47 protein-coding genes and 1 other annotated feature (2 of these 48 only partly in view) are annotated in these 57,671 nt (G+C 51.2%); of the genes, 30 read left to right on the forward strand and 17 right to left on the reverse strand.

All coding sequences use genetic code 11. The features are described from left to right. The 3 genes from MHH48_RS01255 to MHH48_RS01265 form a co-directional block, all read right to left on the reverse strand. On the reverse strand, positions 1-445 hold the 5' portion of the coding sequence (locus MHH48_RS01255) for a class I SAM-dependent methyltransferase (protein ID WP_076322647.1). The gene continues 176 nt to the left of window position 1, outside the view; the window shows 445 of its 621 coding nt (coding positions 1-445); it begins with the start codon at positions 443-445; its stop codon lies beyond the left edge, outside the window. Positions 446-671: 226 nt separating this feature from the next. Then, on the reverse strand, positions 672-1,835 hold the full coding sequence (locus MHH48_RS01260) for a phosphotransferase (protein WP_076322646.1): 1,164 nt from the start codon (positions 1,833-1,835) through the stop codon (positions 672-674). A 257-nt stretch (positions 1,836-2,092) separates the two neighbouring features. Then, on the reverse strand, positions 2,093-2,755 hold the full coding sequence (locus MHH48_RS01265; RefSeq protein WP_076322645.1) for a M50 family metallopeptidase: 663 nt from the start codon (positions 2,753-2,755) through the stop codon (positions 2,093-2,095). A gap of 138 nt (positions 2,756-2,893) precedes the next feature. Here MHH48_RS01265 and MHH48_RS01270 point away from each other — a divergent pair, with 138 nt between their 5' ends. The 13 genes from MHH48_RS01270 (at position 2,894) to pdxA (ending at position 21,139) form a co-directional block, all read left to right on the forward strand. Continuing rightward, on the forward strand, positions 2,894-4,867 hold the full coding sequence (locus MHH48_RS01270) for a TerB N-terminal domain-containing protein (protein ID WP_076322644.1): 1,974 nt from the start codon (positions 2,894-2,896) through the stop codon (positions 4,865-4,867). Between the two features lie 62 nt (positions 4,868-4,929). Then, the gene (locus tag MHH48_RS01275; protein ID WP_076322643.1) at positions 4,930-6,267 is read left to right on the forward strand and encodes an ATP-binding protein; all 1,338 of its coding nucleotides are present in this window, start codon (positions 4,930-4,932) and stop codon (positions 6,265-6,267) included. Next, positions 6,264-8,483, forward strand: coding sequence for a DEAD/DEAH box helicase (locus tag MHH48_RS01280; protein ID WP_076322642.1), 2,220 nt, complete (start codon positions 6,264-6,266; stop codon positions 8,481-8,483). The genes MHH48_RS01275 and MHH48_RS01280 overlap by 4 nt, the downstream gene beginning before the upstream one ends. Beyond that, positions 8,476-9,288, forward strand: a complete 813-nt coding sequence (locus MHH48_RS01285) for a phosphotransferase (RefSeq protein WP_076322641.1) — start codon at positions 8,476-8,478, stop codon at positions 9,286-9,288. The genes MHH48_RS01280 and MHH48_RS01285 overlap by 8 nt, the downstream gene beginning before the upstream one ends. A gap of 173 nt (positions 9,289-9,461) precedes the next feature. After that, complete coding sequence (locus MHH48_RS01290) at positions 9,462-10,481, forward strand: LacI family DNA-binding transcriptional regulator (protein ID WP_076322640.1); 1,020 nt, start codon at positions 9,462-9,464, stop codon at positions 10,479-10,481. A 117-nt stretch (positions 10,482-10,598) separates the two neighbouring features. Continuing rightward, positions 10,599-11,588, forward strand: coding sequence for an ABC transporter permease subunit (locus MHH48_RS01295; RefSeq protein WP_179090630.1), 990 nt, complete (start codon positions 10,599-10,601; stop codon positions 11,586-11,588). 24 nt (positions 11,589-11,612) lie between these two features. After that, on the forward strand, positions 11,613-12,497 hold the full coding sequence (locus tag MHH48_RS01300; protein ID WP_083659649.1) for a carbohydrate ABC transporter permease: 885 nt from the start codon (positions 11,613-11,615) through the stop codon (positions 12,495-12,497). Positions 12,498-12,592: 95 nt separating this feature from the next. Further along, complete coding sequence (locus MHH48_RS01305) at positions 12,593-14,236, forward strand: sugar ABC transporter substrate-binding protein (RefSeq protein WP_076322638.1); 1,644 nt, start codon at positions 12,593-12,595, stop codon at positions 14,234-14,236. A 122-nt stretch (positions 14,237-14,358) separates the two neighbouring features. Further along, complete coding sequence (locus MHH48_RS01310) at positions 14,359-15,699, forward strand: glycoside hydrolase family 30 beta sandwich domain-containing protein (protein WP_076322637.1); 1,341 nt, start codon at positions 14,359-14,361, stop codon at positions 15,697-15,699. 182 nt (positions 15,700-15,881) lie between these two features. Beyond that, positions 15,882-17,594: a sigma-54-dependent transcriptional regulator gene (locus MHH48_RS01315; RefSeq protein ID WP_076322636.1), complete on the forward strand. Its 1,713-nt coding sequence runs from the start codon at positions 15,882-15,884 to the stop codon at positions 17,592-17,594. Between the two features lie 237 nt (positions 17,595-17,831). After that, positions 17,832-18,821, forward strand: coding sequence for a 2-keto-3-deoxygluconate permease (locus tag MHH48_RS01320; protein ID WP_071219527.1), 990 nt, complete (start codon positions 17,832-17,834; stop codon positions 18,819-18,821). Between the two features lie 15 nt (positions 18,822-18,836). Then, positions 18,837-20,138 (forward strand): four-carbon acid sugar kinase family protein, encoded by a 1,302-nt coding sequence (locus MHH48_RS01325; RefSeq protein WP_076322635.1) that lies wholly within the window; start codon positions 18,837-18,839, stop codon positions 20,136-20,138. Further along, on the forward strand, positions 20,135-21,139 hold the full coding sequence (gene pdxA / locus MHH48_RS01330; protein WP_076322634.1) for a 4-hydroxythreonine-4-phosphate dehydrogenase PdxA: 1,005 nt from the start codon (positions 20,135-20,137) through the stop codon (positions 21,137-21,139). The genes MHH48_RS01325 and pdxA overlap by 4 nt, the downstream gene beginning before the upstream one ends. Before the next feature lie 169 nt (positions 21,140-21,308). Here pdxA and MHH48_RS01335 read toward each other — a convergent pair whose 3' ends face one another. After that, a complete protein-coding gene (locus MHH48_RS01335) occupies positions 21,309-22,226 on the reverse strand; it encodes a helix-turn-helix domain-containing protein (RefSeq protein ID WP_076322633.1) in 918 nt (305 codons plus the stop codon). A 324-nt stretch (positions 22,227-22,550) separates the two neighbouring features. On the opposite strand from MHH48_RS01335, the gene MHH48_RS01340 reads away from it, so the two are divergent. Continuing rightward, positions 22,551-22,931, forward strand: a complete 381-nt coding sequence (locus MHH48_RS01340; RefSeq protein ID WP_256720528.1) for a sigma-70 family RNA polymerase sigma factor — start codon at positions 22,551-22,553, stop codon at positions 22,929-22,931. A 50-nt stretch (positions 22,932-22,981) separates the two neighbouring features. Further along, positions 22,982-23,251: a binding site (T-box leader), on the forward strand. Positions 23,252-23,297: 46 nt separating this feature from the next. Further along, positions 23,298-24,944, forward strand: coding sequence for a methionine--tRNA ligase (gene metG / locus MHH48_RS01345; RefSeq protein ID WP_076322632.1), 1,647 nt, complete (start codon positions 23,298-23,300; stop codon positions 24,942-24,944). A gap of 610 nt (positions 24,945-25,554) precedes the next feature. Here the strand turns inward: metG and MHH48_RS01350 are convergent. Beyond that, on the reverse strand, positions 25,555-26,409 hold the full coding sequence (locus MHH48_RS01350; RefSeq protein ID WP_076322631.1) for an alpha/beta hydrolase: 855 nt from the start codon (positions 26,407-26,409) through the stop codon (positions 25,555-25,557). Between the two features lie 281 nt (positions 26,410-26,690). Next, positions 26,691-27,809, reverse strand: a complete 1,119-nt coding sequence (locus MHH48_RS01355; RefSeq protein WP_076322630.1) for an ATP-binding protein — start codon at positions 27,807-27,809, stop codon at positions 26,691-26,693. Between the two features lie 231 nt (positions 27,810-28,040). Here MHH48_RS01355 and MHH48_RS01360 point away from each other — a divergent pair, with 231 nt between their 5' ends. Continuing rightward, on the forward strand, positions 28,041-28,913 hold the full coding sequence (locus MHH48_RS01360; protein WP_083659657.1) for a GNAT family N-acetyltransferase: 873 nt from the start codon (positions 28,041-28,043) through the stop codon (positions 28,911-28,913). An 89-nt stretch (positions 28,914-29,002) separates the two neighbouring features. On the opposite strand, the gene MHH48_RS01365 is transcribed toward MHH48_RS01360, so the two are convergent. Then, a complete protein-coding gene (locus tag MHH48_RS01365) occupies positions 29,003-30,046 on the reverse strand; it encodes a hypothetical protein (RefSeq protein WP_076322629.1) in 1,044 nt (347 codons plus the stop codon). 309 nt (positions 30,047-30,355) lie between these two features. After that, positions 30,356-31,120 (reverse strand): DeoR/GlpR family DNA-binding transcription regulator, encoded by a 765-nt coding sequence (locus MHH48_RS01370; RefSeq protein ID WP_076322628.1) that lies wholly within the window; start codon positions 31,118-31,120, stop codon positions 30,356-30,358. A 252-nt stretch (positions 31,121-31,372) separates the two neighbouring features. On the opposite strand from MHH48_RS01370, the gene MHH48_RS01375 reads away from it, so the two are divergent. From MHH48_RS01375 to phnX, 5 genes are all read left to right on the forward strand, one after another. Further along, a complete protein-coding gene (locus tag MHH48_RS01375; protein WP_076322627.1) occupies positions 31,373-32,125 on the forward strand; it encodes an ABC transporter ATP-binding protein in 753 nt (250 codons plus the stop codon). Continuing rightward, positions 32,118-33,734: an ABC transporter permease subunit gene (locus tag MHH48_RS01380; protein ID WP_076322626.1), complete on the forward strand. Its 1,617-nt coding sequence runs from the start codon at positions 32,118-32,120 to the stop codon at positions 33,732-33,734. The genes MHH48_RS01375 and MHH48_RS01380 overlap by 8 nt, the downstream gene beginning before the upstream one ends. Positions 33,735-34,017: 283 nt before the next feature. Next, on the forward strand, positions 34,018-35,013 hold the full coding sequence (locus MHH48_RS01385; protein WP_076322625.1) for an extracellular solute-binding protein: 996 nt from the start codon (positions 34,018-34,020) through the stop codon (positions 35,011-35,013). A gap of 22 nt (positions 35,014-35,035) precedes the next feature. Next, on the forward strand, positions 35,036-36,130 hold the full coding sequence (gene phnW, locus MHH48_RS01390) for a 2-aminoethylphosphonate--pyruvate transaminase (RefSeq protein WP_076322624.1): 1,095 nt from the start codon (positions 35,036-35,038) through the stop codon (positions 36,128-36,130). Further along, entirely contained in the window at positions 36,127-36,945 is an 819-nt protein-coding gene (gene phnX, locus MHH48_RS01395) for a phosphonoacetaldehyde hydrolase (protein WP_076322623.1), read from the forward strand. Before phnW ends, phnX begins: the two co-directional genes overlap by 4 nt. A gap of 172 nt (positions 36,946-37,117) precedes the next feature. Here the strand turns inward: phnX and MHH48_RS01400 are convergent, their stop codons facing one another. Next, entirely contained in the window at positions 37,118-38,065 is a 948-nt protein-coding gene (locus MHH48_RS01400; protein WP_076322622.1) for an alpha/beta hydrolase, read from the reverse strand. Between the two features lie 215 nt (positions 38,066-38,280). On the opposite strand from MHH48_RS01400, the gene MHH48_RS01405 reads away from it, so the two are divergent. Next, on the forward strand, positions 38,281-38,724 hold the full coding sequence (locus MHH48_RS01405) for a DUF3888 domain-containing protein (protein ID WP_076322621.1): 444 nt from the start codon (positions 38,281-38,283) through the stop codon (positions 38,722-38,724). 142 nt (positions 38,725-38,866) lie between these two features. Here MHH48_RS01405 and MHH48_RS01410 read toward each other — a convergent pair whose 3' ends face one another. Both MHH48_RS01410 and MHH48_RS01415 read right to left on the reverse strand, forming a co-directional pair. After that, positions 38,867-40,615, reverse strand: coding sequence for a M28 family peptidase (locus tag MHH48_RS01410; protein ID WP_076322620.1), 1,749 nt, complete (start codon positions 40,613-40,615; stop codon positions 38,867-38,869). 167 nt (positions 40,616-40,782) lie between these two features. Then, positions 40,783-41,544 (reverse strand): kanamycin nucleotidyltransferase C-terminal domain-containing protein, encoded by a 762-nt coding sequence (locus MHH48_RS01415; protein ID WP_076322619.1) that lies wholly within the window; start codon positions 41,542-41,544, stop codon positions 40,783-40,785. Positions 41,545-41,741: 197 nt separating this feature from the next. Between MHH48_RS01415 and MHH48_RS01420 the strand changes: the two genes are divergently transcribed. Continuing rightward, positions 41,742-42,455, forward strand: coding sequence for an SAM-dependent methyltransferase (locus MHH48_RS01420; protein ID WP_076322618.1), 714 nt, complete (start codon positions 41,742-41,744; stop codon positions 42,453-42,455). 132 nt (positions 42,456-42,587) lie between these two features. Here the strand turns inward: MHH48_RS01420 and MHH48_RS01425 are convergent, their stop codons facing one another. Together MHH48_RS01425 and MHH48_RS01430 are read right to left on the reverse strand one after the other, a co-directional pair. After that, entirely contained in the window at positions 42,588-43,205 is a 618-nt protein-coding gene (locus MHH48_RS01425) for a GyrI-like domain-containing protein (protein ID WP_076322617.1), read from the reverse strand. A 98-nt stretch (positions 43,206-43,303) separates the two neighbouring features. Then, positions 43,304-44,281, reverse strand: a complete 978-nt coding sequence (locus MHH48_RS01430; protein ID WP_076322616.1) for a YafY family protein — start codon at positions 44,279-44,281, stop codon at positions 43,304-43,306. A 220-nt stretch (positions 44,282-44,501) separates the two neighbouring features. Between MHH48_RS01430 and MHH48_RS01435 the strand changes: the two genes are divergently transcribed. Continuing rightward, positions 44,502-45,107, forward strand: coding sequence for a TetR family transcriptional regulator (locus MHH48_RS01435; RefSeq protein ID WP_256720527.1), 606 nt, complete (start codon positions 44,502-44,504; stop codon positions 45,105-45,107). Between the two features lie 309 nt (positions 45,108-45,416). Next, positions 45,417-46,160 (forward strand): SDR family oxidoreductase, encoded by a 744-nt coding sequence (locus tag MHH48_RS01440; RefSeq protein ID WP_076322615.1) that lies wholly within the window; start codon positions 45,417-45,419, stop codon positions 46,158-46,160. Between the two features lie 165 nt (positions 46,161-46,325). On the opposite strand, the gene MHH48_RS01445 is transcribed toward MHH48_RS01440, so the two are convergent. Next, positions 46,326-46,904 carry a TIGR00730 family Rossman fold protein gene (locus MHH48_RS01445; RefSeq protein ID WP_076322614.1) on the reverse strand — a complete coding sequence of 193 codons (579 nt, stop codon included), beginning with the start codon at positions 46,902-46,904 and terminating at the stop codon, positions 46,326-46,328. 218 nt (positions 46,905-47,122) lie between these two features. Between MHH48_RS01445 and MHH48_RS01450 the strand changes: the two genes are divergently transcribed. Continuing rightward, complete coding sequence (locus MHH48_RS01450; RefSeq protein ID WP_076322613.1) at positions 47,123-47,440, forward strand: MazG-like family protein; 318 nt, start codon at positions 47,123-47,125, stop codon at positions 47,438-47,440. 177 nt (positions 47,441-47,617) lie between these two features. On the opposite strand, the gene MHH48_RS01455 is transcribed toward MHH48_RS01450, so the two are convergent. The 3 genes from MHH48_RS01455 to MHH48_RS01465 all read right to left on the reverse strand — a co-directional run bounded on the left by MHH48_RS01455 (position 47,618) and on the right by MHH48_RS01465 (position 50,251). Next, positions 47,618-48,595: an electron transfer flavoprotein subunit alpha/FixB family protein gene (locus tag MHH48_RS01455; RefSeq protein ID WP_076322612.1), complete on the reverse strand. Its 978-nt coding sequence runs from the start codon at positions 48,593-48,595 to the stop codon at positions 47,618-47,620. Between the two features lie 259 nt (positions 48,596-48,854). Next, positions 48,855-49,622, reverse strand: a complete 768-nt coding sequence (locus MHH48_RS01460; protein ID WP_076322611.1) for an electron transfer flavoprotein subunit beta/FixA family protein — start codon at positions 49,620-49,622, stop codon at positions 48,855-48,857. A 38-nt stretch (positions 49,623-49,660) separates the two neighbouring features. Next, entirely contained in the window at positions 49,661-50,251 is a 591-nt protein-coding gene (locus MHH48_RS01465) for a TetR/AcrR family transcriptional regulator (protein WP_076322610.1), read from the reverse strand. Between the two features lie 467 nt (positions 50,252-50,718). Here MHH48_RS01465 and MHH48_RS01470 point away from each other — a divergent pair, with 467 nt between their 5' ends. The 4 genes from MHH48_RS01470 to MHH48_RS01485 all read left to right on the forward strand — a co-directional run. Further along, a complete protein-coding gene (locus tag MHH48_RS01470; protein WP_076322609.1) occupies positions 50,719-52,899 on the forward strand; it encodes a (Fe-S)-binding protein in 2,181 nt (726 codons plus the stop codon). Beyond that, the gene (locus MHH48_RS01475) at positions 52,896-55,337 is read left to right on the forward strand and encodes a 3-hydroxyacyl-CoA dehydrogenase/enoyl-CoA hydratase family protein (RefSeq protein WP_076322608.1); all 2,442 of its coding nucleotides are present in this window, start codon (positions 52,896-52,898) and stop codon (positions 55,335-55,337) included. Before MHH48_RS01470 ends, MHH48_RS01475 begins: the two co-directional genes overlap by 4 nt. A 235-nt stretch (positions 55,338-55,572) precedes the next feature. Then, a complete protein-coding gene (locus tag MHH48_RS01480; RefSeq protein WP_076322607.1) occupies positions 55,573-56,763 on the forward strand; it encodes an acetyl-CoA C-acyltransferase in 1,191 nt (396 codons plus the stop codon). A 608-nt stretch (positions 56,764-57,371) separates the two neighbouring features. Continuing rightward, on the forward strand, positions 57,372-57,671 hold the 5' portion of the coding sequence (locus tag MHH48_RS01485) for an acyl-CoA dehydrogenase family protein (RefSeq protein ID WP_076322606.1). The gene runs 1,491 nt beyond the window's last position; only the first 300 of its 1,791 coding nucleotides appear in the window; its start codon is at positions 57,372-57,374; its stop codon lies off the right edge, out of view.

Raw genomic sequence — 57,671 nt, forward strand, 5'->3', positions numbered from 1 at the left:
TATTGTTACTAGGGGTAAATTTATCGAAAATAACGATCCTTCCTTCTTGTTTTAAAACTCTACCCATTTCTTGAAAACACTTGTCAGCATCAGGTACTACGGAAAGAATTAGACTTCCAACCACATAGTCAAACGACATATCGTTAAACGCCATATTTTGAGCGTCCATTTCTAAAAACTTAATGCGAGAATTCTTGAATTTCGCTCTTGCTTTTCTCAACATATCTGGTGAGAAATCTATAGCCGTTATATCTAAATCATTATGGTTCAATAACTCTAAATCAGCTCCTGTGCCTACGCCGACAAAAAGTATCTTTTGTGTGTTATTGAAGGGGGCCTCTTGGAATATTTGTTTACGTGCATGGAGAAAAATGTTTGAATTGAAAATTTTATCATAAATGGGTGACCAGATTTTATAAATAATTTTATTCCAATTGTTATTCATTGGTTGGCTCCTGAGTAATTATTAATAGATATCTGTCGCATCTAGAATACTCAACTATCTCTTTGATCCTTCATCACTACATTTATACTAGGTATTTCGATTCGATCTTCCTCTTTTCCAGAACTTCAATAGTCTACTCGCTTCTTCGCCCTATTCTTCCGGGACTGAGGGCTGCTAGAACCGCAGCGTGAATGCGTTGTTATCGGATCTAATTGCCCTTTTTGATTTATATGGATTTTTCCTTTAATGTCAGTTTAATGGAATTAGCCTCCGCGGCCATTTGTTTATGTACTGTAATAATGCAATCAAGGCGGGTGAGTCTTTCTTCGAGTTTTATATTATTAGGCTCGTCTTCTAACTGAGCCATAATGGAAAAGAATTGTGGGACCTCCCACACACTTCTTAGGGCAGTGCTTAAACAGAATCCATATCTCACTAATCCCATGTCACCCTGCCATCCCATATCTCGCAACCCCTCTAGGTATGCATTATATAAAGAGCTTTGAAATCTCATATATTGGTCAGGCGGAATACTACCAAGACTCATATTCACCCCATACAACTTACCCAAGTCTTCGCCAATACCAGATATACTCATGAACTGCCAGTCGATTAGAACGAGTTGACTTTCGCTCGCTTCTTTTTTAACGAGCAACATATTCATCTGGCTCAAATCTTGATGTGCCAGTACACGCGGTAGCTGTTGGAGCGAGTCAATTGAAGAGTCAATGTTTTTGAGCATCTCTTGATACCAAGCCCAAGTACTTTGCACATTGTCTGTAGATATTCGACTTACATACTCCTCCATATTAGGAGCATATATGCGGCTTGCAGTCGACCATGATTTGAGCCAAGCTCTGCATATCCACTCATGTTCAGGCATCATTTTTATTCCTTTAAGATAGGCCCCATTAAAACGGCCTAATTGTCGGGCGATATATGAAAATTGCTCAACTGTTTTTGCGTATTCGCCCTTAATATATTCCATCCAGATCCATATGGTACCATCTTGTTGTTCTTCAACCAAATAGCTCTCTGCACCATAAATAGAATCAGGAAGTTCTCTTAAAACTCCTGACTCAAATACAAGTGCTTCACGTCTCCAGTAGTTGTGATGTTCAAAGTTATCTTTCTCGGGTGTGTCTGGCTTAATGATTTTTAAGATAACGCACCACGGCTTCAATTCGTTATATAGCTTTACCAACCCATGCAAACGAAATATACCAGAGGTTGTGAAGTTTGGAGTCTTATAACCAGTATTATCACAAGTTATTGACACAAGTTCAGCAGCTGAATTTCCATGTATGGATTCAATACAAGCGTTGATCTGGTCAAACTTATCCTCTATAGGTATGTTGGAATTATTCTTCAATATAATTTCTGAGTGCATTTAATCTATCCCTTTATTTAATTTTTACTTGCATTGATTTTAGATAATGTTTTCTCTACGAATTCACCCATTTCCCACATAGAACCCAATGGACGAATTCGTCTAATATACACATACAGTATATTAGACAAAGAGGGGGTCAATCCTGCTCCATCTCCGATAAGGTTGCTTCACATGAAAATCAAGCCTTATAAAAAAGCCAGCGTCATCCCAATGGTTGGATAACGCTGGCTTCTTCTGCCTGCGACGAACCTGTTTCACCGCTTCTTCCAGAACAGCTGCAGCGCCATCTTCGCGCACCATAGGGAGAACAGCAGGAACAGCAGCGCCCAGACGAAGGCCGGGAGCACGGTCATGTTGGCCAGGTTGGAGGCGTCGCCCGCTTGCTTGGGCTGGGCCAGCGCCATGGTTAGGAGAGTTAGCGGACCGACCACGGACTCTTCCAGCACGAGAAAGGCGAGCAGCAGGTAGTAGAAATTACGGACCTTCTCGCCAAGGAAATAGAAGATCAGATTCACGATCATAAAAATAATGAGCCACCATAATCCATAGCCGGCGCGTACGAAGAAAATGATCATGATGAGGGCAAGCACGGTAATGGTGATCAGGCCGGTGTCCTGTTTTTTCTTGGCATAGCCGTAGAACATCAGAATGGCGAATAGGGATGCCGACATATAGCCTGCAAGCGAGACCACAATCGGACTCCAGCCACCGGAAGCCAGCATGGAATAGGTCACGCCGCTGTGATCGGGATTCAGCTCGATGCTGAGCACGCGCCCCGACATGAGAAGGGTCATGACGGCATGCCCCAGCTCATGGATCATCGTATCCAGGATGCGGAACCAGGAAGAGAAGGGGATCAGCCTTGTCAGAATAGCCGCACCCACTAGAAATAACAATGCTTTCAGCCATTTATTCATTCGAAGGTCCTTTCAGCATAAAGTCATTCGCTAGACTATCATTCCGTCCATTATAATACAGATGAGAAACATGTGAAAATCGGTTAGTCCCTATAGGTTAAATGGTATAATTGAAGTTGTGACGGAGGTTCATATTCGATGAAAAACGATAAGCCTAACAACGACAATCACATAGAACATATAAGACATACTACGCTCGTGAATGACCAAGGGATTCGTTTTGCTGAATTTGAGCTGGCAGGCGACGAGCAGGACGTCTCGTTACTGGACAAGCCATCAGATCATCAGGGGCAGGAACCCGTTGATTCTGCTGCCAGAGCGAAGGAATCCCTGATTGTGAAGCCGCAGGAGCCGCTGGATATGAATTGGGGCGAGGACTTCCGCTACGTGACCAAGGAGCAGCAATTCGTGCAAAAGGCAAGGGAGCTCGCATGGCATGTAGAGGGAGAGGCCCCTTTTGTAGCCTTCAAAAGCTATTGGCCGACCTACGACCAGATGGCCAGCGACCAGTTCAAATGGTATTTTTACTGGCGGGAGGAAGTAAGGTCTGGGCGGTACCCGGATACGGACTTATCCTATTTGTTTGTCTATTTTTACGAGCTGATCCATGGCGTGGGCTGGAGCGATCCCCTGCAGGGCTATGCATTGATGGAGCAGGCGTGGATGGCCTACCGGAAGCGTTATGCCAAGCTGGATACGTACCTGCGGGAGTGGCTATATGATTTTATGATCGTGCATGGCCTGGATATGCCGATCCGGGAAACGTATCAGCGCTTTCCGCGCGTCTTGTCCGCTGAGCTGAAGGAGAAGGAATGGAAGCGCCGGTTCTCTCTCCAGCCCGTGGAGCTATCATGGGAGTTGCTGCTGGATTTGCTGGATTATGACGTGGAGAAGAGCCGTTTTTACCAGGAGAATGGCCGCAAGGACCTGGAACAGTACGCCCCGAAGGTGATTGCACTCGTGGACAGTTACTTAGCCAAAATGAAGGGGCAGCGCTTCATCGACCGCTTTCAACCACGGCCCCGGCAGGTGAAACGGCATTTATTCCGCAGCGCGGTGTACGATCATGGGTTATACGGGCGAAACGTCGTGCTGACGGTGGTATCCTTAAGCGAGTACGCTCCTCTGCGCTCCTATATAACGGGGCTGGTTCGCTTGACCGAGAATAAGCTGCGGGAATTGAGAGGCTTTAAGGGACGGCTGCGCGGCCAGGATGCGGTTGAGCCCGAAGTGGAAGAGATCGTCACCCGTTATCTGAAAAAAGAGGTTCAGGAGCAGCTGGAGGCTCAGCGCAAACAGGCGATACCGGAGGTTCAGATCGACACGGGGAAGCTGCACAGATTACAGCGGGAGTCGGACCAGGTCCGCGACATGCTGCTTACGGAGGAAGCCGGGCAGCAGGCTGAGGTGATCAACAGCCAGCCGGCACCGGAGTCTGCTCCGTCAGTTGGAGCCTCTCCAGGCTACTCCGAAGATGTGGGAACAAGCACTAACATGGCTTCGCCTTCCAAAGGCCGTTCCTCCCGAAAATCGGCGGCGAAGAAACCGGACGTGTTCCAAGCTGTGATGGATTTTGATGCGGACCCTTATGAGCCGGGCGCTATAGAGGTGCGTGATCAGCTTGATGAAGCAAATGGCATCGTTCGTTCCGTGAACACGGAAGAATCGGAATCAGAAGCAGCTAACAGAAGGTCTATGGAGTCGTCAGGGAGCACTGATGATCGCTCAATGCAATCCATGGGCCCTCTAGATGAACATTCATCTGAGGCTGGGGGTATCCATGTTATGGATCCGCACGTTGTAGATGAAGAGGCGATTTCAGTGATGCCTACAGTAGGAGAGCGGTCGTGGCAATGGGAGGTAGAGGATGAGGAATGGCAGGAGCTCGCAGAGCGTCTCAATCCCATCCACCTCGAAGTTCTCCACGCCCTCAAGGTAGGATCGAACCGTCTGGGGCTGCAGCAAATTGCGGAGAAGGCCGGTTCTATGCCGGCGTTATTGCTTGATGAGATCAATGAGGCCGCGATGGATACCATCGGTGATCTTCTGATCGATGGAGAGGCCATTGCGGATGATTATATAGATATGCTGGAAACATTAAAGTCCGTGTAACAGGACGGATTGAAATCGTTTGGACTCGTTATGCTTGTAAGATGCTTGAAAGAGGTGGAACTATGACGGAACTAAAAATACCGAAACGGCTCACAACGGCCCTCGTAAACTCTTTAACGGCAGGGGTTGTGCCGCGGGTGGGGCTTGAGTTCATCGCCGTCGGCCGGAAGCCGGAGGTGGAGTCCATCCTGCGCGATATGGATAATATCGCCGAGGGCGGCGCTGCCTTCCGCCTGATTACGGGCCGCTACGGAAGCGGAAAAAGCTTCCTGCTGCAGATCATCCGCAACTACGCGATGGACCGCGATTTCGTGGTGGCGGATGCGGATCTTTCGCCGGAGCGGCGGCTGGTGGGCACGAAAGGGCAAGGGCTTGCCACTTATCGTGAGCTGATGACCCATCTGTCCACGAGGACGCGTCCGGACGGGGGCGCGCTGGAGGCCATTTTGCAGAAATGGATCGCTGCGATCCAGCAGGACATCATGCAGGAGACGGGTATGCGCCCGGATGATTCTGCCCTGAACGATCGGGTGGAGCTGCAGATCTATGCGGTGACAAACGGCATGCAGAATCTGGTGCACGGGTTTGATTTTGCGAAGGTGCTGGCTGCTTACTGGAACGGCTATAAGCTTGGTGACGATGACCGCAAAGGGGCAGCGCTGCGCTGGCTCCGCGGGGAAGTACCGACGAAGACGGAGGCGCGCAAGGACCTTGGCGTTGGGGTCATTATCGATGACGACAACTGGTACGATTATATGAAGCTGTGGTCGGAATTCACGGCTGCCATCGGTTATAAGGGATTGCTATTGTTCATAGACGAAGGGGTTAACCTCTACAAAATCACCAACAGCGTGTCTCGTCAGAGCAACTACGAGAAGCTGCTGACCATGTTCAACGACACGATGCAGGGCAAAGCGGAGCATTTGGGCATTTATATGGGCGGAACGCCGCAGTTTGTCGAGGATGAGCGCCGGGGGCTGTTCAGTTATGACGCGCTGCGCTCCCGCCTGATTGACGGGCGTTACGGCAGTGGTTCGCTGAAAACCTACACCTCGCCCATTTTGAAGCTGGACATGCTGTCGTATGAGGAGATTTTGATCCTCCTGCAAAAGCTGCGGGATATTCACGCTCTGCACTTCAAATATGAAGCGCAGTTAACGGATGATCAGCTCATCGCATTCATGCAGACGGCCGTGAATCGGCTGGGGGCTGAGGAGCTGCTAACCACCCGCGAGGTGGTGCGGGATTTCATGGATCTGCTGCATACGCTGCATCAGCATCCGGAGGCCACGTTTGAGGAGCTGTTAGGCGAGCGTGCCGCAGTGCAGCCGCAAGGCAAAGGGGCCAATGATACCAATTCGGATGATCTGGACGATCTGCTGGCGGAGTTTGAATTATGAGCGCGAACCCTTTTTCCAGACTGGCCCCGTTCATTCAGGAGTTTATCTATAAAAAAAGATGGGACACGCTTCGCGAGGCGCAGGTGGAAGCCTGCCGCGTCCTGTTTGATACGCCGAATCATCTGCTGATTGCTTCGGGCACGGCATCGGGCAAGACCGAAGCCGCGTTCTTCCCGGCGCTGACGGAGCTGTGCAACCTGCCTTCCAGCTCGGTCGGGATTCTGTATATCGGGCCGCTTAAGGCGCTGATTAACGACCAATTTGAACGCATCACCGATCTGTTGAAGGAAGGCCAGGTGCCGGTATGGCATTGGCATGGTGATGTGTCCCAAGCCGAGAAAACCAAGCTGATGCAGAAGCCGTCCGGCGTGCTGCAGATTACGCCGGAATCGCTTGAGGGGCTGCTGATGAACCGGCCGAACGCCATCCCGGCGCTGTTCCAGGACTTGCGGTATGTCATCATTGACGAGGTTCATGCCTTTATGGGGGCTGACCGCGGCATTCAGGTGCTGAGCCAGCTGACCCGGATCGAACGGATGGCTTCCTGCTCGCCTCGCCGTATCGGGTTGTCGGCAACGCTTAGCGACTATGAGACCGCAGCCGGCTGGCTGGGTGCGGGCACGAAGAACGCGGTCGAAGTCATCGCCCCGCAAGGAGGACGGAAGCTGCGGCTGTCGGTCGAGCATTTCTCCTTCCCGGATGCGCGGGATGAGAAGCAGGCGGAGCAGCTGGAGCTTGCGCGCAAAGCCTATTACGACTTCGTATACGACAACACGCATCTGAAAAAAGCGCTGGTCTTCACCAACAGCCGCTCGGATGCCGAGCTGACCACGCTCGAGCTGCGACGGATTGCAGCCAAGCGCGAGCAGCGGGATGTCTTCCATGTGCACCATGGAAGCATCTCCGCGATGCTGCGCGAGGAAGCCGAGGCCGCGCTCCGCGAAGGCCCGGGGCCAGCCGTTGCGGCTGCCACCCTGACGCTGGAGCTCGGCATCGATCTCGGCGAGCTGGAGCGGGTGATCCAGCTTGGCGCGCCGTACAGCTGCTCCAGCTTCGTCCAGCGGCTCGGCCGCTCCGGCCGGCGCGGGGATCAGGCCTCCGAGATGATGTTCCTCTGTCCGGAGGACGAGGACGAGGAAGCCATGCTGCCTGCACGCATGCCATGGATGCTGCTCCGGGCCATTGCCGTCATTGAGCTATATATTCGCGAGAAGTGGGTCGAACCGCTGGCCCTGCGGAAGAAACCGGTGGGCGTGCTTTACCATCAGACGATGAGCACACTCAAGAGCATGGGCGAGGCTGAACCGCCGGATTTGGCGAGAGCGGTGTTGACGCTGCCGGCTTTCCGCGGCATTGAGCCGGAGGAATACAAGGAGTTCTTGCAGTATTTGCTCCAAACCGATCATATCCAGCGGACGGAAGAAGGCAGTCTGATCATCGGCCTTGGCGGGGAGAAGATCGTGAACAACTACCGCTTCTATGCGGTGTTTAAGGACGATGAGGAGCATGTCGTATATAATGGGTCCGAAGAAATCGGATCGATTACGACCGTGCCGCCGCCGGGCTACTGCTTCTCGCTCGCGGGCAAGCTGTGGAAGGTGGAGGAAGTCGATACGAAGCATAAGGCCCTGTATGTGAAGTCGGCCAAAGGGAAGGTCGATACCTTGTGGCTTGGTGCAGGCGGAGATGTGCATACCCGCGTGGTGCAGAAGATGCGTGAGGTGCTGGCCGACAGCGCTATCTATCCGTATCTGGCGCCGGGCGCGGTGAATCGACTGGAACGGGCTCGTCGTCTCGCCCGGGAAAGCGGACTGCTGAAGCAGGTGGTCATACCGGCGGGCGGCGACTCCCTGTTCATCCTGCCTTGGGCGGGCAGCAAACAGTTCCGCACGCTGGAACGATTGCTGAAGCATAATCTGTCCGAGCGGCTGGCGCTGCGCTCCATCGTGCCGATGGAGCCATATTATATGGTTGTCGCGGGTAAGGTCGATAATAAGACGCTGATGGAGGAAATTAAGAAGGAACTGATGGATTGTGAGGACGCCGGCGCGCTCCTCGATCCGGATGAAGCGCCGTATCTCGGCAAATATGACGAGTTCGTTCCGCCGAAACTCGTTCGCACCGCTTTTGCCGCCGACGGATTGGATCTGGAAGGACTGGCTGAGGTGCTGGGAATGGCATATGGAGCAGCAGGAAGGGGAGCTATGGATGTGTGACAAGGAAGAAGTACTTCCTGGTGGCAATGTTAACGAAGTGGTACGTATCGGAAATAACGTTCACCGTACGACTAAATGGAGTTCCTTCGTGCATGACTTGCTCCGACACTTGGAGAAGCAGGGCTTTGAAGGCGCCCCCAAGTTCATAGGTATTGATCATAGCGGTCGCGAGATCTTGTCCTTCATTCCTGGAGAGGTGCCGGGAAACCAATATCCTGATTTTAAACCCTATATATGGTCGGACCAGGCCCTTATCCAGAGTGCAGCGTTGTTACGGCGTTATCATGACGCTGTACAAGGCTTTGCAACAGCTTCAATCCAATCGGAGGCTGCACATCATTCTCGGACTCCGGGGGAATGGGATGATGAAGTGATCTGTCACAATGATGCCGCTTTGTATAATATCGTGTTTAAAGACGAAGTACCGGTTGCGCTGATCGATTTTGATTTGGCTGCGCCAGGTCCACGAATCTGGGACATGGTTTATATGCTGTACACCTCAGTCCCGCTAGCAAGCTTTGCAATAGATTCCACTACAGGGACATCGATACCTTATCGATCGGAATACCATGCAGCGGATCGCACTCACAGAATATCGCTGTTCTTTAAGTCTTATGGTGTAGCACCACCTCCCAACATGAAAGTTTGGACTATAAGACGCATCGAGGCATTATGCGATACACTTACAACCGGTGCGGCACAAGGCAACAAGGCATACCAGAGAATGATCGATGAGGGGCATGTGGCCCATTACGAAAAAGAGATTCAGTTTCTGCAGGCACACTTTGAAGAGTGGTACCGATGAAGGGTACGCTTTGAAGAGTGCCTGCTTTTTCAATATGTCTGACTACCGAGGGGTGGGACTAATCGAAAAAATATTTGAAACCCCTTCCAAAAAAGCATTGTGTTCACCTCACATGTATGGTAACTTATGTACATAAAAACGTTTTTATCGCAAAGGAAGAATGGAATGGTTATATGGGCAAAGTAACAATCAAGGATGTGGCAAGAGAAGCCGGGGTCTCCATTTCTACGGTTTCGAATGCATTAAATGATGTAGATGTATTAAACCCGGAGACCAAATCCCATGTGCTGAAGGTGGCGGAACGGCTTAATTATGTACCTAACCTGAACGGAAAGCTGTTGAAGTCGGGGAAGACCAAGATGCTGGGCTTCTTTACAACAAGCGTGTCAGGGCCTTACTTCTACACATTGGTGGAGTCGATGTCACGGGAATGTGACCGACTGGGTTATGGATTGAACGTGTTTGTGACGAAGGATAAACAGGTGATTATGAGCAATATTATGGGCGGCCGGGTGGATGGCGTCATTATCTTCGAAGAGCTGAAGATCGATGATAGAGACATCGTCGCCATGGAGAAAGACAAGATTAAGGCCGTTTTCCTGGATCGCGAGGTTCAGAACGAGACGATGGGCAGCATCATATTCGACTCTTACGTAGCCGGTTATGAAGCAACCAAGTACCTGATCAGCCTGGGGCATAAGAAGATCGCCTACATTTCCGGCGTGGATACGATGTTTGACAGCGTGCAGCGGAAGGAAGGATATCTGGCTGCGCTTAGGGAGTGCCAGTTCCCGATCGACGGAGACTACATACTGCAAGGCTATTTTGAGGAAGAAGGTTCCTATAACGCCGTCAAATCGTTTCTTCACTTACACCCCGGGAAAGTGCCAGATGCTTTTCTTGCCGGTAATGATGTGAGTGCCATCGGCTGCATTCGGGCTCTGAAGTCCCATGGATACGAGGTTCCGCAGGACGTCAGTGTCGTGGGCTTCGACGATATCGATATCGCGCAGTATTTTACGCCGCCTTTATCGACCGTACGCAATCAGATTGCCAGACAGGGGATTCTGGTCGTGGATCATCTGGTGCGCATGATTCAGAAGAAAGAGAAGGGCAAGATTCAGAAGCTTCCAGGGGAGTTGGTCGTTCGCGGCTCCAGTCATGTGAAGATGAATCGGAATGAATCGGGTTAAGCGAAGAAAAGAAATCACACCAAGGCGGTTTTTTAAAATGATTTTAAAAAATCAGGGGTTTTTTTCGTCCAAAATAAAAACGTTTTTATACGGTTTTTGATCAAAGGAGGCTAAGAGGTGAGCAAAACAGCTGCAGTTCAGTCAACCGGCACAAGCCCGGTTCAACCAAACGGGAAGAAGCCGTTGGGGCAGAGGATCAAGGAATTCTTCATCGATTACAAGCGGCAATGGGAGCTTCAATCGATGATCATTCCCGGCGTTATCTTCATGTTTATCTTCTGCTACATCCCGATTTACGGTTTGACGATTGCGTTTAAGAACTACACCGTTATCGATACGCTGGATTCCGCTCCGTGGGTGGGGCTGGATAATTTCAAAATTATTTTGTCGGACAAGTATTTTTGGGATTCCGTCGTTAACACGCTGGGCATCAGCTTCTTAAAATTGGCGATCGGCTTTGTCATTCCGATCATTCTGGCCATTATGATTTATGAGGTCGGCATGGGGCGCTTCAAAAAATTCGTCCAAACCGTGTCGTATCTGCCTCACTTCTTGTCCTGGATCGTATTGGGCGGCATGCTCATTACCTGGTTCTCGACATCCGGCCTGTTCAACGAAATATTGCTTAGTCTGGGCCTGATCTCGCAGCCGCAAAACATTTTGCTCGACCCGAGCAAATATTGGTGGATCGCGACCTTGTCGGATATATGGAAAGAGGCCGGATGGGGAACGATTCTGTACCTGGCGATCATGGCCAAGATTGATCCGACCTACTATGAGGCCGCAAGAATCGACGGGGCTAGCCGACTAAGACAGATTTGGAACATCACCTTACCGAACATGAAGATGATTATCAGCTTGAACCTGATCCTTACTGTAAGCGGTTTATTGGGATCGAATCTGGATCAAACCCTGGTGCTCATGAATTCGCAGAACCGGGAAAAGGCGGAAGTCATTAACTCGTACGTGTACCGGATGGGTATGACGCAGGGCGATTTCTCTTATGCAACCGCCGTTGGTTTGGGTGTATCCATCATCTCCGTCATTCTGCTTGTTACGGCCAACAAAGTGACCAGTAAATTGAATGATAATCAATCCGTCCTGTAGGTCATGCAAAAGGGAGGCATTACGGTGAATTTGAAAGCAGCAAAAGGGGATCTCGATAGCCGGATCTTTGATACGATCAACATCATTTTACTGGTTACGTTTACCATCATCATTGTCGTTCCGTTATGGAACGTTGTCGTTTCATCCTTTAGCTCGGGCAGGTCTCTTGCCGAGGGCGGGTTCATCTTCTGGCCTACCGAATTCTCGCTTGAGAATTATCAGGCCGTGTTCAGGGATGCAAACATATGGAATGCCTTTTTCATCTCGGTGGCCAAAACCGTGATTGGTGTCATCACGCACGTGTTCTTCTGTGCTATGGTGGGTTACGGCTTGAGTAAAAAATACGTCCGCGGCCGCAAGTTCTATGTCGCAATGGGTGTCGTCACCATGTTTTTCTCGGGCGGCATGATTCCGACGTATTTGTTAATCAAAGACTTGGGGCTGTTAAACAGCTTCTGGGTTTATATTATTCCCGCTCTATTAAGCTTTTACGATGTTATTATTCTGATGAACTTCTTCCGAAACGTACCGGATTCCCTGGAAGAGTCGGCGAAGATCGACGGCGGGGGCGACTGGAGGATTTTCCTGAGCATCTTTATTCCTCTTTCCATGCCGGCCATGGCGACGATTGCCTTGTTTAACGGGGTCGGGCAATGGAATGATTTTATGACCACCAAATTGTATATCACGGACCAAGCACTCTATCCATTACAGATGATGCTGTATGAGATTATTGTGCAGTCCCAGACGCAATCGATGCAAAACATCGGGTCCGTCGCGATCCAGACGACCACCAAAGGGGTCCAACTAGCAACCATTGTCGTGACGACGCTGCCAATTGTTGTGATGTATCCAATATTACAAAGATATTTTATCTCCGGCATGATGCTCGGAGCTGTTAAAGAGTAGAGAAGCTGCTCTTTAAAGGAGTGGAGCAGAAGCAAGCTTGTAAAAGATTGGGGTCTAACAAGTAAGCGCTTTTATTTAAAAGGGAGGGTTACAGGATGTTGATGAACAAAGCTTTTGGCAAGAAAGGACTTACGCTGATTACGGCACTGATGGCAGTTGTGCTGGTTGTGAGCGGCTGCGGCGGATCAGGCGGCAATTCCGGCTCCAAGAAGGAAAATTGGGTTTCGATCGAGGATCGTTATACACCGAATGCCGAGACGCCAGCTTGGCAGTTGGATAAAAAAGAAGAGACAACCGAGCTCACATGGTACGTAAATGCCGATTGGTGGAATACGGATTTCGGCAAGGACGTTGTAACCAAGAAGATTAAGGAAGACTTGAACATCAATATCAAATTCATCACGGGTGACGACACCAAGCTGAATACGTTTTTTGCCGGTGGGGAGATGCCGGATCTGATCACGACGTTTGACTCCAACTCCCCGGTCGTGCAGAAGGCGGCGACATGGGCGCTGCCGCTGAACGATCTTGCCGAGAAATATGATCCATACTTCAATAAGGTAGCGGCGCAGGATACGCTCAACTGGTTCCAACTGAAGGATGGCAAAACCTACGGATATCCGAACTACTCCAATACGCAGGAAGACTATGACAGCGGTAACATTCCGGCCAAAACGGCATTTATTATCCGCAAGGATGTTTACGAAGCGTTAGGTAAGCCTGTTATGGGAACGCCGGAAGAGTTCCAGGCCGTTCTCGCTGATATCAAGAAGCAATTTCCTGCTCTGATTCCACTCGGCTTCAACTCCATTGGTGAAGGAACGGGCTCGCTTGGCGACGTGCTGCAGGATTTCATCGGCGTGCCGTTGGAGGAGAATGGCGGTTTCTATAACCGTAACCTGGATGAAGATTATCTGACTTGGGTGAAAGCGTTCAATACCGTGTACCGGGACGGCGCGATTAGCGATGACAGTTTTGCCGATGACGGAACGGCTTTTGAAGAGAAGGTTAAAGCAGGCAAATACGCAACGATTATGCTAGACGGTACGCCGCAGCAGGGCGGTAACCTGCAAAGCTTCTACAGCAACAATAAAGGGAAAGAGTACATCGCGATTGACGGACCGCAAAGCACGGCAGGACGTCAGCCGACGCTGAATCAATCCGGTATCACCGGCTGGATGATCAGCTTCATTACGAAAAATAATGCAGATCCTGCCAAGTCCATTCAGCTCTTCACGTACCTGTTAAGCGAAGAAGGACAAATGCTGATGAACTATGGCATCGAAGGTGAGACTTACCAAGTGAATGCAGACGGCACGGTGGAGTTCCTCCCTGCCGTGAAGGATCTTCAGATGAACAATCCGGATACGTTCAAGAAGGATTACCGCATGGGCGAATTCATGTTCTTCGGACATGACCGCCACAAGGCGCTGAGCGGGGATGCTTTCCCGGATGCGATCAAGCAAATGCAGGAATGGGGAAAAGGCAAGCTGACGCCGCACTTTATTTTGGAGAATATTAATCCTGACCAAGGAACACCGGAAGCGCGCTCTCTGACGGCCATCAATACAAAATGGAACTCCACGCTTGTCAGCATGATTCGTTCCAAGGATGATGCAGCGTTCGACAACCTTTTGAACGAATACAAAAAGTTCCTGGACGATAACAACTGGGATAAAATCGTCGAAGTCCGCAATGAGAAGATGAAGGCGAACAAAGAGAAGCTGGGGCTGAAATAAGTTAACGTTTATGGATGGGAGAGCCCCTTTCTTGACAGGAAAGGGGCTCTTTCCAAGTTAACTTCCAATATAGGGCGGGATAGGAAAGCCAGAAGACCATAAGAAACCTGGAGGGAAACAGCATGCTGAACATGACCATCTACCAGTCAAACGGGGAAGAGGAATTATTCGTTAGGAAAGACAAGGAGCAGTTAGCTCCCGGAACTTCGGACACGAAGCATACGGTTGTTATCGATGAGGAGCAGACGTTTCAGGAGATGGACGGCTTCGGTGCGTCCTTCACGGACTCCGCTGCTTATCTGATCCATCAAGTGCTGGAGACGAAGCAGCGTTCGGAGCTCATGACACGACTGTTCGATCCGAACGAAGGGATGGGGTTGTCCGTACTCCGCCAACCGATGGGCGCATCCGATTACGCGCGAGACTTCTACAGCTACAATGATATGCCTGAGGGCCAAACGGATGTGGAGCTGGATCAGTTCTCCATTGCGCATGATGAGGAAGATATCATTCCCCTCCTGAAGGAAGCACTCCGATTGAACCCGGATGTCAAGCTGATGGGTTCCCCATGGAGCCCGCCAGGCTGGATGAAAACGAGCGGTTCGATGATCGGCGGAGAGCTGAAACCTGAATACTATTCGGTTTACGCTAATTATTTTGTACGTTACATCCAGGGGTATAAAGCCCATGGGCTGCCGATTTATGCGATTACCCCGCAGAATGAGGCGTTGTATTCGCCAGGACATTACCCCGGCATGATCATGCTGCCCGAGGCGCAAAGCGATTTCATCAAGAATCATCTGAAGCCGCAATTCGTGAAGAACGATATCGATACGAAAATCCTTTGTTATGACCATAACTGGGACAAGCCGGACTACCCGTTGACCGTTTTGGAGCAAGCGGGTGACGCCGTGGATGGCGTCGCTTGGCACTGGTACGGCGGCAAGCCGTCGGCCCAATCGGAAGTGCTCGAGGCATTTCCGGGGAAAGAGGTTCATTTCACGGAAGGATCAGGCGGGGAGTGGATTCCGCCGTTTGAGCAGGCCTTCTCCAATGTGATGCGAACCGGTATCGAGATTCTCCGCAATCACAGCAAGTCTTATGTGCTGTGGAACATGGCGCTGGATGAGAAGAACGGACCTACCGTGCCGGGCTTTGGCAAAAGCACCTGCCGCGGCATTGTGACGGTGAATCAGCAGACGAAGGAGCTTACCTATACGCTGGATTTCTATGCACTGGCGCATTTTAGCAAGGTGATCCGTCCGAAAGCGGTTCGTATTGCTGCTACCAGCGATGAGTCCATCCGTTCGGTAGCATTCAAGAATACGGACGGTTCGATTGCCGTCGTTATGTTTAACGACAGCGAGCAAGAGGAGAATGCTGCACTGCATATGCAGGGAACGGAGCGGCTTAACCTCCGCCTTGCACCGAAAAGTGCCGTGTCCGTTTTAATAGAGGAGTAATTCTGAGGTAACAGTTCATAGATTTAGACAAGATAAGGCACCTTTGTCGGCGCCGTTAGCCCTTTCGGTTGATGGTTGCCTCGGCGTAGGTGTCTTTTCATATATAGAGTTGGTTATTTCATATAGAAACGGTAGAATAATAACAAGAATAAGGTTTACCAAAGAAAATACAGGTGACAATCATGACCATTAAAACGTTATTTATTGCTCCGTATCCCGCTATGAGCCATTTAATAGAAGAATGCCGGAAGGAAGAGCCGGAGCTGGCAGTCCGAGTCGAGGTCGGCAATTTACTAGAAGCGGTTCCTCTGGCAAAAGAAGGCGAACGCCTGGGATATGACGTGATCATTAGCCGGGGCGGTACGGCCAAGCTGATCGAGCCCGAGGTGGGCATTCCCGTTATCGATGTCCATGTTTCAGGCTATGACATGCTGCGCGTGCTCACCTTGGCCAATCATTTTCCAGGCAAAAAAGCCATTGTGGGCTTCTCCAATATTACGCTCGGAGCCAAAGCCATTACCGATGTGCTGGATATCGAGGTGGATGTGTTCACGGTAGAGAAGGCGCAAGAGGTGGACCGGCTGCTGGAGGATCTGAAGGCGAAGGGCTTCGAATTAATCATGGGCGATGTGGTGACGATGGAGGCAGCCGCCAAGCACCACTTGGAAGGGATTCTGATCCAGTCCGGGCGCGAGGCCATCTTCGATGCATTTCAAAAGGCGAAATCCGCGTTTCGGTTACATGAACGGACGCAGTGGGAAATATCCTTTTTGCAAACACTGCTGGAGGAAACGGCCGCGAACCTTGCCGTATTGGATGCTAAGGGGCAGGTTGTATATGAACAGTGGCCGGATTACGGTTCCTGTCCGCTCCCGGCGGAAGTCTTGCAAGCCGATCTTCGGCTAAACCGGGAGGCGGAAGCCTCCATCCTGATACATGAAAACGGAACCCGGAAGCTTAAACAGAAAAGGACGCTGAAAGTGATACAGGGAAAACGGTACTACCTGTACACTTTTTCCGAGGTGAAGCAGAATGGGGAGACCGCAGGCTATCATGTCGAGGCGATCACCCAATTGCCGATGTTGATTTCGCAAAGCGAAGCGATGCACGGTTGCCTGCAGCGGATCGAGGATCTACTGGACAGCCGCATCCTGATTCTCATCGGTGAAGCCGGAACAGGCAAGCAGCTGCTCTCCCGGTATATTCATTACCGCAAGAACGAAGGCCAGGGCTTGTATGTCCGGCTTACCGCAAAGCAGGCCATGGCCTTGTCGGGAAAAGACGAAGAAGAAGCTTGGGACAACGATATCCGCACGCTGTACATCCATGGATTGGAAACGATCGCTCCACAAGAAATGACGAATTTGAACCAGTGGATGAACGAGATGAAAGACCGGGGGTTCACGATCATCCTCTCGCTGGAAAAGGATGATTCGAATTATCATCCACTCCTGCTGGACGAGGAGGCGGCAAGAATCGCCGTGCCGGCTCTGCGTGAGCGCAGGGAGGACATCAAGCCGCTGGTGACTTATTATATTGCGTCCTATCATGGAACGCTAGGGACTTCACCAATCAAGATCAAGGATGAAGCGATTCTCCTGCTGACCCAGTACGATTGGCCGGGCAACGTGTCGGAACTGAAAATCCTGCTCCAGGACGCAGTGACGGAGGAGAAGGGCTACGTGATCGGCAAGCCACTTATTTCCCGGCTTCTAGCCAAGAAGGAAGAACATCCGTCAGCTGCGATGGGCCCTGAATTCCTTCGCGGTACGCTGGATGAGATCGAGAAGAGGATCATCGACGCGATTATGGAGGAAGAACAATTTAATCAGACGAAGGTTGCGGAACGGCTCGGAATCAACCGTTCGACCCTGTGGAGAAAGCTGAAACAATAGTTTCAGCTTTTTTTGTTTTGCGATCAATAGATCCCTCCGTTTCGGCAGATATTAGGGGAGTAGGAATATATTACAATAAGCTAGAGACAGCGCTGTAATCAATTGTTTAAATTTGCAACGATTAATCTTTAATATGTTGCAAATTTAATTGAATGCACTTACAATTATCCCTGCAAGCGATTTCAATATGAAATAACTGTTTAATATTGAAACAATTATTAAAGGGGTGTTACAATAATGAAGATTAAAGCGACGTTGGATCGGATTCCTGGAGGTATGATGGTGGTGCCGTTGCTTATTGCAGCAGTAATCAACACCTTTGCACCGGATCTACTCCGGATCGGGAATTTCACGGAGTCTTTATTTGTAAACGGTTCAAGTACATTGATTGCGCTGTTCCTCCTCTGTACGGGGGCGCAGATTAACGTCAAATCCTTTGGCGTTTCCGTCGGAAAAGGGGCCACGCTGCTTGTCACGAAGTGGGTGGTCGGCGCAGCGTTCGGTCTGATTGCGTACCTGTTTGCCGGAGAGAATGGATTGTGGCTGGGTTTGGCGCCGATTGCCGTCATTGCGGCGATGACCAACAGTAATGGGGGATTGTTCGTAGCCTTGGTAGGCCAATACGGCAGTAAGGAAGACCGTGCCGCCTATTCACTGCTTGCCCTGAATGACGGACCTTTCCTCACCATGGTTGCGTTATCGATCTTCGGCGCCATGGGATTCGTGGACGGCATGTTCTCCTTCGTGTCCTTTATCTCCGTTCTTCTTCCGATTATTGTAGGGATGGTGCTGGGTAATCTGGATGAAGAGATGCGCAAGTTTTTGGACAAAGGCAGCTCCATGCTGATTCCATTCTTTGCATTTGCGCTCGGAATGGGCATTGACTTCGGAGCGATCGTGGATGGCGGCTTGTCGGGTATCATTCTTGGATTACTGACGGTTTTTGTTACAGGTACCGCAGGATACTTTGTGTTTAAAGCATTGAAATGGAATCCGATCGTGGGGGCTGCGGAAGGCTCCACAGCCGGTAATGCCGTGGCTACTCCTGCCGCGATTGGGGCGGCGAATGCATCCTTTGCGGCATTTACCGATATTGCGACGGTGCAGGTTGCAGCGTCCGTGGTAACGACCGCCATCCTGCTTCCTTTATATGTCGGATTTTTAGTGAAGCGTCTAGAGAAGAAAGGGCACTCATTTGATACAAATACAGCAGATGCCGAATCATAGAAGGTGTGATGAAATGTGATAAAACAAATTGGAATCATCGCGGACGATTTGACCGGTGCGAATGACTCTGGCGTACAATTGGCGAAGAAGGGACTGGTTTCCACCGTTGTATTCGATTATCGCCATTACCGTCAGGACACCCGTGCCGAAGTGTTGATCGTCGATACGGATAGCAGGGCGAAACGCAGCGTGGACGCCTATGAAGCGGCGTACGAAGCCGCTCATTTCCTTGAAGAGCAGGGCTGCCGCCACATCTACAAGAAGCTGGACTCCACCTTGCGCGGGAATGTTGCAGAGGAACTGCGGGCGGTGCAGAAGGTATTTCAGCCGGACTTGGTGCTGATCGCCCCGGCTTTTCCCAAAATGAACCGTACGACGGTACAGGGACATCACTATGTTCAAGGTGTACTGATCACCGAGACGGAGTTTGCCAAGGATCCCAAAACGCCCGTCATGGAAAGCTATATCCCGAAGCTGCTGCAGAAGGAAGGAGAGCCTGAGGCGGTGCTGGTTTCATCAAGTCAAGTGCGACAGCCCGCCGTGCAATTTATGCCATGGCTCCAATCCAAGCTAGCGGAAGGTCAAACCTGGTTTGTATGCGATAGTGAGACGGAAGCGGATTTGCAGGCGATATCGGCATTATTTTCACAGCTGGACAAGAAGATTTTATGGGCCGGTTCTGCCGGATTAATCGAATACTTGCCGGAGGCGCTGTCTCTGACTTCCATGGAGAAGGGGAGCCAAGACTGGGCCCAGGCGGATAAAGCGCTGATCGTATCAGGAAGCTTGTCCCAAACGACCCGGCGACAGCTTCGTGCCGTCGAAGATATGCCCGACTCGTTGATGCTGGAGATCGATCCGGCAGGGCTGATTCGTGAAACTTACGATACAGAGGATGTCCTGGAGCAAATCGCACAGGATATGGACAAGCGCTACCTGGTCCTGTACGTGGACGCTTCGGAAGAAAACCGCAGACTTGCAAAAGAAGCAGGGGATGAGCGGGGATTATCTTCAACCGAGGTAAGCGAAGCGATCTCGCTGGGACTCGGAAGAATGACAAAAGCCATTTTACAGGCATACGCTGAGATCCAGGGGTTGGTATTAACCGGCGGTGATACGGCTAAGGCTATCTGTATCGAACTTGGAATGGGAGAAATGCAGCTGTATTCGGAAGTAGAGCCCGGCCTGCCGTTCGGAAGGCTTCAGGGCATGGAGAAAGGTTACTGGACCGTCACCAAAGCCGGGGGGTTCGGAAATGATCAATCCCTGGTAGATTCCTTGCACTATATAACAAATAAGAAAAAGGTGAGAACATGAGCCAGCATAAACCGGTTATCGGGATTACAATGGGAGACGCCGCAGGCGTAGGTCCTGAAATTATACTCAAGAGCCTCATGAATGAGGAGATGTATCATATTAGTCACCCGGTTGTGATCGGGGACGTGAAGATATTGGAGCGGGCAAAGGCCTTTGTGGGCAGTGACTTGGCTATAGAAGCGATTACTGCCGATGAGCTCGAGCAGGTGGACTACCGTTTTGGCACGGTTCATGTGCTTGATCTGGATCTGCTGCCAGCGGACTTGCCGATTGGACAAGTTGCCCCGGAAGCTGGACACGCCGCGTTTAAATTTTTGGAGACGGCCATCGAATTGGCGAAGGATCATAAAATTCAGGCCATATGCACCGCTCCGCTGAATAAGGAAGCCCTGCATAAAGGGGGCCATAAATATCCGGGCCATACGGAGATTCTGGCAGATTTGACCGGAACCACGGACTACTCCATGATGCTGTCTGCACCGAATCTGAAGGTCATTCACGTTACGACGCATGTTGGCATCATCGACGCCGTCCGTTCGATAAACTCGGAGCGCGTATACCATGTCATTAAGCTTGCTCATGAGACACTGCAGAAGTCCGGCATCGCCGCTCCGCGGATTGCCGTTTGCGGAATCAATCCTCACGCGGGCGAGAACGGGTTGTTCGGATATGGCGAAGAGGAAGAGAAAGTCATACCTGGCGTTGAGAAGGCGCAGGCGGAAGGAATCCAGGTCGTAGGCCCGCTGCCGGCCGATACGCTGTTCTTCCGGACGGTTCGCGGTGACTTTGACATCGTAGTGGCTATGTATCACGATCAGGGGCATGGTCCCGTCAAAGTGCTTGGCTTGGATGCAGGCGTCAACATTACCGTTGGCCTTCCGATTATCCGCACCAGCGTCGATCACGGTACGGCGTTCGACATTGCCGGGCAAGGCATCGCCGACGAGAAAAGCTTGATGGAAGCGATCCGTCAGGCAGCGGAACTGGCGCCTAAAGCCTAAAGATGTTATTGCCGGGCGGGACATAGCGGCCGCCATTACCTTTTTATCGAAGTGACAGTACAAGATTCCGCAGGAATATAAGCTGTTCATAACAAAAAGATGACTCCACCTATGGGGTCATCTTTTTTTATTGTTCCTCAGGTTTCTTCGCTGTAACGGGATTCGTTCCTCATGACTGGGATAATCCAAACACGTAAGACTCCAGGAACGCTTGCAGCTGATTGAAGGATTCAGGTCTGGCACTGTATTTATACCGCTCATTCGGCATTTTGAAATGCATGCGCAGGAGACCCGCGGTTTTAAGCAGGGATAGATGGTAGTGAAGGTTGCTCTTTGAAAGGCCGGTCTTCTGCTGCAATTCGGTAAACGTAACGGGGCCTTTAGCCAGGATGTGCAGCAGCACCAGCCGCTTCTCGTCAGCCAACCCCTTGGTCATCCGCAGCAGCTGACTGGTGGGTGTATCCTCGTCCACCTGCTCATCATCTACGGCATAGCTGATAATGAGCTGTTGGTTGCTCACGTAGTCCATCCGGTTTAACGGCTTGATGTGATAGGTAGGGATAAGAAGAATGGCGTTGTATTCATCTTCAGGATCGAGCACAATTCCGCTTGTTGCCTCATCAATCAGATCAATGTAGGGGAGTTCCCGGCTAAGCTGCTCCATGCGGGCAGCGGAACGTCCCAGCAAGTCGTGAATTTCCGGCGTTATTGTATAGGTCCGGTGCCACTCCGTCATGATCTCATGGCTGAGATCCCGGAATGTTTTAAGTCCCATCGGAAACCCGTCTTCAAGATAAGGCGCCAGGATTTCATACAATTGGCCTTCTCCCAAATCGGCAAACCAGGCAAGAAACCTCTCGACGTTGTCTTTTTCCGGGCTGTCTACGATAGCCAGGTGCAGATAAGCAATAAGCTCGAACAGGACCAGCTCTTCGAGCTTATCCGTAAAAGATGCAGACAGTTTCTTCTGAATTTCTTTCCTCCACTTATTTCCTAGATCATGCATTTGGTTTTTATTATCTGTATATGCGAATAAGCTGGTGACCAGCTCGTGAACAGGCGAATAGTCAATTCGGATAACGGTCATGATCAATCTCTCCTTCAAGTACACATCATTCCATTTTTATGATACCACATCCTGGTGAAAATAAATATTGAACTTTTACTATGTTCATATATAATTGAACTTAAATATATAGTTCAAAAAAATATGAACTTATGGGCGGCGAGGGGAGAGACTGGAGATGAACAATTGGTTTGTTGCGGAATATCTCATCAGGCAGCAGCAGATGGAAGTGGATCGAACGGCCAGAGAGTTCTGGAAATCTAGGCATGACCCGGTAAATTTGTGGGCACGCATCTTCTCGAGGAAGAGACGACCAATACAACCGGTCACGAAAAGGGCCCGAAGTTGAAACTAAGGGGAACAAGGAAGAATCGATCAACCTACGAGGAAACGGAGCTGGAACCGATGGACTTTCTTTCGGAGAATCGTTTAAGCGAGTGCGCCATGGAGGCGCCTGAATCGATGATGAATAGCGAGGAGAACCATGACGAACTGTTATCGGCTGTGCTTACTCTGCCTGAAACCCTAAGACAGCCGATGTATTTGTATTATTACGAGGATTTCAACACTTTGGAAATTGCCGAAGTGCTCCAAATTGAGCCTGAAAATGTACGGAACCGCATGAGCAGAGCCCGCAAGAAACTGAAGATGATGCTGGGGAAGAAGCTGGGAGCGATACGGGATGGCCGGGAAAGGGCAAGGAAGGATGCGCATCCGTCCCCTTGACTTCATTCATAAAGTTCGGGTATGATTTCCAGTAACTTGAATAATGTTAAACAAAAGCAATGAAGAGAAAGAGTACCTTGGTAACGTCTTTGAACAGAGAGCCCCGGCTGGTGAAAAGGGGTAAGGAAAGAACCTTGGGAATATGGTCTCTGAGCTGTGCACCGAAACCCTGCAGAGGTTGTAGGCTGTACCGGATCCCGCACCCGTTAACGTGCTAGGGTATACACGCGATATATGGCGTCGTACCTAAAGAGGTGAATGCCGCAAGGCATGAATGAAATTGGGTGGTACCACGTGAGCGGCAAGCTCTCGTCCCTTTTGGGATGAGGGCTTTTTTTGTTGTCCAAAAAAAGGAGGATGATTGATATGACGAACATTTTTATCGGCGGTGCCTGGCCTTATGCCAACGGGTCATTACATTTAGGGAGGCTTGCAAGTTTGCTGCCTGGAGACGTGTTGGCGCGTTATTTCCGCGCGAAAGGCGATCAGGTCCTGTACGTATCCGGCAGTGATTGTCATGGAACGCCCGTGGCGGTTCAAGCCATTCAGGAGGGCGTGGCTCCGGGGAATATTGCGGATCGGTATCATGGGGAGTTTGTGGATTGCTTCGAACGGCTGGGTTTCTCCTACGACTTATACACGCGAACCGACCAGACGTTTCATCACGCCGTGGTGCAGGAACTGTTTTTGAAGCTGCTGGAAAACGGCCATCTGTATCGAAAAACTATACAGCAAACGTATTGCGAAACCGATCAGCGGTTTTTGCCGGACCGCTACGTGGAAGGAGATTGTCCTGTATGCGGCAGCAGGGCCCGTGGGGATCAGTGCGACGCCTGTTCCACCATACTTGACCCGTCCGACCTGACGAACAGGACCTGCAAAATCTGCGGAAACCCTCCGGTGGAGCGGCCCACCGAGCATTTTTACGTAGCGCTGTCACATTTCCAGGCTGAGCTGGCGGATGATTTGAATAACGCCCGAGGCTGGCGGGATAATGCGGTTCAATTGACCCGAAGATACCTGGAGGAAGGGCTCCAGGATCGGGCGGCTACGAGGGATCTGACCTGGGGCGTGGATGTGCCTATTCCGGGATTCGAGAATAAGAAAATCTATGTCTGGATCGAAGCGGTCAGCGGCTATTTATCCGCCAGCAAGCAGTGGGCCGCGGAAACGGGCGGCGATTGGGAATCCTTTTGGCTCAAGGGGAGGGATGAGATTACCGCTTACTATGTTCATGGGAAGGATAATATCCCGTTTCATACGCTGATCTGGCCGGCGCTGCTGAAGGGGGCAGGTGACCTGCATTTGCCGGACCGAATCATATCTTGCGAGTACATGACGCTGGAAGGGAAGAAGTTCTCGACCAGTCGGAATTGGGCCATATGGGTGCCGGATTTGTTAAGCCGTTATCAGCCGGACTCCATTCGTTACTTTCTCATTGCGAACGGCCCCGAGAAGCGGGATACCGATTTCTCCTGGAGGGAGTTCATTCACAGCCACAATGGCGAGCTGCTTGGTGCATTTGGGAATTTCGTCAACCGTACTTTGGTGTTTGTGAACAAATCGTTTGAGGGGAAAGTGCCCGAGGGCTGTATATCTGAAGAGTGGCAGAGCAGGGTTGAGGCATTGTACTGCGAGTCCGGGGCGCTCATTGAGGGTGGGCGACTGAAGGAAGCGTTGGAGTCAATCTTCAGCGTGGTGCGCATGGCGAACAAATATTTTGATGAACAGAAGCCGTGGATTCAGGTCAAGGAGGATCGCGAAGCGTGCGAAACAACGCTGTATACCTGCGTTCAGATTATTGCCAATTTGGCGAACCTGCTGCAGCCGTTTATTCCGTTCTCTTGCGATAGGATACGAGGCTTTCTCTCCCTGGAGAAGCCTGTGTGGGAGTGGTGCCGTGTTCCGGCTGGCAGGCCGATTCATGACGTAGAGCTTTTGTTTGAACGGATCGATACCAGCCGGATTGAGGAGGAGACGCGCAGGCTGGGGGAGTTATCCGAAAGGGAGTAATTGATTTAAGTGGCTAAGATTCAACTGACCCAAGGAGTGAGTAGTAAGTGATCAAGGAATGTAGTAGATCCAGTGCTAGAGCAGCAAGTAATTAGGGGTCTAGAGGTCAAAGAAGCAAGGGGTTTAAGTGGTCCAAGGAACAAAGGGGTTAAGCGATCCAAGGAGCAAGTGATTAAGGGGGCCATTAGCGAGTGTCAAAGAAGAGGAGGCTGACCCGATGGTCCATTGTGACTGAGTACGGACTGCGATTTTGAGGACTGTGGTTCCGCTATTCCGTTGTTTCTTGGCATTTCGTAGGGTCATGCGGACAGGAGATCCGCTATTCTTAAGTTTTTACAAGAATGAGCCGTGATTATGGTGCATTTACGGAACATGTGTCCGCATGGGTTTAAAAAACGATGGAATATCAACAAATAACGGAACCTGTGTCCGCGCGGACTCGAAAAAGGAGCAGTTTTCAGCGAGAAGAGCATCCATCCGGACGATGCCGCTGAAGCCGTATGAAGCGAGAGTTTACCGGTTAAACGCAAGTAGACGTAAAAGGAGCCCCCAGCGGAATGCTGAGGGCTCCTCTTCATTACAGTAACGGCATACGTTGTATCTTCACGGATTAGTTATCCGTTTCATGAATCCAATCCGTTAATATGGCATCAAATAGCTCAGGCTCTTCGAACATCGGATTATGGCCGCTTTTTTCAAAAATGACCTTCTTCACGTGTTCCTGCGAGTCGTCTACAGCATCCCAGAGTGATACGGGACTGACCAAATAGTCGTACCGTCCAAGACCGATGAGGACGGGCTTGGCAACCTCTTTCAACGAGTCGATCAGATTGAGCCGCGCGAAGGCTTCCCCCCATAAATGATCCATGACGGGCATGCTGGTGAAGACCCCTTCCCACATCCAAGCCGCATCATAAGCATAGTCATAGAAGCTGTGCGCTCCCATTCGGATGCACATATGAGCAAAACGACGTTCCGGCTCTCTCTGGATGTCCCCCGCCAGCAGGGCGATATCCGCTTCAAACTGCCGTTTCCGTTCAGGGCTTGCCGTTTCATTGAAAAAAGCGATGCTCTGCTGCTGTCGCTCCGGGCTGTTGGTCGGGGCCGTGTTCAGCAGGACCACCTTCCGGACATGTTCCGGGTATTTTTTGGCATACTCCAGCGCCATGAAGGCATGGCCCGAATGCCCCAATATAATAAAATCCTCCAGTTCCAGCGTTTGCCTTGCCGCTTCGATATCATCCAGAACCTTATCCAGCGCATAGTCTTCCGGCTCCAGTGTCCGAGGGGGCTTCACAAAGCCTCGATGGTCCAGGAAAATCAGTTGAAATGAAGTGTAGAGTTGTTCCGAAAACAAGCGGGGGTAGTAAATACTGCTTCCCACCACCAAAATAGGCCTGCCGTTTCCACGAATGGAAACATTCAATGCAAATCCTTCGCTTATTACCGTACTCTGTATGCTCATGTGTATCGTCCTCGTTTCGTTTTTTATTTAATCGCACCATCCCCTTTCCTGTTCTGATTCCATTACATTCTCCATAGAACGTTCCAGCATTCTATATCACCTCGATTAGCGTTCGTTCAAGCTCAGTATAGCACCAGACATGTGTTCGGTCGACAGCCATCCAAGCATGCCCCAGACCACGCACCCTGTGCACAGGGTGCAGTGCCCAAGTTGTGGCATCTGAGTGTGCTGCTATGAATAAGTTTGATGTGCAGCTCTAAGCCGCGAATTCTGCAGCTCCTTTATTCAGCGGTAACGCGGATTGTTAGGGTGAGTCCAGGATAGTCCGCGGCAATTGCGCTCTTACGCTCGATGATACGGTCAAATTCAAAGGCAGAGCTGAATAATTCCGGCTCAGGCTTGAATGTCACGCTGGTACCTGTCTCCTGAGTCATGCCGACAATCTGAAGCCCGGTCTGCGGAATGCCGTGCCTGTACTCCTGCCGGTATATGTTCCCGTCACGGCGAATTTCCACGGTCAGCTGCTTGGAGAGGGCATTGACTACGGCGATGCTGATGCCTTTTTCGGCGCCGGGGACCAGAAAGTGTGCGCTGGCGTTCAATTGGTGGACATCGGTTAGTACCGATTGTACGACTGGGATGTTGGAATTCGGAAGGGCCTGCACAGGTATGCCTCTCCCGTTATCGGTAACCGTCACGCTGCCATCCTCATGCAGGAAAATGCCAATCTGATCGCCATACCCGCTCGTGTGCTCCAATACTGAATTTTCCACTACGGCCCAAAGCAGCTGATGAATATCGAAGCCGTGCGAGGCTCCAAAATACATCCCCGGATTGTTGCGGGTTTCGGTCATCTCCAGGTAATCGCTTGTATCGAGCAAATCGCCTGCAGCAGACAGCAGCAGCAGGAACGGCAGGCTCCGATGCTTAGGAAGAGCGTACCGGCCGCCCTGCTCCTGCACAAGGAGATCCGCGCCGAGCAGCGCCTTGAGATGGTGATACAGCTGACCCGTCGTTCCCATATTCAACCGTTCTACCAGCTCGGAACCGGATAGGGGCTCTGCCATGACGGCCTTTAAAATATCCAGGCGCTGCTTGTTGCCCAGTGCTGCGAGGATTTTGGCAGCCTTCTCGGTGTTCATGTCCAGCAATTGATCCATTCGCCGTTCCTGCGGCTCCCAGCGGATGTTTTGTCCGTTCAGGTGCACTTGCCCGGAGTAGAATACGGAGCCGTCTTCGAAGGTTGCTTCATGTATCGTAGGTGCTGTTGCGATTTCTTGGCGGTGTTGGTTTGATGCGGATACAGGTTTGCGTTCCACAAGAGCTTGATAAACAAGCTGCTGCAGCTCTGCCATTTGATTCTTTAAGACATCCATCTCATAAACCAGATCACGTGTCATGTGGAATCATCAACCTCACTTTATCAATATTATGTTATTACGTAATTATTATATTACGTAATTTCAACATTGTAAACCTATATTAAGGAAATAGGTACATGAATAAGCGATTTATTTATCTATAGTTGTTTTTTATCTATGTTTATCATCCCGGGTCGTCTTACAATGAACGCAAAGGTTGGTGACATTCATTTGGGTGAAAGAATCATACGGAATTTTAAGCAGGACGATATGCCTCTGCTGGGGGAGCTGTATCAGGCGGTATCCGCAGCGGATGCACTGTTTTGGTGGGTAGGTGACCAGGATAATTGGGGCAACGTGTTCTGTGCTATTGAAGATGGGAAGATGGTGGCCAAGGGACAAGTGGGCATTATTAACGTGATCCCGCCTGGATGTGAGCCTAACTGCAAGCATCACATTTATGTGAATCTTAAGGCTGTACCACAGCGGGAGCGGGATTATGATCTGTTAGGTGAAATGTATAAGGTGCTCTATGAACGTGCCCTTGTGTTAAAGAAGACGCTGCCGGAGACATACGGGACGTATTTGTGCGTGGGCAACTATGCCCATGAGATCGGCAACAACACTTTCTTTACAGAGGAAATCGGATTTCAGCCGCTGGAGAAGCTCTATTCCATGAAGCGGTCACTTAAGGAGCCTTTACATGCCTTGCCGTTAGATGATCGCTATCGCTATCGACTGTGGAAGATGGAATCTGCGGAAGAGGAAGAGATGTATCTAAAGCTCGAGGCTGAGGTTTGGCCGGAAGCGCCGCTGGGGCTTGGACGATTACGGGAATACAAAGGGCATCCCAGCTGGACTGCCACGAATGTCCTGGAAGGGGACACGGTAATCGGCAGTACCATGGCATGGGTGGAAGAGGGGAACGTCGGCGTGATTGAAGATGTGTTTGTGAGAGAACCGTGGAGACAACGGGGAATCGCCAAATATCTGCTCTACCGTGCCATGTCCTATCTTCAGGCTCATGGATCCGTCTCGGTAAAACTTCAAGTGAAGGCAGCCAATGAGACGGCGTTGTCACTCTATCATTCGGTTGGCTTTGCCAAAGATCAAGAGGAGCATCGATTTTATCTGCCTTTATAACCGAAAGTCCGCTAATACAAAGACCACGCCAAGGAATAATCCTGACGTGGTCTTTTTCTATATAAAATGAGGAGTTATGAGGTTGATTCTTACCCGCCTGTTACATTCGGATTGGCATCCAGAATACCTTCCGTGACGCTCCACAGTTTTGGCAGGAACCGAAGAACCTTGTCGGCCCGTTGCAGCAGGTCATCGGTGGACGTTATGCCGAGATCCGCAAGGATGGCATCAAAAGCAGGGGCATACTGCTCTTGAAGCTCAGGAGTCCCGTCAACTTCCAATATGTTGTGGCATCGAGCGAAGGTGGCCACCATCCAGAAGACGGCCTCTCTATGGCTTCCGTTTAGGATCAGCTCGCGGTTGCCGTCAATGGCAATCGGTCTTGCATCCGGCGTAATGTCACTGCTGAAGAAGAAGGGGGTCTTGGCAATCGCAGCAGCGGCATCGAAGGTGCGGGCCAGCCCATTAAGATGATGGAGCGCTTGTTCGGCACTCATGTCTTTACAACCCAGTAGTCGTAACAGTTCGTCGTAAATTACCTCTTGGTCATATTCCTTGAGCACATCGCGAACCGCCGCATAGCGCAGCCTGACCGTGGGGTTGCGAAGAGCGGCGACCAGGAGCATATGGGTGGTTACGCCGGTAGGGAACAGCCATGAGGTAACCTGGCGATGCCAAGGGGCAGAAGGATCTATGGAGCGGAGTCCGGTTATGATTCGTTCGCGTACGTTATCACAGCGGCGGGCGACCCATATCCGGTCGGCAAAATGACGCGAAACCTCCGTCTGCAGCTTACGCAGCTGCCCGGTTGGATCGGACATCAGGGTATCCACACGGAAGCTGCCCGCAAGATGATAGGATGTTAATACCTGCTCGGGCGAGGCGAGGTCCCGCCAGGACAGGTAGGTGGCTTCGATCAAAGCATCCTGGTAGATAAATTTTCCCAGCTTAAGAGGGGGCTCCGCATCCTGGGTAACAACAACGATGTCAATGTCCGAGGACGGAGCCATCTCTGCTCCATCCGGCTTTCCAACCGTGGAGCCACTAAAATAGGCACCCATAAATCCAGGCTCCCTGCTGGCATGCTGCAATACCCAATCCGTCGCCGCTGCGCGTGCTGATCCAACGTTCATAACCTTTATTCCTCCTCTACTTGCATGGTGTCTCACATAATTAGAAAAAATATCCTGTTTCTCACTACATTATATTGACTTCAATTCGAATGTACAACCGCTTACAAGAAGTGACTTGAGCTTTCACGTTTATGAAAAGACGGGATTACAGAAGAAGAGAAAATGATACTGGTCCAAGAGATTCGCAAGGGCTTGACACATATAAATTAAAAGTTAATACGGGTGCGTGCCTGTGTGAAACCGAAACGGACATTCTCTTATCGCTAAACATTCAGCGAGGAGGAACGTCCGTTTTTTTGGTCTTTTATTCTATTCATCGGCAATCACTAGCGTTGAATTGGTTTTTTTGAATTTTGGAATGAAGCTTGCATGGACATTCGCATCGGTCACGATCATATCAATTTTGTCGAGCGATGCGATGGAAATGGTGACGTCTTTGCCGAACTTGGTGCTGTCCGCCATGACAACCACCTCTTTGGACAGCTCGATCATTTTTTTTCGCGTAATGGCTTCTTCCAGGTTGTAGTCGGAGATGCCTTTTTCAATCGTAATGCCGCTGCAGCAGATGAAGGCTTTCAGCACATTCAGCTCGTGAAAGTTGAAGATGTATTCATACGCTACGACGGATTGTTCTTCCCTACGGATTTTGCCGCCGATCATAATCAGTTCCACATCGCTGTCCATCAGCTCAATCGCAACCGGCAGCGAGTTGGTAACGACCGTCAGCTTCTTCTTATGCTTCACGTATTTGGCCATCTGATATGTGGTCGATCCGCTGTCGATATAGATGCAATCGCCGTCATGAATGAATTCGCTGCATTTGCGGGCGATCCGATCCTTCTCTTCCAACTGGCTGACCATGCGCTCGTCCATGGAGGATTCGCCGAACCGGGACTCCACGAGTTTAACCCCGCCATATATCTTCTCGATCCGCCCCTGCTTGGTCAGGGTGTTCAAATCCCGGCGCAGCGTGTCTACAGAGACGTTCAGCTCTTCCGTTAGCTCCGTGATCTTCAATACTTTTCGAATCGTTAGCAGCTCAAGTATTTTCTTCTGCCTCTCCAGTGGAAACATTCGCTCACCCATTCAATCTGCATTAGTAGTTGATGCCTGTATTCATGTCTAGTTTACCGATTCGCCTGGCCATGTTCAATAGATTTACCTATATTATTCCTAAGTTGGGCATCAATTATGGATCAATATGGTCAATAGTTGGTATTGATGTATGAATGATATATGCATAATTTACTTACATTTAACAGTTTCCATGATTCTTATTTACATATGGTTTCTATACTGAGGATGTGTTTAAAGGAGGTGAGCCGTTTGCTGAAGCTAGAGCAGATTAGCAAACAATTCGACGATAAAGTGGTTTTGGATGACATCAACGTAGAAATCGGTTCGGGCGAAATCGTGTCACTGCTCGGTCCGAGCGGCAGCGGGAAGACCACATTACTGAATATTATTTTGGGACTCACCCGGATGGATCAGGGAAAAATCGTGTTCCATGACCAAGATCTGAGCAACGTACCGATGAAGAAGCGCGGGTTTAATATCGTTTTTCAGGACTATGCCTTATTTCCCAATCTGAATGCCTACGACAATATCGTATACGGCCTGCGCAACAAGAAGGGGAGCGTGAGTCAGCAGGAGTTACAGGAATATATCGACTTTCTGGAGCTTCAGCCTCATGTGAACAAGCGGATCGGCGAACTGTCAGGAGGGCAGAAGCAGAGAGTGGCCCTGGCCAGAACGCTGGTCACGAAACCGAAAATCCTGCTGCTCGATGAGCCGCTTAGCGCGCTGGACGGCGTGATCAAGGAGTCGATCAAGCAGCGGATTCAATCGATTGCCAGAGAGTTTAAACTGACCACGATCATTGTGACGCACGACCCGGAGGAGGCGCTGACGCTCTCGGACAAAATCCTGATTATCCATCAGGGGCAGATCGCCCAATTCGGCACACCCCAGGAGATTGTCCATCATCCGAGCAATGATTTTGTGAAGCAGTTTATTATCAAGCAGCTGCACATCAAAAGGCAGAACATCTACAATCTGTTCGGTGAGCAGTATGCATAACGTGAAACCGGAAATGCGGATCATCTTTACCGTCATCCTGTTATTGTTCGCCGTGTTTCTGTTCTTGCCGCTGCTCATCTTGCTGGTCCGTTCCTTCGAATCCGATCAGGGGTTTACCCTCGGGCATTATGTATCCATAGGGTCGAATCGGGAATTCATCGCAGCGATTGGCAACAGTGTGAAGATATCGGGCATCACGGCGGTAATCACAACTGTCCTGGGGTTTATACTCGCGTATTCCATTCATTGCACCAAAATATATCGGCCCGTCAAAGGCCTGCTGAAAACCGTCATCATCATCCCCATGCTGCTCCCGACCATTACATATGGGTTCGCCATTATGTATTCGTTCGGTAATCAGGGGTTGATCACCCGGCTTGCCGGGCGCAACTTGTTTGAAATCTACGGATGGAACGGTCTGCTCATAGGCTACGTCATTTACACGCTGCCTCCAGTATTCCTGTTGATCCATAACGCGTTTAAATATATTGATAAAAAATTCATCATCGTCTCCAAGTTAATGGGTGACGGAACGTTGAGAAGTTTCCTGAATACGATTTTGCGCCCCCTAGCCGGAGCGCTTGGCGGAGCCTTTGTGCTTTCCTTTATCTTAAGCTTTACGGATTTTGGGATTCCGGCTTCGGTTGGCGGGACCTATCCGGTCGTGGCAACGCAGCTGTATCAGGTGATGCTGGGCTCCATTCCGGACTTCAACCAAGGCGCTGTCATTGCGGTCATGATGCTGATCCCCGCCGTGTTCGGCATCTGGCTGCTGAATTGCTTGGAAAAATGGAATTTCCACTATGACAAGCTGTCGGATATCGAGCTGCCGCGGCAGCGCGTGCGGGATATCGCCTTCGGCATAATGTCATCGGTCATCGTGCTTGGAATGCTTTCCATTTTTGCCGTGATGTTCATTGCACCATGGCTGAGCAGTTACCCCTATGACATGACGTTTACGCTTAAGCATGTACGGGACGTGTTTCAATCGAGTGATTTAACAGGGGTATACCGAAACTCCCTCTGGGTCACCTTCTTGACGGCGCTGTTCGGTACCTTGATGGCGTATGGATCAGCACTGCTCAATGTGCGCACGTCGTTAAAAGCCCGATTCACGGTGGATATGGTATCGATGATCACGAATACGGTGCCTGGCATGGTGCTGGGGATATCCTACCTGCTCTTCTTTAATGGAAGCAGTCTGAAAGGAACCTTCATTATTATCGTTCTGTGCAATATTGTTCATTTCTTTACGACGCCGTATCTGATGGCCAAGAACTCCCTGTCCAAGATGAATCCTTCTTGGGAAACCACGGGGGAACTGCTCGGTGACAGCTGGTTCAAGACCGTTTATCGGGTGATCCTGCCAAACTCGGCTTCAACCGTCATTGAGATGTTCAGCTACTATTTCATCAACGCCATGGTGACGATCAGCGGCATTATCTTTCTTGTATCCGCCCAGACGTCGCTCGTAGCCAGCAAGATCAAAGAGCTGCAGCATTTCGCCAAGTTTAATGAGATTTTCGTGCTGTCGATGCTGATCTTCTTCACGAATCTGATCATCAAGCTGGTTTGCGACGCATTACAGAGGAGAACGGCGCAGCGGTAAAGCTGCCCCATTACGTTCATGTCCGCTGCGATGCCGGATCGTATTTCCGATCGCTGTTGTCTTCGGATTTCTCGGATTGAGATGACTAAGCGGTAGAAATCCGAATACAAAGGCGAACGCATTCGCTTCTCCAATACGATTCCGTCCTCTCCGCTGGGTATTGACACTTGAAGTGAGGAGCTCCTTGCTCTAAATCGCCACCAGCCATTCTGACGTGGAATGCGCAGGCTAATTCATTTTTTACATCATTATTAAATAAAAAATTCAAGGAGTGGAGTTAATCATGATGAAGACGCTTAAGGGAATGCTGCTGTCATTGATCGCAATCAGCATGGTGTTGGCTCTGGCCGCTTGCGGCAGCGGAAGCGCGGGGGAAGCGAAGAAGGTGGTCATCTACACCAACGGGGATGAAGAGGCCGTCGCCGCAATGGAAACATCGTTGAAGAATGCCGGATACGAAGGACAGTATCTCGTGCAATCCCTGGGTACATCCGAACTTGGCGGCAAACTGATGGCTGAAGGGAACAAAATCGAGGCTGATCTCATCACGATGAGCTCGTACTTTATCGAAAGCTCGCAGACCAAGCACTCCATGTTTAAGGATTTGGCTTTTGACGCAGGTGCTGTCGGAACTTATCCGAAATACTACACGCCGATTCTGGCGAATACCGGCTCTATCTTCGTGAATACACAAGTGCTGAAAGACAAAGGCTTGCCAATGCCAACCTCCATCACGGACCTGACCAAACCGGAATTCAGCGGACTCGTATCGATTCCGAATATTATGGATTCCTCCACCGGTTGGCTGCTGGTTCAGGCGATTATCAACCAATACGGCGAAGATGCGGGACGTAAGGTGCTCCATGACCTGATCGCTAATGTGGGACCGCATCTGGAGAGCTCGGGTTCCGGTCCGATCAAGAAAGTGCAGGCTGGAGAAGTGGCTGCGGGCTTCGGACTCCGCCATCAGGCGGTAGCCGCCAAAGCTGACGGTGCACCGATAGATTACGTGGATCCGGTCGAAGGAAACTTCTCGCTGACCGAGTCGGTTGCGGTGGTGGACAAGAAGAATGCCACAACGGATTTAGCGATGAAAATGGCCGAGACTATCGTGAAGGATGCCAGAAAAGACCTGATCGTGAACTATCCGGTGGCCCTATATGAAGGGGAGACCGTGGATGAAGTCAACAAACCTGCGTACTCGATGACCTTCGAGAAGCCGCTGACGGTGGAGCTGCTGGAAAAGCATCAGCAATTCTTCAATGGATCTAAAGAATAAGCCAGCATAGGAGCGATGCGAAATGAATACCTATAAGCTTTTGACACCAGGACCTTTGACGACAACCAAGACGGTGAAAGAGGAGATGCTCTTTGACCGCTGTACATGGGATAATGAGTATAAATCGATTACGCAAAAAATCAGATCGCAGCTCCTGGCACTCGCCGGGGCGGATGCGGCACAATACACAGCGGTACTGATGCAGGGAAGTGGAACGTTTGCCGTCGAAGCGGTGATGACATCCACCATATCGAATGACGATAGAGTGCTGATTGTAACGAATGGCGCCTATGGTGAGCGGATCGTCAAAATGGCAAAGTATATCGGATTGAATTATGAGGAGTACCAAGTGAATTACGATGAACACCCAAGCGAGGATGAACTGCGAGCCATACTGCATAAGGATGTGCGTATTACGCATATCGCAATGGTACATTGCGAGACGACAACCGGGATTCTGAATCCGCTGGAGATGGTCTCGACGTTGTCCAGAGAATATGGAAAGACCCTCATTATCGATGCGATGAGCAGCTTTGGCGGCATGGAAATCGATGTTCAGGGACTTGGCATCGATTATCTCATCAGCAGTGCGAATAAATGCATCCAGGGCGTTCCGGGTTTTGGATTCGTCATCGCCAAGCTGGACAAGCTTGCAGCCTGCGAAGGGATTGCGCGCAGCTTGGCGCTCGATTTGTATGATCAGTGGAAAGGCATGGATCAGGACGGAAAATGGCGATATACTTCGCCGACCCATGTCGTGGCTGCCTTCTCCAAAGCGTTGGATGAGCTGAACGAAGAAGGCGGTGTATCGGCGAGATTCAGCCGTTACCAGAATAACAATCGCCTGCTGCGTGAGAGATTGGCGCAGATCGGCATCCAGTCTTATATTACCGATGACAAGCAATCTCCGATCATCACGACATTCTTATTCCCGAGTGAAGGGTTTAGCTTCGAACACTTTTACGCTTATATTAAAGAAAGAGGCTATGTGATATATCCGGGCAAGCTGACCGACGTGGATACCTTCCGAATTGGGAATATCGGAGAAATCTATGAGCAGGATATCGAGCAATTATGTCATATCATCGAAGAGTATAGGGGAGTGATGGCACAATGAACCGAATCGAAGGCGTTATATTGGACTGGGCCGGAACGGCTGTGGATTTTGGATGCTTTGCACCGGTGAACGTGTTTGTCGATATTTTTAAGAATGCGGGCATTGAAGTGACGATGGCTGAAGCAAGAGCACCGATGGGGATGCTGAAGATCGATCATATTCGTGCCATGCTATCCATGCCGAGAGTGTCGGCGCTATGGGAAGCGAAGTACGGAAGAGCCTTCGATGAGCAGGACGTGGAACGGCTGTATGCAGAATTCGAGCCGGCGTTGATGGCTTCTTTATCCGAGTACACGGACCCGATTCCGGGTGTTATTGAGACGGTTGAAGTATTGAAGGGTCAAGGCTTGAAGATTGGTTCTACGACAGGTTATACGAGCAGCATGATGGAGGTCGTGGTGGCAAATGCCCGGCAAAAGGGCTACAGCCCGGATGTCTATTTCACGCCGGATGACACGAATTCCCAAGGAAGACCTTATCCGTACATGATTTATCGGAATATGGAGTCTCTCCGGTTATCGGCTTCCTGGAAGGTCGTTAAGGTGGGGGATACCGTCTCGGACGTAAAGGAAGGCGTGAACGCAGGCGTATGGTCGGTTGGCATTGTCATCGGCAGCTCGGAAATGGGCCTGAGTTCAGAAGAGTATCATGCCCTGCCAGAATCAGACCGGGAAGCTGCGATCTCGAAAACCGAACAGACATTTATCCAGCATGGGGCTGACTTTACGATTCGAACGATGGACGAGCTGCCGCAGTTAATCGAGAGAATTAACGACATGCTGGCTGAGGGACAAAGACCGGGGATTCAGCGCTAGGAACGATTCAGGTCTTTCGATACGCGGATGAAGTAAAAATCACGCAAATAGATGCGCAAATTGAACAGGCAACCCGAGCGCCTGAAAGGAAAGGAAGCAGCGTTATAGGCTTCCCCCTCACCTCGCACCAAAAAGAGCAGTCCACTTGGGCTGCTCTTTTTCTTCATTTCCTTTATTGCACGTACGTGCCAATAAACTCTGTTACTTCGCGGTCATATCCCTCGGGGTCGAACTGGCGCGCCATGCCGTGACCTGCTTCGGGGACGATGAACAACTTCTTTTGCTCCGGACCATTCTCGTACAGCTCATACACCATCTCGGTAGGTACGAACAAATCGCCGCCGCCATGAATGAACAGCATCGGGGTCTTGGACTTCTTGACCTGCTCCAGGGCGGATGCTTCACCGAAGGAGTATCCAGCGCGGATCTTGGTCAACAGGCTTGTGGATTGAAGCAGCGGGAAGGACGGAAGCTTATACATGCGCTTCAGCTGATAGGTCAACTCATCCGTGACCGAGGTATACCCGCAGTCCTCGACAATGGCTTTTACCTGGGGAGGAAGCGCTTCGCCGCTGGTCATCATAACCGTTGCACCGCCCATGGATACGCCATGAAGGACGACTTGAGCATCTTCGCCTGTATGCCCGATGACTTGATCAATCCATTTCAGATAATCCTTGCGCTCCGGCCAGCCGAAGCCGATGTAATCGCCTTCGCTTCGTCCGTGCCCTCGCGCGTCGGGAAGAAGGACGTTGTAACCCAGGTCCTCATGGTACATTTGGGCGAATCCGCTCATCTGCTCCGAATGACCGGAGTAGCCGTGGGCAATGATGACGGTTTTATCCGTCGATACTTTGGCAGGTAAAAAATAAGCATGCAGCTTCAGACCGTCGTCTGAAGTAAGGTTCCATTCCTCGAAGCTCTGCTGGGCCCACCAATCCTTGCTGTCCGCAAAGGGATTGTCGATATTCGAGTTGGCTTCCAGGTCGGGGTTGCCATTCAGAAAGCCCTTGTCGGCGCGGGCAATAGCGACGTTATAGAAGTAGAAGCTTGCTGAAACAATAATGATAGCTAGTAGTGCGATGATAGCTGTTGACATGATCATAATCCTTTTTTTCATGTTGATGTATATCCTCCCCGTATCCATGGAACACGATGAATGAAGGTGATAAGGAAGGCATATGTCGATACGATATCGTTCCTTCCACCTATCATATCGCACGTACCCTGATTAATCTATGTCGCGGATCACGCTCGTTTCGTGGGTGTTACATCAACCCTATCGGTTAGGGTAGTCTATAAATAAAGAGCTGCAGCAGGAGGCGAGAAAGAAATATGCACAAACGCTTCATCAGTCTAATTCTTGCCGTCGTTACGGTTATCGGTTTACCGCTGCCGTCCTATGCCGAGGGGGCCTATTCTTCACCGAAGAAGGATAGTGCACAGCTGCAATATCAGGATATGCTGATGCTATTTCTGCTTCCTCATATCGATAAAGCGTTTCGCGGGCATTATATCCATACGTTGAAGGAGCAGCCGCTTGTCTATCCCTACTTTGTGGATGTGACCGGAGTGAAGAGGGTGAACGGATTTCGCGGTTTTCATTTCATCATTACGCTTGAGGCCAGCCCGACGGTCGGTCCCCATATTACGGTGGGAAAGGACCGGCTTGTGTTTGAGGTGGCTCCGACGATTCCCGGCGGTATGGTCAAGCTGGTTGAATACAAACATATGGAGACGTATGAGCTCCCCCCGCATTGGCAAGATATCGTGAAGTAACGGCGGCGAAACCAATCCAATATCACATCAAAAAACAAGCAAACGCAGTTCGCGCGTTTGCTTGTTTCGCATGGACATAACGGTGCATTTATCGGGTGTCACACCCTCAAGCATTGAGCAGCAGGCAGGGTGCCTGCAATGATTATCGCATCTCGTAAATCGGTCGATCCGGTCCAGGATCGGCCTGGATCCAGCCGATGGCGAGCAGAACGACGACGGCGATGAAGGCAGCCGGCAGTACCCATTTCCAGGCATATGCGAGCATTCGTACAGCCGGGGACATCATGGCAAGTATCAGCCCGATCAGTACGACGCTGAATAGGTGAATCCCTGGCGGCAGCATAAGGAACACAATATGAAAGACCGAAGTGAACATCAGAACAGGGATAAGGGACGTTCCCAGTACAACAGCCGGATGGTTTAAAGATTCGATCGGGTCCCGGGTAAATGCCGCCCATGTCAATGCCGCGAACAGGACCAGCAGCGGAATCGCAAATAAATAGCTTGCGCCCGGCAGGAACCAGGTTGAACCAACAAGCAGCAGCAGGAACAGGAATGCGCCCGCCAGCAGCATCTCCAATTCATTCACTTTCCGCACGATCCAGCGGGTGAGCGCAACATGAATGATGAAGGTTACCAGTATAAAGCTGACACTGTACAGAAACGAATCATAGGTTGCGCCTGTGGGCTGCGTCATTTTGCCGGCCCACAACGTATCAACCAGCGACCACAAGCCAAAGCTTAGCGCTGCCGAGAGCACGACGGCCAGAATCGGGGTTAGCAAGCTGATCAAACTTCCCTTTAGGGAGAGTCTAGAGATGCGGGCAAACAATACCGCGAAAGCCAGCCATATCGCCGCGAACACCACGGTGATCGGGACCGCCCATTTTGCAGGGTAATGAACCAGCAGGCCAAATAGATTGAAGTAAATACGGTCGTCTGTTGAAGCCAGGTCAGTCAAGTCGAGATTGCCAAAATGATTTGCCATGGCGAGTGCATTCTCGCCTTGATGCTGCATGGTTTCAAGGGAGACGTTCTCCGTGTTGTCCATCGGGGTATGATAGGCTACCCACCCATCGCCATAGGCAAAGTTTAGTCCCGGGAGACCATGCTCAAGCGCCACCGTCAGATCGGTATCGTTCGGCAGTTGTTTGTAGAGGTCCACCAAGAGCGAGTTGCTGACTGGATTGGATACGGCCTTGGCGTATTCTTCAATGATCCGACTATTGCTGTCGCTGGTCTGGAACATGAGGGAGGAGCCTTTTGATCCTCGGGCTTCAAAATTCGCAATCATGCCAATCTCACGATGCTGTGGGTCACGGAAGAACACTTCAGCCCCCAGCAGGCCTTTCTCCTCCCCGTCTGTCAGCAGAATCCATATGTCATTCTGCGGTGGAGGCCCGGCCTGGATCGCTCTTGCCGTCTCCAGCAATGAAGCTACGCTTACCGAAGCATCATTCGCTCCGGGTCCGGTAGGGACCGAGTCATAATGGGACATAAGCAGGAGCGGTTTGCCCGATCCGGTGCCCTTAATGACGCCCAGAATGTTCGTTAGCTGAGTGTCGGTGTCGATGTGCTTGGTTGTCAGGCGGTCATTAAATTCTTGAACGTCCGGGTTCAAGCCGAGTTGCTCCATCTGTTCCACCAAGTAAGCTCTGACTTCCGCATTGGCAGGCGAACCCATCGGATGGGGCTGCTGTGCGATCTGCTCGACATGCGCCATCGCGCGTTCGGCAGAGAATTCGGTTGCGGGTGCATCGATGCTGCTGGCCTGCGGCGGCTTCTCGAACCACAGCATGAGAGAGATAAAGAGTATAGCAGTGAGGATGGTTGTAAGCGGCAGCCAATAAGGAGGTTTGTAATCCGGCGGTCTACTCAATTGAATTTGCATGATAAATACTCACTTCCTTTTATGATCATTCAGGCGTTTCGTAAAGCGATCTTTCATCGTATGTAAGAAACGTGCTCTTACACAGCGTAGTTCCAGAATATGACATGTGTCAACATAAGATTGAGAATGATCAGCTTTTCATGCATAACACAAAGCAAGAGCCTCCATCAGAATGGAAGCTCTTTAGATTTATATTCAATATTCATTTTTTCATACCATGCGTTCAGTCCGGTCCAGAGCTGTTCACAAAGCTCATATACATGATCGATCTGGAGAAGCTGACCTCGCATGACCAATTGCGCCAGTTCATCGTATCCGGAAGGCCTGGATTTCAGGGACAGTGATTCCTCCAATGTCTTGGCTCTTGTATTGTAAAATGTTCGGTTGGCAAGTCCAATCAGCTTGGCCGTCTGCCAGGTCAGATCCTTGGCGCCAAGCGGGAGGTAGCTAAAGTTACCGGATTGGACGTTGTTTCGTATTTTGCCCATCGTTTCGTAGGGTTCCCAGATCATGAATCCCCGCATCGTTTCTTTGATGGCTTCCTCTGAAACCTGGAGGGGCAGCTTCCGAATCTCAGCGAGCAGGTTCGCCGGATCATAGATTTCCTGTAGATGGACATAAGCGCCGGCTGTAATCGCCCATGAGTCGTCCACAGACGCGGCAGCCTTCAGTATGTCCTGTTTTTGTTCCATGCCGATTTCGATTTTGAAAGGGGGGTATATGAATTCGTGTCCGGTCAGCGAGACTCCGTCCTGTGTAACAACTTGAAGTTCAATGTCGGAGTAAGGGCCATCAATCCCTTGCGCGATCGAGCCGTACAGGCCAATGGCCAGAATGTCATCGCCGTGCAATTGAAGCAGCCTGTCTTTGATTTGATGAATGATGTTCATTTTCTCTTCTCTGGTCGTAGCCGCAGGATAAGGTAACATAAGAAAAGCCCCTTCCGAAATAAGTTAGTTGTCCATATTATAATATAAATAGAACGGTTGAAAGCAGAGTGGAGTTTGGGATTCTGTGAATAAATATAAGGGTTATCGGGCATTCCACCATATGGTAATATATACGTGCGGATGTGGGGAGTAGTTGTCGCACCCACACTCACAATAAATAGCTGAGGTGAGAAGAGATGAGTAGAGCTGAGCAGAGTCAAGGCAAGACCAAACAGGAATTGGACCGGGTTGTATTTATTGGCCGCACGTTTGAAGAGTACACGTTTATGTTTGATTTGGAAATGTCAGAGCTTACCGGCAAAAGCATATTGGATTGCCCCTCCGGAGCGTGTTCGTTCACCGCTCACGGTTCGAAGCATGGTCTCGATATCACGGCCAGTGATATTGCCTATGATCACAAGCCGGATGACCTGGAGGCCAAGGGACTGCAGGATATCGGGCATGCGATGGAAACGATGGAACAGGCGAAGAGTAATTATGTTTGGGACTATTACGGAGATGTAAAGGGGCTTCGTCGGCATCGCCAGCAAGCGCTCCGTGACTGTGTCCAGGATATGAGGGAGTTTCCGGATCGCTATGTCGCTGCAGTACTGCCGGAGCTGCCTTTTGCTAACGAACAGTTTCACCTGGTGCTGTCCGCCCATTTTCTGTTTATGTACAGTGACCGATTGGATTATGACTTTCATGTCCAGACGATTCGGGAGCTGCTGCGAGTGGCCTCGGAAGAGGTGCGCATCTTCCCGTTGACCGATTTATCGGGGAGTCGTTACGGCCATTTGGACCGCTTGATTCATGAGCTGGAGGCAGAAGGCTTTCGGGTAGCGGAAGTCACTGTGCCTTATGAGTTTATGAAGAACGGCAATTCGCTGCTAAGCATTCGTAAGAGATAGACAGACAGACGGATAAAATTAAGATATAGAATGTATGTAAAATAAGGGAGGGAGCCGGCAATCAGCTAAGCTCCCTCTTTTGGTTGGGATGGTTTTTGCAGAGTGGACGTGCGCTCTAATTCTCTATTAGTTCTAGTTCTCCTGTCTTACAGGAGCACGGAGAATGGTTTTCATGGAGGCGGCGGCGGCTTTTCGTGGATCGGACAAATAAATCTCATGATGCAGCCCGTCCTGGACGTAATGATGCTGTTCCATGTAGGCATACATTTTCGCCAACGTATCAGGCTCCGTGCTGTAGGGGCCGATATGCATGATTTGGACGCATAGTCCCTCATGGATCGTTTCCAATATCACTTGTTGAATGGGTTCCAGATGATTTTTCTTGGAGAAGGCTTTGTCCCGCGCGGAACTTACGATCTCCGGGGTGACGAACGCCGGCATCCGAATAAGCAGCTTCCAATGCCATTCCTCTTTCGGAACCTCCAAACCGTACCGATCCGAGTTAACCCACCATTGTCCTTCAAGTTTAGGAACGGTAAAATCCTGAATTTCCGCCTTGCAATGTCCCTTAACGCCATAGGCAACGGTATAAAGCGCCTCGGTAGCATCCTCGAAAAGAGAGCTTTCGGGCGCACCTTGACCTTCGAATGACAGATAGAGCAAGGGGTCGAACTGCACAAGCTCAGGGGTGTTCCCGGCTGTGTAATAGGTTTTATCGCTTTTGGCTAGATCGAGTTTAGGAAGCGTCATACGTAAATCTCTCCTTTTTGGTCATGATTTACGGCTATCATAAACCAACTTCACTGACTGCATAGGAGTCAGTGAAGTTATCTGAAGTTATCGAAGGATCATCCCTCGTAATATGCGGCCAGGTCTCGGGCTGTCTCGGAAAGAATGGTTCGCAGCTGCTGAGGCTCAAGTACATTAATTCCTCTGCCATAAGAAAGCAGCAGATAAGGCATGTATTGCAGCATCCAATCCGGATGCATACGGAATTCGGCCTCGTCGTCAGTTCTTCTTGTGACAAGATAAGGCTGCAAGAACCACTGGTTGCATATCGCGTCCAGGACCTCGGTGAGCCCTTGAAGGCGAACGGTTACCAACGTCGTTTCGTTCTCCTTCGTATTCTGATCCTGATACTCATGAATACGGCTCATGTAGTCATGTACCGAGAAATGCTCCGGCATTTCAAACGTGCGGCCTGAATAGGACAGGCTGTTCATCCGGTCTACCCGGAATACACGGAGGGCTTCCCGTTGATGGCAATAGGCAATCAAATACCATTTGCCGAGCCGGTAGATCAGCCCATAGGGATCAATGTGGCGCTCCTCCGCGGAGCCGCTGAAGGACTTCGCATATTGAAGGATCAGGGTTTCCCGACTGGCAATGGCTTGCTCTAACTCGCGCAACATAGGGTGAAGCAAGGCACTCTGGGATGGCGAGGGGATATGGATGCTGCCGACATGACGCCTCAAGTCTTCCAATTGGGATTCCTGAAGACGGTGTTCAATTTTAGTTTGTGCTTTTTCAAGAGCATCCGTAAACGGATAGTCCGCTTGCCGGGCAAGAAGCACACTATGTTCCATGGCTTTAAGCTCGGTTAGTTCGAAGAACAGCGGCACGCTTAAAAAAGAGTCGGGCAGCCTGAATCCCCCGCCATGCCCCGATTCGGATATGATGGGGACTCCGCTCATACCCAGTGTGTCGATATATCGGTAGACCGTTCGGACACTTAACTCAAGTCTCTCCGCTAATTGCTCGGCTGTCATTTTTTTATGGGATCGAAGCAGCCATAGTATGGATAACAGATAGTCCAGCTTAGCCATGGACAGCACTCGCTTTCTTCATGTTATTTAGGTTAAATCCGGATTAATGAAGCTATTATAACAATCCATGAGGGGGTGTAATCAAGGGTATGAAGCGGGGAATTCCAGTTATAACAAATAACAAAAGTTCAATATTGATATTGAATGATGGTTTGTTATAATGTGTTCAACAGAGAGGGGGCGTAAAGATGGGCAGTTGGGTGGAAAATCCAAGGTCTCTATGCTCATTGAACCTATGTCACATGATCAACCATTAACGAAAGAAGCCATATTGGACGCTGCCGAGCAGACGCTTCGGCGCTATGGCCCTGACAAGACCTCGGTTGTCGATGTTGCCAAGGCGCTTCAAGTGAGCCATGGATCTCTATACCGGCATTTTCCCAGCAAGGCCGCTCTGAGAGAAGCCGTAACGGAACGATGGCTGCAGCGGATTGCGGATCCGTTACAGAAGATTGCAGACGGAACGGAAGGCAGCGCCGCCGATCGCTTGCGGTTATGGACGGATACCCTCATCCGGGCCAAACGGGCTTATGTCCTTGAGGATCCCGAGATGTTTGCCATGTATACGACCGTGACGCTGGACGCCGTCAAGGTGATTGATACGCATGTGAGGCTGTTAATCGGACAGATTGCCCAGATCATCGATCAAGGGATGTTTACCGGTGAATTTAAGCCGGGCCAGTCGGAGTCGGTGGCAAAAGCTTTTTTCATGGCAACGTCCCTGTTTCACCATCCGGCGCATGCCTCTCAGTGGACCTCGAAGGAGATTGAAGCCGATTTTGACTCGGTGTGGGCGCTATTGTTATCTGGAATCACAAAACAGTAAACAGGCGAGAATAATAGTAAGCGGGAACTAAGCAGTGATCGAGGCCGCCGTTATGCGATACCGCAAAGCACCGCGGGAGCTAGCGCGGTGAGATCACCACCTACGTTAAAAAGATGCTATTCTTGGCGATACTCGCATGGGATAGCGTCTTTTTTGTTCTCATTCAATTACAAATGACAAAAATATAAAATTGTCACTTGTAATTTGTTATGGAGAGACATATAATCAAATTACAAAAAAGACGTACAGATCAGAGGATCCATCTGATGAGATATTCGTGCACCTAATTCCTATGCGGGAGGTTGTATCATGACAAAGAGTTTATCGGGCAAGGTAGCTATCGTAACGGGAGCATCAAGAGGCATCGGGCGTGAAATTGCGGAGAGGCTTGCGGAAAACGGGGCTAAGGTGGTTATAAACTATGCGAGCAGCCCCGCTAAAGCTGAGGAAGTGGTGAGCGCCATTAAGCAAGGCGGCAGCGAAGCCCGGGCCATTCAAGCCGATATAAGTCAGGTAGCAGCAATTGAACGTTTGTTTAGTGAAACAATCGAGGCTTATGGCGGAATCGATATTCTCGTGAACAATGCCGGCATCATGACAACCAAGCCGATTGCGGCCATGACGGAGGAAGATTTCGATCAGCAGTTTGCGATTAATGTGAAGGGGACTTATTTTGCGATCCAGCAGGCTTTTCATCATATGAATTCGGGCGGGCGCATCATCAATTTCTCGACGTCTGTAGTTGGGCAAATGTTCCCGGCGTACAGCGTATATGCTGGCACGAAGGGCGCTGTAGAGCAGTTTACGCGTCAGTTGGCTAAAGAATTCGGACCCAAAGGAATTAGAATTAACGCTGTGGCGCCCGGACCGATTAATACGGAGCTCTTCACGGTTGGCAAATCGGAGGAACAGATCGCGGGAATCGCAAGCACGAATGCTTTCGGACGTCTGGGGGAACCGGACGATGTCGCAGGGGCCGTCCTTTTTCTGGCCGGCGAAGAATCGAAATGGATCACAGGTCAAACGATCCGCGTGAACGGCGGGTTTGTGTAATACTCGTCAATATTGCAAAACAAAAAAGGCACCGGGGGTCCGGTGCCTTTCGTTACGGGATACGGTCGATCGGTGGAGAAGGGCATAAATACGCATCAACCTACTTGTGAGTAGAATGCTTCCCCTGAATGTAGGGGAATGATCGCTATTCTCCGTAAACGTCCCTTAATCTAGGTCCTTCCACTTCAAGTCCAGCGTCGGAGGTGTATAGCTATCCATGAGCTCGAGCAGCTTGAGCGGGTCATCGGAGAGGTTGATCAGGTTTAAGTGGGAGGCATTGGAGAAACCTTCCGTGATACTGTACTGAATCAGCTTCATGAACGGTTCATAATACTCCCGGACATTGAGCAGCCCGATCGGTTTCTGATGAATTCCAATTTGCGACCAGCACAATACTTCGAACAATTCCTCAAAGGTTCCAAAACCGCCCGGCATGGCGATAAACCCATCGGACAGCTTCGCCATCGTCGCTTTGCGCTCATGCATATCCGCTACTTCAATGAGCTGGGTCAGCTCGGTATGTACAATCTCACCTTTAAACAGTCCGCTCGGCATCACACCGATAACTTCACCGCCATGCTGCAGAACGGCGTTAGCTACTTCACCCATCAATCCGATTTTGGAGCCGCCGTATACAAGCTTATATTGGTTGTGGGCAATGTGTCTGCCGAGCTCGGCAGCTTTCGCTTTATAGTCTGGGTGTTCGCCCATGTTCGATCCTGCAAATACACATATAGAATTCAATTCGCACACTCCTTGACAAGATGTTGATATTTCATTTGAGTAATTATACTATATATAGTGATTTATGTCATGGCATCGATGGACTATACTGTTAATGCTCATCGGATGGCACCTACTTATATTATGGCATACATGTTAGCATTATCATGAGTTTGATCTTGAATTATGTAAAAAGTGAAGGTTAAGTGATCCCAGGGAATCGCGGAGGTAGCACAAGCATGGATATGAATGAAGCGCAGCAATGGATTAAACAGTTTTACGGGGAGCGAGGCTGGACCGAGTACGGCCCCTTTATTCGCGTTGGGTTTTTGATGGAGGAGACAGGGGAAACGGCGCGTGCCGTCCGCGCTTATGAGATCGGCAGGGACCGCCCCGACGAGGAGGTTCAATCCAAGGAACAGCTCAAGCAGGATTTGGTGGAGGAGATCGGCGACGTGCTCGGCAACATTTCACTGTTGGCGGATCTTTATGGCATTTCGCTGGAAGAAGCATTTACGGCCCATCAGCAGAAGCTGCTGAAGCGGTTTGGTTCTTAAAGGTGATACGCTAGACCCTGTTTTGCATCCCATTGACGAGGCTGCCCCCCAGGAATGATTCATAGTCGAAGGGGCATTATTACGGCAAAACTTACGAAGTAAAAGGCCGCCCCAGGTCCCTTGGACCTTTTGGAGCAGCCTTTTTTACATGTATCGTGGGATAAACCATTAGAAGTCTTACGATACCAGGACCTTGCGGAATTCCTCCGTCAGCAGCGGGACGATATCGAACAGATCGCCGACGATGCCGTAATCGGCTACCTTGAAGATCGGTGCCTCAGGGTCTTTGTTAATCGCAATAATGACCCGCGATTGGCTCATGCCGGCCAGATGCTGGATGGCGCCGCTAATGCCGCAGGCAATATAGATCTCGGGCGTGACGACTTTGCCGGTCTGCCCGATCTGGAGCGCGTAATCGCAGTAGCCGGCATCACAGGCTCCGCGCGATGCGCCGACGGCCCCGCCGAGCAGGTCCGCGAGCTCCTCCAGCGGCTGGAAGCCTTCCGCACTCTTCACGCCGCGACCGCCGGAAATGACGATTTTGGCTTCCGAGAGGTCGATTTTTCCCGTGGTTTTGCGAACGACGTCCTTTACCACGGAACGAAGGGAGGGAGCTGGGTAAGCGATGTCCTCAATGCTGGTGCCCGCACCTTCGATGGCTTCCGCGGCGGGAATATTGTTCGGACGCACCGTGACCACCCACGGTCCGTTCTGGAAGACGCGCTTCTCAAAAGCTTTACCCGCATAGAGCGGACGCGTGAACACCGCTTCTCCACCTTCAGTCTCGATCGCGGTTACGTCGGAAATTTGCCCGGCATTTAGGGAAGCGGCGACAAGCGGTGCTAAATCGCGGCCGATGGCCGTATGTCCGAAGAGGACGGCATCGGGCTGCGCTTGACCGATGACCGCTTCAATGGCCGATATATAAGCTTCGGGATTATAGCTCTCCAGATCATCATGCTCAACCGTATAGATCGTGTCGGCACCGTAGGCTTTCAGGGCCGACACGGCCTCGGTAATATTCGAGCCTGCGACCAGAATGCGGATGCTGTCACCGTCACCAGCAATCAAACGAGCTGCACCAAGCGTCTCGAGGGCAACCTGGCGCAGCTTTCCATCCCGGTTCTCGGCATACACTAATATCGTTTTGCTCATATCATAACCTCCTAGGATCCATTTGAGATTGAAGTGAAGAGAGTTTGACGATTTAACCAGCCTGAGCAACCTAAGCGAATTCAGGAGATTTCCTCCGACCGCTGCTGCTCCGGATTCGCGAAACGTATCAAGCGAAAAGCGTGCATGACGGACATCCCGTAAACCATACAATCAGAATACATAAGGAATGATGACATGGCCCTCTGTCGGTTCCTTGTAACCGCATTCAATAGCGGGTGTCAAAGGGTACACCCGTTCATTAGATCACTTTCGACTGGGTGCGGAGCAAGGATACCAGTTCATGTGCCACTTCTGCAGGCTCGCCCTTTAGAATGCGTCCGGCACTTCGCTCCGGCGGCAGGGACAGCTCGCTTTGCTTTGTTGCCGGCTGGATATCAGCTTCCGATAGCCCGAGATCATCTAGTGTCAACGTCTGAAATGGCTTTTTCTTAGCCTTCATGATGCCAGGCAGCGATGGATAGCGGGGTTCGTTCAATCCCTGCTGTGCCGTGAAGATCGCTGGGAGCTGAACCTCCAGCACTTCAAGATCGCCTTCGGCATCCCGATGCACTTCAGCCGTGGTACCGTTCAGCGTAAGCTTGGTAATGGAGCCGGCATGCGAAATACCGAGAAGGCTTGCCAGGCGAATGGCCACCTGACCCGAACCGCGGTCTACGGAGAAGTTGCCGCCAAGGATCAGATCCGGGCTTTCCTTGGACAAATACGCATGCAGCACCTTCGATACCGCATATTCATCGTCGGGAATCCGCTCGTCGGAGATCAGCACGGCATCATCAGCACCCATGGCCAGCGCAGTCCGCAAGGCCTCTGCCGTACGATCCGGTCCGACGGACAGGAGTGTCACGCTGCCGCCGTGGTCATCCCGAAGCTTCACGGCTTCTTCCACCGCATATTCGTCATACGGATTGATTACGAATTTCACCCCATCCTCGGCAATCGATCCGTTTTCAATCGTAATTTTTTCCTCCGTGTCAAAGGTCTGTTTAAGCAATACCACAATCTTCATCGGTTAAACGCTCCCTTCAATATGAATATCAGCGGGACTTATTGTCCGCTGGAAACACCGTTCAGGAAAAAGCTAAGCGTCTCATCCGCCTGATCGGACAGAGAATACTTGCGGCCGGAGATCAGCCAAGAGGTTACCGCTTCATCCATCGCGCCAAAAATCAGGTTGCGCACCAGTTTGACGTTCAGATCGGAACGGAATTTCTGTTCTTTGATGCCCTGTTCCAGGATATTCTCGATCAGCACAATATATGGCTTCAATGCGCTGCCGATTTCCTTGCGCAGCTCCAGATCGCTCTGCCGCAGCTCAATCTGCGTGACATAAGCAAGCTCAGGATTGCTCTCCAGCTCCGAGAAATGGATGCTGCAGACCGTCCGCAGTGCTTCCACGGCGTCCGTGGTTCCTTCCACGCTTTCGTGGAATTTGCCGACCAACTCGCCAAGCTTTTCCTGAAACAGGCGGATCAGGATATCCTCCTTTCTCTTAAAGTATAAATAGATGGTGCCGTCAGCCACGCCAGCAGCTTTGGCGATCTTGGATACCTGGGACCGGTGGTAGCCGTTCTCGGCGAATACTTTTAGGGCGCCCTGGAGAATAAGGTGGTATTTTTCATTTTTTTTACTTGTCATATGCTCACCCCGATGTTAGAATACAGTTAAAATTATGAATGAATACTCATTCATTTCTTGTATCCATCATAAAATACGTTCATGTCGTTGTCAACGATGGGTTACGAAGAAGCGCGAAATGGATGAAGCAGATGGATCAGAGCAGCAGAATAAGGCGTTCATATCAGAGCAATAGACGGCAGTTCAACCGGAAGAAACAAGTCACTGGGTATCCGCAGGCAAGTACAGATGAGAGCGTTGTACGGATGAAGAGATGCAGCCAGAAACGATGAAGTTCGGTTTAGCGTGGTCGGCACGGCACGATGTGGAGGTCTATTTTTGTTCTCACAATGAAAGCGCTTCATATATTATCCCGACATGGATATATGACGAGAGCTAGGAAGGAGTGACAGGAGCTTCGGAAAATGGGACGCTACACCAGACTACCAGAAGAAAGAAGGATTTTTTAACGCAAGGGGCTGAGAGAGATGATTCTAACCTTAATCAACGCACTGCTCTTTGTCTTGATCACCGGTTGGGCGGTGTACATGTTCGCTACCGTAGTGTATCGCCGGTACCTGTATATCCGTTTGGGCAAGCCAGCGAATCTGAAGAAGGACCTGAAGGAACGCCTGAGCCAATTCGCTATCCAGGTATTCGGACAGAGCAAGCTTTTTAAGGACCGCAAGAGCGGCATCATGCACTTTATCGTATTTTACGGATTTATCATTTTACAGTTCGGTGCGCTCGACATCATCTGGAAGGGATTGTCCGGCCACAGCCTGCCGATCCCGGGGCACGCCGGCTTTATCCTTATGCAGGAGATTACGGTTGCGCTGATCCTGCTCGCTATCGGTTATGCGGCCTATCGCCGCTATGGCGAGAAGCTGAAACGGCTCAAGCGGGGCTGGAAGCCAAGCATTGTCGTGTTTTTCATCACCACGCTGATGGCTTCGGTGCTGCTGACGATGGCTTTTGAACGGCTCATGGAAGGACTGGCGTGGTCGGCAATGGCCCCGATCTCATCCAGCATTGCGGCCGTGTTTGCCTGGATGCCGCCGGTGGCGGTGACGGTTTGTTATTACCTGTTCTGGTGGCTGCACCTGTTGATTCTGTTGTCTTTCCTCATCTATGTGCCGCAATCGAAGCATTTTCACCTCATTACAGCGCCGATCAACATTCTGGTCCGCCGCACCGATCCCCCGGGCAAGCTCAGCAAGCTGGATCTGGAGGATGAAGAGGCGGAGGAATTCGGGGTAGGCAAAATCGAGGACTTCACGCAGAAGCAGATGCTCGATTTCTATGCTTGCGTCGAGTGTGGAAGGTGCACCAACGTATGCCCGGCATCAAATACAGGCAAGCTGCTGTCGCCGATGCACATGATTGTGAAGCTTAGGGATCATCTCACGGAAAAAGGTGCCGCGCTCACCTCCAAATCACCGTGGATGCCAGCCTCGGTGTTTGGATCGCCCGGCGTCCATACAATGGCTGCGACGGATCTGGCGCTTGTTGGCTGGAAGGGCGAGGGCATTACCGATATCGGTCCGACGATGGACGTGCAGAAGCGCTCTTGGCATCAGGTCGAGGGCGTAGACCCGAAGGACATTCAATTGATCGGCGGCGTCATGACGGAAGAAGAGATTTGGGCGTGCACGACTTGTCGCAACTGCGAGGATCAGTGCCCGGTTGCGAATGAGCATGTTGACAAAATCGTAGATCTTCGGCGTCATCTCGTTCTAATGGAGGGCAGCGTGCCGCAGGAAGGCCAGCGCGCGATGCAAAACATCGAGCGACAAGGCAACGCTTGGGGAATCAGCCGCGCGGAGCGGAGCAAGTGGGTGAAGGAGGTCGACCCGGAAGGGACGTTGGATCTGAAGATTCCGACCGTGAAGGAAAACCCGGATTTCGACGTGCTGTTCTTTGTCGGCTCCATGGGCTCTTACGACAATCGCAGCCGCAAAATCACCAAGGCTTTTGTCCGGCTTATGAATGAAGCGGGTGTCAACTTCGCCATTCTCGGCAACGAGGAGAAGAATTCGGGCGATACGCCGCGCCGCATGGGCAATGAATTTCTGTTCCAGCAGCTGTGCACGGAGAACATCGAGACATTCCAGAAATACGATGTGAAACGAATCGTTACAGCTTGTCCGCATACCTTCAATATTTTGAAGAACGAGTACCCGGAGTTTGGGCTTGAAGCCGAGGTCATTCATCATACGGAGCTGCTGGACCAGCTGGTGAAGGAAGGGTGTCTTCAGCCTAAATATCAGGTTCAGGAGAAAATTACTTATCATGACTCCTGCTACCTGGGACGGTATAACGATGTGTACGATCAGCCGCGCAGCGTGCTTCGCGCCATTCCTGGCGTTGAGCTCCTGGAGATGGAGCGGAATCGCGAGAACGGGATGTGCTGTGGGGCCGGCGGCGGGCAGATGTGGATGGAGGAAGACGCGGGCAAGCGCGTGAATCTGGCACGCACCGAGCAGGCGCTTGCCGTATCCCCGACGATGATCAGTTCAGCCTGTCCGTTCTGTCTGACGATGCTGGAGGACGGCACGAAGCTGAAGGAAGTGGAAGAAAGCGTAAAAACGCGAGATATCGCAGAAATCCTGGAGTTATCCGTATTCGGTCTATCCGAAATCCATGAACAGGAGGTCGTTGTGCAATGAGTAATACCATTACTAAGGAATCCGTCAGCGGTTCCGGTATCGCAAGTCGAAACATAACCAAAGCCGCCGTGATCGGCTCGGGCGTCATGGGGTCGGGAATCGCCGCCCATCTCGCCAACGCAGGCATTCCCTGCCTGCTGCTCGACATCGTTCCGAGTTCCTTAACCGCGGAAGAGGAAAAAGCCGGATTGTCGCTGGATCATCCAAAGGTACGAAACAGGCTGGCCTCCAAAGCGATTGCCGCTCTCCCTAAATCCAGCACGGCTCCGCTGTACAGCGCTGATTTTGTGGGCCGGATCACCCCGGGCAATACCGAGGATCATCTGAGCCAGCTGAAGGATGTGGACTGGATCATTGAGGTGGTCACGGAGCGTCTGGAAATCAAGAAAAGCATCTTCAAACAGATTGAGAGCGTGCGTAAAGAAGGGGCGATCGTCAGCACGAATACCTCCGGCATTTCCGTTAATGCGATGGTCGAGGACTGCAGCGAGGAATTCCGCAGCCACTTCCTGGGGACCCATTTCTTCAATCCGCCGCGTCATATGAAGCTGCTGGAGATTATCCCGGGCTTTGATACCGATCCGGACATTACGAAGTTTATGGTTGAATTTTGCACGAAGCGCCTTGGTAAAGGGGTTGTGCTTGCGAAGGATACGTCGAATTTTATCTCGAACCGGATCGGCACCTACGGGCTCCTGGTCACATTGCAAGAGATGGTGAAGAACAGTTATACCGTGGAGGAAGTGGATGCAGCCACCGGTCCTGTTCTCGGGCGTCCGAAGAGCGCCACCTTCCGTACGCTGGATCTGGTCGGCATCGATACGTTTGTCCATGTTGCCAGAAATGTGTACGACTCCGTTCTGGAAGGGAACGAGAAGGATGTGTTCACGGTTCCCGATGTCATGAATGAACTCGTCACCCGTGGCTGGATCGGTGAGAAGGGCGGCCAGGGCTTTTATAAAAAAGTAAAGAGCGATCAAGGCAGCAAAATCCTATCGCTCAACCTGTCCACGATGGAGTACAATCCGAGCGCCAAAGTGAGCTCCGCTTCCATCGAAGCCGCCAAAGCGGTGAAGGGAGCCAAGCGAAAGATCAAGGCATTCCTCGGTACGCAGGACCGTTACTCGGAACTGGCTTGGAATGTATTGAAGCAAGTGCTTGTCTATGCGGCCGATAAGTTGGGAGAAATCGCCGATTCCATTCAGGACATTGACAACGCGATGAAATGGGGCTTCAACTGGGAGCTCGGTCCATTCGAGACTTGGGATCTGATCGGACTACCTGAATCCGTGCAGCGTATGGAAGCAGAGGGCATGACGGTTCCAGCTTGGGTAAAGGATTGGATTGCCGCCGGCAACAAGTCCTTCTATCAGCAGAAGGACGGCGAGGTGTTCCATTATTTCAAAGGTGAGTATAAGGGCGTTGAGGTTCAGCCTGAGCTGATCTCGCTGCAAGCACTCAAATCGCAAAACCGGGTCATTCGCTCGAACACGGGGGCGAACCTGATCGACATTGGGGATGGCGTAGCGTGTCTTGAATTCACTTCCCCGAACAATGCAATCGGTGCCGATATTCTGGTCATGATCCAGCAGAGCGTAGAAGAGGTTCGGGCGAATTACCGCGGGCTGGTGCTGGCGAACGAAGGCCGCAACTTCTGCGTCGGCGCCAACCTGATGCTCATGCTGATGGAAGCGCAGAGCGGCGACTGGGATGAGGTGGATGACATCATCCGTCTGTTCCAGGGCAGCATGATGAAGCTGAAAGCGCTGGAGAAGCCGGTTGTGGCTGCACCTCACCGGATGACACTTGGCGGCGGCGTGGAAGCGTGCCTGCCGGCCGACCGGATCATCTTCTCGGCGGAGACCTACTTCGGTCTTGTGGAGACGGGGGTCGGCCTCATTCCGGCAGGCGGCGGTTGCAAGGAGCTGGCGCTCATGACCAGTAACCGCCATCCCGACAAGGATAGTGACCTCCAACCGGAGATCAACAAAATCTTCGAGATGGTGGCGATGGCGAAGGCGTCAACCAGCGGACATGAAGCGATCCGCATGGGTTATGGGCGCAGCGGGGATTCGGTGGTCATGAACCAGGACTACCGGATTTATGAAGCGAAGCAGGCGGTATTAGAGATGGACCGGGCAGGCTATGTTCCGCCGCAGCCGGGCAAAGCCCGCGTTGTTGGCCGTGACGGCCGGGCCGTGCTCCAGATGGGCGCCATCGACATGAAGCGCAGCGGTTATATCAGCGATCACGATCTGTTGATCGCGAAGAAGCTGGCGCACATCCTGACGGGCGGCGATGTTCCTGCGGGAACTGTGGTGAGCGAGCAGCATCTGCTCGACCTGGAGCGCGAAGCCTTCCTCAGCCTGCTCGGCGAGGCCAAAACCCAGCAGCGCATGCAGCATATGCTGGCGAAAGGCAAGCCGCTGCGGAATTAGGGCAATGAGTGCTTTACAGCTAAGAAATTAGCTATCATTCGCAACGTTCGATTCGCCAAATCGAAGGGTGCATTCAGTGCATGGTGGCATGGTGACAGGTTTTCCATGCTGGCGAAGTTGATGATAGCGACTATTTAATCAGTTCCACCGTTACGAATTCATTTCACGGCCGATTAGCGGCCCGCAATCATATCGGTATTGGATCCAACCATTTCAAGTTGATGAGGTGAATGGCATGAGAGAAGCAGTCATAGTATCCCTTGCCCGTACTCCGGTGGGGAAGGCGAAGAAGGGCAGTTTTGCCCAGACGCGCGTGGAGGATCTCGGCAAAGCCGTACTGGAAGCCGTCATTGAGCGTGCGCCGGGCCTGAAAAAAGAGGACGTCGAGGACATCATCCTCGGCTGCGCGATGCCGGAAGGCGAGCAAGGCCTGAATGTCGCGCGGATTATCTCGCTGTATGCGGGATATCCCGTGACGGTACCCGCGCTGACCGTCAATCGTTTCTGTTCCTCGGGACTTCAGGCGATCGCTTTCGCGGCGGAGCGCATTATGCTCGGTCATGCCGAGGTGATCGTCGCTGGCGGCGTCGAGAGCATGAGCCATGTGCCGATGACCGGCTTCAAGCCGGCGCCGCATCCGACGATTGTCGAAGAGATGTCAGAAGTGTACATCGGCATGGGGCATACCGCGGAAGAGGTGGCTCGTCGCTTCGGCATCACCCGTGAAGCGCAGGATGCCTTCGCGGCCAGCAGTCACCGCAAAGCTGCCGCCGCCATCGCGGAAGGCAAGTTCCGGGACGAGATCGTACCTGTGAACGTAACGCTGGCTGCGGCCGACGAGCAGGGCAAGGTGCGCAGCAAAACCTTCGCCTTCGATACGGATGAAGGGGTTCGGCCGGACACGACTCCGGATGTGCTGGGCAAACTGAAGCCGGCCTTTGCCCTAGGCGGCTCAGTTACCGCGGGTAACGCGTCGCAGACGAGTGACGGCGCGGCGGCGGTTGCCGTTATGAGCCGCGAGAAAGCGGAGCAGCTGGGCCTTACCCCGTTGGCTACCTTCAAGTCGTTTGCCCTGGCAGGCGTAGAGCCGGAAATTATGGGCGTCGGCCCAGTCGAGGCGATCCCGAAGGCGCTGCGCATGGCGGGGATCGAGCTGGATCAAGTGGATGTGTTCGAGATTAACGAAGCGTTCGCTTCGCAATGCCTCCACATCATTCGCGCTTTGGGTATCGACGAGAGCAAAGTCAACGTCAATGGCGGCGCCATTGCGCTCGGCCATCCGCTCGGCTGCACCGGTGCCAAGCTGACCGTCAGCCTCGTCTCCGAGCTCGCCCGCCGCGGCGGCGGCTACGGCGTCGTGAGCATGTGTATCGGCGGCGGTATGGGCGCCGCGGGGGTGTTCGAGGTGCACGCCGCAGGTGCGTAAGGTGGCAAGAAGAAATTTCCTTCTATACCCCAAAGGGGCTTGGGGAGGGATTCCCGCATTAGTCCTTGCAACTGCTCAGCGTGGTTCGATTCGCGCTATCAGTCCTCAAGGAACTAGTAGCTCCCGGGGAATTTTAGTTCAACAATGCTTCTGAATGTATTCAATGAACCAGATCTAGGTTTTCGATATCTAAGTTCAATGATCTTCTAAAGATGCATGACTAGCCAATTCACACTGAGATGTAGTCTTAGTGCGGTGTCCGTTCCGTACCCGGACCGGACACCGCACCACTCATTCCAACCACAGGGGGAGTGCAATGACAGCCGGTCGCAGGCGTTTGAGCTTAGGGGATTAACAAGTTTGCGCCAACCCAGCGGAGAGGGCGGAATTGTACTGGAGAAACGAAGTGGTCGCCTTTGAGTTTGGATTTCTTCTACTTATAGAGCCATTCCTTGAAATCCAAACTCAACAGCGATCGGAAGTACAATCCGCACGCGGAGCGCCACTAATGAGCCACGAGTTATACCTCTATGCCCAGCCCGCAACCTAGCAACACGAAGGCAGTCCTTGCACTCCAATATTCCACATTCCGAAAGGGGAAATCAATCATGAGCGATAACCAAACCAAAGAACCGAAAATCAAAGGCGGCAGCTTTGTCATCGATAATCCCGATATGCAGCGCATCCTGACACCTGAGGATTTCACGGAAGAGCACCGCATGATCGGCGAGACGGTGCGTGATTTTATCGATGGGGAAATCGTGCCGCACGATGAAGAGCTGGAGAAGCTCAATTACGAGATGACGGTAGATCTGCTTCGCAAAGCAGGCGAGCTGGGCCTGCTCGGGGCCGATGTGCCGGAGCCGTTCGGCGGGATCGGTCTGGATAAAGTCAGCTCCACGATTATT

The organism is Paenibacillus sp. FSL F4-0100 (assembly GCF_037993005.1).
Classification (GTDB): domain Bacteria; phylum Bacillota; class Bacilli; order Paenibacillales; family Paenibacillaceae; genus Paenibacillus_AQ.

Coding starts and splice junctions, on each gene's coding strand:
- MHH48_RS01260 (WP_076322646.1), bottom strand. CDS start 1,835: ATGCACTCAGAAATTATATTGAAGAATAATTCCAACATACCTATAGAG.
- MHH48_RS01265 (WP_076322645.1), bottom strand. CDS start 2,755: ATGAATAAATGGCTGAAAGCATTGTTATTTCTAGTGGGTGCGGCTATT.
- MHH48_RS01270 (WP_076322644.1), top strand. CDS start 2,894: ATGAAAAACGATAAGCCTAACAACGACAATCACATAGAACATATAAGA.
- MHH48_RS01275 (WP_076322643.1), top strand. CDS start 4,930: ATGACGGAACTAAAAATACCGAAACGGCTCACAACGGCCCTCGTAAAC.
- MHH48_RS01280 (WP_076322642.1), top strand. CDS start 6,264: ATGAGCGCGAACCCTTTTTCCAGACTGGCCCCGTTCATTCAGGAGTTT.
- MHH48_RS01285 (WP_076322641.1), top strand. CDS start 8,476: ATGTGTGACAAGGAAGAAGTACTTCCTGGTGGCAATGTTAACGAAGTG.
- MHH48_RS01290 (WP_076322640.1), top strand. CDS start 9,462: ATGGGCAAAGTAACAATCAAGGATGTGGCAAGAGAAGCCGGGGTCTCC.
- MHH48_RS01305 (WP_076322638.1), top strand. CDS start 12,593: ATGTTGATGAACAAAGCTTTTGGCAAGAAAGGACTTACGCTGATTACG.
- MHH48_RS01310 (WP_076322637.1), top strand. CDS start 14,359: ATGCTGAACATGACCATCTACCAGTCAAACGGGGAAGAGGAATTATTC.
- MHH48_RS01315 (WP_076322636.1), top strand. CDS start 15,882: ATGACCATTAAAACGTTATTTATTGCTCCGTATCCCGCTATGAGCCAT.
- MHH48_RS01320 (WP_071219527.1), top strand. CDS start 17,832: ATGAAGATTAAAGCGACGTTGGATCGGATTCCTGGAGGTATGATGGTG.
- pdxA (WP_076322634.1), top strand. CDS start 20,135: ATGAGCCAGCATAAACCGGTTATCGGGATTACAATGGGAGACGCCGCA.
- MHH48_RS01335 (WP_076322633.1), bottom strand. CDS start 22,226: ATGACCGTTATCCGAATTGACTATTCGCCTGTTCACGAGCTGGTCACC.
- metG (WP_076322632.1), top strand. CDS start 23,298: ATGACGAACATTTTTATCGGCGGTGCCTGGCCTTATGCCAACGGGTCA.
- MHH48_RS01350 (WP_076322631.1), bottom strand. CDS start 26,409: ATGAGCATACAGAGTACGGTAATAAGCGAAGGATTTGCATTGAATGTT.
- MHH48_RS01355 (WP_076322630.1), bottom strand. CDS start 27,809: ATGACACGTGATCTGGTTTATGAGATGGATGTCTTAAAGAATCAAATG.
- MHH48_RS01360 (WP_083659657.1), top strand. CDS start 28,041: ATGCCTCTGCTGGGGGAGCTGTATCAGGCGGTATCCGCAGCGGATGCA.
- MHH48_RS01365 (WP_076322629.1), bottom strand. CDS start 30,046: ATGAACGTTGGATCAGCACGCGCAGCGGCGACGGATTGGGTATTGCAG.
- MHH48_RS01370 (WP_076322628.1), bottom strand. CDS start 31,120: ATGTTTCCACTGGAGAGGCAGAAGAAAATACTTGAGCTGCTAACGATT.
- MHH48_RS01380 (WP_076322626.1), top strand. CDS start 32,118: ATGCATAACGTGAAACCGGAAATGCGGATCATCTTTACCGTCATCCTG.
- MHH48_RS01385 (WP_076322625.1), top strand. CDS start 34,018: ATGATGAAGACGCTTAAGGGAATGCTGCTGTCATTGATCGCAATCAGC.
- phnW (WP_076322624.1), top strand. CDS start 35,036: ATGAATACCTATAAGCTTTTGACACCAGGACCTTTGACGACAACCAAG.
- phnX (WP_076322623.1), top strand. CDS start 36,127: ATGAACCGAATCGAAGGCGTTATATTGGACTGGGCCGGAACGGCTGTG.
- MHH48_RS01400 (WP_076322622.1), bottom strand. CDS start 38,065: ATGAAAAAAAGGATTATGATCATGTCAACAGCTATCATCGCACTACTA.
- MHH48_RS01405 (WP_076322621.1), top strand. CDS start 38,281: ATGCACAAACGCTTCATCAGTCTAATTCTTGCCGTCGTTACGGTTATC.
- MHH48_RS01410 (WP_076322620.1), bottom strand. CDS start 40,615: ATGCAAATTCAATTGAGTAGACCGCCGGATTACAAACCTCCTTATTGG.
- MHH48_RS01415 (WP_076322619.1), bottom strand. CDS start 41,544: ATGTTACCTTATCCTGCGGCTACGACCAGAGAAGAGAAAATGAACATC.
- MHH48_RS01420 (WP_076322618.1), top strand. CDS start 41,742: ATGAGTAGAGCTGAGCAGAGTCAAGGCAAGACCAAACAGGAATTGGAC.
- MHH48_RS01425 (WP_076322617.1), bottom strand. CDS start 43,205: ATGACGCTTCCTAAACTCGATCTAGCCAAAAGCGATAAAACCTATTAC.
- MHH48_RS01430 (WP_076322616.1), bottom strand. CDS start 44,281: ATGGCTAAGCTGGACTATCTGTTATCCATACTATGGCTGCTTCGATCC.
- MHH48_RS01435 (WP_256720527.1), top strand. CDS start 44,502: ATGCTCATTGAACCTATGTCACATGATCAACCATTAACGAAAGAAGCC.
- MHH48_RS01440 (WP_076322615.1), top strand. CDS start 45,417: ATGACAAAGAGTTTATCGGGCAAGGTAGCTATCGTAACGGGAGCATCA.
- MHH48_RS01450 (WP_076322613.1), top strand. CDS start 47,123: ATGGATATGAATGAAGCGCAGCAATGGATTAAACAGTTTTACGGGGAG.
- MHH48_RS01455 (WP_076322612.1), bottom strand. CDS start 48,595: ATGAGCAAAACGATATTAGTGTATGCCGAGAACCGGGATGGAAAGCTG.
- MHH48_RS01460 (WP_076322611.1), bottom strand. CDS start 49,622: ATGAAGATTGTGGTATTGCTTAAACAGACCTTTGACACGGAGGAAAAA.
- MHH48_RS01465 (WP_076322610.1), bottom strand. CDS start 50,251: ATGACAAGTAAAAAAAATGAAAAATACCACCTTATTCTCCAGGGCGCC.
- MHH48_RS01470 (WP_076322609.1), top strand. CDS start 50,719: ATGATTCTAACCTTAATCAACGCACTGCTCTTTGTCTTGATCACCGGT.
- MHH48_RS01475 (WP_076322608.1), top strand. CDS start 52,896: ATGAGTAATACCATTACTAAGGAATCCGTCAGCGGTTCCGGTATCGCA.
- MHH48_RS01480 (WP_076322607.1), top strand. CDS start 55,573: ATGAGAGAAGCAGTCATAGTATCCCTTGCCCGTACTCCGGTGGGGAAG.